The organism is Pseudogulbenkiania sp. MAI-1, assembly GCF_000527175.1.
Taxonomy (GTDB): domain Bacteria; phylum Pseudomonadota; class Gammaproteobacteria; order Burkholderiales; family Chromobacteriaceae; genus Pseudogulbenkiania.
In genome coordinates this window covers 2,050,031-2,106,802 of sequence record NZ_AZUR01000001.1, presented here as the reverse complement: position 1 = coordinate 2,106,802, position 56,772 = coordinate 2,050,031, and the positions used below count along the sequence as shown (strand labels likewise).

48 protein-coding genes (2 of these 48 only partly in view) are annotated in these 56,772 nt (G+C 64.6%); 21 read left to right on the top strand and 27 right to left on the bottom strand.

Going from position 1 to position 56,772, the window contains the following annotated elements; translation table 11 throughout:
- The 4 genes in view from PSEMAI1_RS0109855 to PSEMAI1_RS0109840 are tightly spaced (at most 5 nt apart) and all read left to right on the top strand, a layout consistent with a single transcriptional unit that may run on beyond the window.
- Nucleotides 1–1,232: the 3' portion of a cysteine desulfurase gene (locus tag PSEMAI1_RS0109855; protein WP_024302714.1), read on the top strand. The gene continues 34 nt to the left of window position 1, outside the view; the window shows 1,232 of its 1,266 coding nt (coding positions 35–1,266); its start codon lies beyond the left edge, outside the window; the stop codon is at nt 1,230–1,232.
- Nucleotides 1,232–1,681 (top strand): Fe-S cluster assembly sulfur transfer protein SufU, encoded by a 450-nt coding sequence (sufU, locus tag PSEMAI1_RS0109850; protein ID WP_024302713.1) that lies wholly within the window; start codon nt 1,232–1,234, stop codon nt 1,679–1,681. Before PSEMAI1_RS0109855 ends, sufU begins: the two co-directional genes overlap by 1 nt.
- 5 nt (nt 1,682–1,686) lie before the next feature.
- Complete coding sequence (locus PSEMAI1_RS0109845) at nt 1,687–2,046, top strand: SUF system Fe-S cluster assembly protein (RefSeq protein WP_024302712.1); 360 nt, start codon at nt 1,687–1,689, stop codon at nt 2,044–2,046.
- Nucleotides 2,046–2,366 (top strand): non-heme iron oxygenase ferredoxin subunit, encoded by a 321-nt coding sequence (locus tag PSEMAI1_RS0109840; protein ID WP_024302711.1) that lies wholly within the window; start codon nt 2,046–2,048, stop codon nt 2,364–2,366. The genes PSEMAI1_RS0109845 and PSEMAI1_RS0109840 overlap by 1 nt, the downstream gene beginning before the upstream one ends.
- Nucleotides 2,367–2,424: 58 nt before the next feature.
- On the opposite strand, the gene PSEMAI1_RS0109835 is transcribed toward PSEMAI1_RS0109840, so the two are convergent.
- The 8 genes from PSEMAI1_RS0109835 to PSEMAI1_RS0109800 all read right to left on the bottom strand — a co-directional run bounded on the left by PSEMAI1_RS0109835 (nt 2,425) and on the right by PSEMAI1_RS0109800 (nt 11,896).
- Entirely contained in the window at nt 2,425–3,057 is a 633-nt protein-coding gene (locus PSEMAI1_RS0109835) for an acetate uptake transporter family protein (protein WP_024302710.1), read from the bottom strand.
- Nucleotides 3,058–3,157: 100 nt separating this feature from the next.
- On the bottom strand, nt 3,158–3,946 hold the full coding sequence (locus PSEMAI1_RS0109830; protein WP_024302709.1) for an enoyl-CoA hydratase-related protein: 789 nt from the start codon (nt 3,944–3,946) through the stop codon (nt 3,158–3,160).
- A gap of 78 nt (nt 3,947–4,024) precedes the next feature.
- Nucleotides 4,025–4,885 (bottom strand): 3-hydroxybutyryl-CoA dehydrogenase, encoded by an 861-nt coding sequence (locus PSEMAI1_RS0109825; RefSeq protein ID WP_024302708.1) that lies wholly within the window; start codon nt 4,883–4,885, stop codon nt 4,025–4,027.
- Nucleotides 4,886–4,984: 99 nt separating this feature from the next.
- Complete coding sequence (locus PSEMAI1_RS0109820; protein ID WP_029770611.1) at nt 4,985–6,604, bottom strand: electron transfer flavoprotein-ubiquinone oxidoreductase; 1,620 nt, start codon at nt 6,602–6,604, stop codon at nt 4,985–4,987.
- 28 nt (nt 6,605–6,632) lie between these two features.
- The gene (locus PSEMAI1_RS0109815; RefSeq protein WP_024302706.1) at nt 6,633–8,417 is read right to left on the bottom strand and encodes an acyl-CoA dehydrogenase; all 1,785 of its coding nucleotides are present in this window, start codon (nt 8,415–8,417) and stop codon (nt 6,633–6,635) included.
- Between the two features lie 131 nt (nt 8,418–8,548).
- Complete coding sequence (locus tag PSEMAI1_RS0109810) at nt 8,549–9,481, bottom strand: electron transfer flavoprotein subunit alpha/FixB family protein (protein WP_024302705.1); 933 nt, start codon at nt 9,479–9,481, stop codon at nt 8,549–8,551.
- The gene (locus PSEMAI1_RS0109805; protein WP_024302704.1) at nt 9,482–10,231 is read right to left on the bottom strand and encodes an electron transfer flavoprotein subunit beta/FixA family protein; all 750 of its coding nucleotides are present in this window, start codon (nt 10,229–10,231) and stop codon (nt 9,482–9,484) included.
- Nucleotides 10,232–10,255: 24 nt separating this feature from the next.
- Entirely contained in the window at nt 10,256–11,896 is a 1,641-nt protein-coding gene (locus tag PSEMAI1_RS0109800; protein WP_024302703.1) for an acyl-CoA synthetase, read from the bottom strand.
- 231 nt (nt 11,897–12,127) lie between these two features.
- Between PSEMAI1_RS0109800 and PSEMAI1_RS0109795 the strand changes: the two genes are divergently transcribed.
- From PSEMAI1_RS0109795 to PSEMAI1_RS0109775, 5 genes are all read left to right on the top strand, one after another.
- Entirely contained in the window at nt 12,128–14,176 is a 2,049-nt protein-coding gene (locus tag PSEMAI1_RS0109795) for a PAS-domain containing protein (RefSeq protein WP_024302702.1), read from the top strand.
- Nucleotides 14,173–14,922: a response regulator transcription factor gene (locus PSEMAI1_RS0109790; RefSeq protein WP_029770610.1), complete on the top strand. Its 750-nt coding sequence runs from the start codon at nt 14,173–14,175 to the stop codon at nt 14,920–14,922. Before PSEMAI1_RS0109795 ends, PSEMAI1_RS0109790 begins: the two co-directional genes overlap by 4 nt.
- A 121-nt stretch (nt 14,923–15,043) precedes the next feature.
- The gene (locus PSEMAI1_RS0109785) at nt 15,044–15,373 is read left to right on the top strand and encodes a helix-turn-helix transcriptional regulator (protein WP_084612658.1); all 330 of its coding nucleotides are present in this window, start codon (nt 15,044–15,046) and stop codon (nt 15,371–15,373) included.
- The gene (locus tag PSEMAI1_RS0109780) at nt 15,373–17,253 is read left to right on the top strand and encodes an MFS transporter (RefSeq protein ID WP_024302699.1); all 1,881 of its coding nucleotides are present in this window, start codon (nt 15,373–15,375) and stop codon (nt 17,251–17,253) included. The genes PSEMAI1_RS0109785 and PSEMAI1_RS0109780 overlap by 1 nt, the downstream gene beginning before the upstream one ends.
- A 114-nt stretch (nt 17,254–17,367) precedes the next feature.
- A complete protein-coding gene (locus PSEMAI1_RS0109775) occupies nt 17,368–19,929 on the top strand; it encodes a DUF2339 domain-containing protein (RefSeq protein ID WP_232219881.1) in 2,562 nt (853 codons plus the stop codon).
- Here PSEMAI1_RS0109775 and nhaR read toward each other — a convergent pair.
- Nucleotides 19,926–20,846, bottom strand: a complete 921-nt coding sequence (gene nhaR / locus PSEMAI1_RS0109770) for a transcriptional activator NhaR (RefSeq protein WP_024302697.1) — start codon at nt 20,844–20,846, stop codon at nt 19,926–19,928. The genes PSEMAI1_RS0109775 and nhaR overlap by 4 nt on opposite strands.
- Nucleotides 20,847–20,950: 104 nt before the next feature.
- On the opposite strand from nhaR, the gene htpX reads away from it, so the two are divergent.
- The 3 genes from htpX (at nt 20,951) to PSEMAI1_RS0109755 (ending at nt 23,388) form a co-directional block, all read left to right on the top strand.
- On the top strand, nt 20,951–21,838 hold the full coding sequence (htpX, locus tag PSEMAI1_RS0109765; RefSeq protein WP_024302696.1) for a protease HtpX: 888 nt from the start codon (nt 20,951–20,953) through the stop codon (nt 21,836–21,838).
- A gap of 16 nt (nt 21,839–21,854) precedes the next feature.
- Complete coding sequence (locus tag PSEMAI1_RS0109760; RefSeq protein ID WP_024302695.1) at nt 21,855–22,844, top strand: TerC family protein; 990 nt, start codon at nt 21,855–21,857, stop codon at nt 22,842–22,844.
- A 142-nt stretch (nt 22,845–22,986) separates the two neighbouring features.
- On the top strand, nt 22,987–23,388 hold the full coding sequence (locus PSEMAI1_RS0109755) for a hypothetical protein (RefSeq protein ID WP_024302694.1): 402 nt from the start codon (nt 22,987–22,989) through the stop codon (nt 23,386–23,388).
- Between the two features lie 69 nt (nt 23,389–23,457).
- Here PSEMAI1_RS0109755 and PSEMAI1_RS0109750 read toward each other — a convergent pair whose 3' ends face one another.
- Both PSEMAI1_RS0109750 and PSEMAI1_RS0109745 read right to left on the bottom strand, forming a co-directional pair.
- Nucleotides 23,458–26,499, bottom strand: coding sequence for an FAD-binding and (Fe-S)-binding domain-containing protein (locus PSEMAI1_RS0109750; RefSeq protein WP_024302693.1), 3,042 nt, complete (start codon nt 26,497–26,499; stop codon nt 23,458–23,460).
- Between the two features lie 223 nt (nt 26,500–26,722).
- Nucleotides 26,723–27,775 carry a DUF1338 domain-containing protein gene (locus PSEMAI1_RS0109745; protein WP_024302692.1) on the bottom strand — a complete coding sequence of 351 codons (1,053 nt, stop codon included), beginning with the start codon at nt 27,773–27,775 and terminating at the stop codon, nt 26,723–26,725.
- A gap of 151 nt (nt 27,776–27,926) precedes the next feature.
- On the opposite strand from PSEMAI1_RS0109745, the gene gcvA reads away from it, so the two are divergent.
- On the top strand, nt 27,927–28,856 hold the full coding sequence (gcvA, locus tag PSEMAI1_RS0109740) for a transcriptional regulator GcvA (protein WP_024302691.1): 930 nt from the start codon (nt 27,927–27,929) through the stop codon (nt 28,854–28,856).
- Between the two features lie 55 nt (nt 28,857–28,911).
- Here gcvA and PSEMAI1_RS0109735 read toward each other — a convergent pair whose 3' ends face one another.
- The 10 genes from PSEMAI1_RS0109735 to PSEMAI1_RS0109690 all read right to left on the bottom strand — a co-directional run bounded on the left by PSEMAI1_RS0109735 (nt 28,912) and on the right by PSEMAI1_RS0109690 (nt 38,734).
- Nucleotides 28,912–29,259: a hypothetical protein gene (locus tag PSEMAI1_RS0109735; RefSeq protein ID WP_024302690.1), complete on the bottom strand. Its 348-nt coding sequence runs from the start codon at nt 29,257–29,259 to the stop codon at nt 28,912–28,914.
- 198 nt (nt 29,260–29,457) lie between these two features.
- Entirely contained in the window at nt 29,458–30,921 is a 1,464-nt protein-coding gene (gene astD / locus PSEMAI1_RS0109730; protein ID WP_024302689.1) for a succinylglutamate-semialdehyde dehydrogenase, read from the bottom strand.
- 52 nt (nt 30,922–30,973) lie between these two features.
- A complete protein-coding gene (gene astA, locus PSEMAI1_RS0109725) occupies nt 30,974–32,002 on the bottom strand; it encodes an arginine N-succinyltransferase (RefSeq protein ID WP_024302688.1) in 1,029 nt (342 codons plus the stop codon).
- Nucleotides 31,999–33,042 (bottom strand): arginine N-succinyltransferase, encoded by a 1,044-nt coding sequence (locus tag PSEMAI1_RS0109720; RefSeq protein WP_024302687.1) that lies wholly within the window; start codon nt 33,040–33,042, stop codon nt 31,999–32,001. Before PSEMAI1_RS0109720 ends, astA begins: the two co-directional genes overlap by 4 nt.
- Before the next feature lie 122 nt (nt 33,043–33,164).
- Entirely contained in the window at nt 33,165–34,406 is a 1,242-nt protein-coding gene (locus PSEMAI1_RS0109715; RefSeq protein WP_024302686.1) for an aspartate aminotransferase family protein, read from the bottom strand.
- 160 nt (nt 34,407–34,566) lie between these two features.
- Nucleotides 34,567–35,541 (bottom strand): GlxA family transcriptional regulator, encoded by a 975-nt coding sequence (locus tag PSEMAI1_RS0109710; protein WP_232219880.1) that lies wholly within the window; start codon nt 35,539–35,541, stop codon nt 34,567–34,569.
- A gap of 13 nt (nt 35,542–35,554) precedes the next feature.
- Complete coding sequence (locus PSEMAI1_RS0109705; RefSeq protein ID WP_024302685.1) at nt 35,555–36,322, bottom strand: ABC transporter ATP-binding protein; 768 nt, start codon at nt 36,320–36,322, stop codon at nt 35,555–35,557.
- Between the two features lie 34 nt (nt 36,323–36,356).
- A complete protein-coding gene (locus tag PSEMAI1_RS0109700) occupies nt 36,357–37,070 on the bottom strand; it encodes an ABC transporter permease (RefSeq protein ID WP_024302684.1) in 714 nt (237 codons plus the stop codon).
- Nucleotides 37,067–37,756: an ABC transporter permease gene (locus PSEMAI1_RS0109695; RefSeq protein ID WP_024302683.1), complete on the bottom strand. Its 690-nt coding sequence runs from the start codon at nt 37,754–37,756 to the stop codon at nt 37,067–37,069. Before PSEMAI1_RS0109695 ends, PSEMAI1_RS0109700 begins: the two co-directional genes overlap by 4 nt.
- A 207-nt stretch (nt 37,757–37,963) precedes the next feature.
- Nucleotides 37,964–38,734, bottom strand: coding sequence for an ABC transporter substrate-binding protein (locus PSEMAI1_RS0109690; RefSeq protein WP_024302682.1), 771 nt, complete (start codon nt 38,732–38,734; stop codon nt 37,964–37,966).
- 411 nt (nt 38,735–39,145) lie between these two features.
- Here PSEMAI1_RS0109690 and PSEMAI1_RS0109680 point away from each other — a divergent pair, with 411 nt between their 5' ends.
- Nucleotides 39,146–40,399: an Hsp70 family protein gene (locus tag PSEMAI1_RS0109680; RefSeq protein WP_024302681.1), complete on the top strand. Its 1,254-nt coding sequence runs from the start codon at nt 39,146–39,148 to the stop codon at nt 40,397–40,399.
- Between the two features lie 126 nt (nt 40,400–40,525).
- Here PSEMAI1_RS0109680 and PSEMAI1_RS0109675 read toward each other — a convergent pair whose 3' ends face one another.
- Genes PSEMAI1_RS0109675 through PSEMAI1_RS0109655 form a run of 5 tightly spaced genes read right to left on the bottom strand, consistent with a single transcriptional unit; the run spans nt 40,526 to nt 46,691 of the window.
- A complete protein-coding gene (locus PSEMAI1_RS0109675; RefSeq protein ID WP_024302680.1) occupies nt 40,526–41,704 on the bottom strand; it encodes a methionine adenosyltransferase in 1,179 nt (392 codons plus the stop codon).
- A 59-nt stretch (nt 41,705–41,763) separates the two neighbouring features.
- Nucleotides 41,764–42,888 (bottom strand): ABC transporter permease, encoded by a 1,125-nt coding sequence (locus PSEMAI1_RS0109670; protein WP_024302679.1) that lies wholly within the window; start codon nt 42,886–42,888, stop codon nt 41,764–41,766.
- Entirely contained in the window at nt 42,885–44,009 is a 1,125-nt protein-coding gene (locus tag PSEMAI1_RS0109665; RefSeq protein ID WP_024302678.1) for an ABC transporter permease, read from the bottom strand. Before PSEMAI1_RS0109665 ends, PSEMAI1_RS0109670 begins: the two co-directional genes overlap by 4 nt.
- Nucleotides 44,006–45,535: an ATP-binding cassette domain-containing protein gene (locus tag PSEMAI1_RS0109660; RefSeq protein ID WP_024302677.1), complete on the bottom strand. Its 1,530-nt coding sequence runs from the start codon at nt 45,533–45,535 to the stop codon at nt 44,006–44,008. The genes PSEMAI1_RS0109665 and PSEMAI1_RS0109660 overlap by 4 nt, the downstream gene beginning before the upstream one ends.
- Complete coding sequence (locus PSEMAI1_RS0109655) at nt 45,522–46,691, bottom strand: HlyD family secretion protein (protein ID WP_084612657.1); 1,170 nt, start codon at nt 46,689–46,691, stop codon at nt 45,522–45,524. The genes PSEMAI1_RS0109660 and PSEMAI1_RS0109655 overlap by 14 nt, the downstream gene beginning before the upstream one ends.
- A gap of 333 nt (nt 46,692–47,024) precedes the next feature.
- Between PSEMAI1_RS0109655 and PSEMAI1_RS0109650 the strand changes: the two genes are divergently transcribed.
- Nucleotides 47,025–47,531: an AarF/UbiB family protein gene (locus PSEMAI1_RS0109650; RefSeq protein WP_024302675.1), complete on the top strand. Its 507-nt coding sequence runs from the start codon at nt 47,025–47,027 to the stop codon at nt 47,529–47,531.
- Here the strand turns inward: PSEMAI1_RS0109650 and PSEMAI1_RS21220 are convergent.
- Nucleotides 47,514–48,679, bottom strand: a protein-coding gene (locus PSEMAI1_RS21220) for an IS3 family transposase (RefSeq protein WP_156943097.1) whose coding sequence is annotated in 2 segments (ribosomal slippage) — nt 47,514–48,415 and nt 48,415–48,679 — 1,167 coding nt in all. Because the reading frame shifts where the segments join, the coding sequence is not laid out codon by codon here. The two genes, PSEMAI1_RS0109650 and PSEMAI1_RS21220, sit on opposite strands and share 18 nt — an antisense overlap.
- Nucleotides 48,680–48,752: 73 nt before the next feature.
- Here PSEMAI1_RS21220 and PSEMAI1_RS0109635 point away from each other — a divergent pair.
- The 6 genes from PSEMAI1_RS0109635 to PSEMAI1_RS0109610 form a co-directional block, all read left to right on the top strand.
- Nucleotides 48,753–49,973 carry an AarF/ABC1/UbiB kinase family protein gene (locus tag PSEMAI1_RS0109635; protein WP_051460208.1) on the top strand — a complete coding sequence of 407 codons (1,221 nt, stop codon included), beginning with the start codon at nt 48,753–48,755 and terminating at the stop codon, nt 49,971–49,973.
- A gap of 244 nt (nt 49,974–50,217) precedes the next feature.
- The gene (locus PSEMAI1_RS0109630; RefSeq protein ID WP_029770604.1) at nt 50,218–51,729 is read left to right on the top strand and encodes a DUF4118 domain-containing protein; all 1,512 of its coding nucleotides are present in this window, start codon (nt 50,218–50,220) and stop codon (nt 51,727–51,729) included.
- Nucleotides 51,716–52,405: a two-component system response regulator KdpE gene (gene kdpE, locus PSEMAI1_RS0109625; RefSeq protein ID WP_156943111.1), complete on the top strand. Its 690-nt coding sequence runs from the start codon at nt 51,716–51,718 to the stop codon at nt 52,403–52,405. The genes PSEMAI1_RS0109630 and kdpE overlap by 14 nt, the downstream gene beginning before the upstream one ends.
- A gap of 16 nt (nt 52,406–52,421) precedes the next feature.
- The gene (locus PSEMAI1_RS0109620) at nt 52,422–54,299 is read left to right on the top strand and encodes a potassium transporter Kup (RefSeq protein ID WP_024302671.1); all 1,878 of its coding nucleotides are present in this window, start codon (nt 52,422–52,424) and stop codon (nt 54,297–54,299) included.
- Nucleotides 54,300–54,557: 258 nt separating this feature from the next.
- Complete coding sequence (locus PSEMAI1_RS0109615; RefSeq protein ID WP_024302670.1) at nt 54,558–55,823, top strand: putative Na+/H+ antiporter; 1,266 nt, start codon at nt 54,558–54,560, stop codon at nt 55,821–55,823.
- 7 nt (nt 55,824–55,830) lie between these two features.
- A protein-coding gene (locus tag PSEMAI1_RS0109610; RefSeq protein WP_024302669.1) for a sodium:calcium antiporter crosses the window boundary here: on the top strand, nt 55,831–56,772 show its 5' portion. Its footprint extends 111 nt past the window's final position; 942 of the gene's 1,053 nt are visible here — the first part of the coding sequence; it begins with the start codon at nt 55,831–55,833; its stop codon lies off the right edge, out of view.

The window sequence follows — 56,772 nt, the reverse complement described above, 5'->3', positions numbered from 1 at the left end:
ATGGCGCGTCGCCGTCCGCTCTGGAAGTGGCGCGCTGGCGGCAGGATTTCCCCATCCTGAGCCAGATCGTGCACGGCAAGCCGCTGGTCTACCTGGACAACGCCGCGACCACCCAGAAGCCGTCGAGCGTGATCGAGTGCGAGGCGCGCTACTACCGCGAGCTGAATGCCAACGTCCATCGCGGCGTGCACAGCCTGAGCCAGCGGGCGACCGAGGCCTTCGAGGCGGCGCGCGACACGGTGCGGCGCTTCATCAACGCGGCGCGGCGCGAGGAGATCGTGTTCGTGCGCGGCACCACCGAGGCGATCAACCTGGTGGCGGCGAGCTTCGGCCAGCGATTGCGGCCCGGCGACGAGATCCTGATCACCGAGATGGAGCACCACTCCGACATCGTGCCGTGGCAACTGCTGTGCGAACGCAGCGGTGCCGTGCTGCGCGTCGCCCCGATCGACGACGCGGGCGAGCTGCGCCTGGAGGAATTCGCCCGCCTGTTGGGGCCGGCCACGCGCCTGGTCGCGCTGACGCATCTGTCCAACGCGCTGGGCACCCTCAACCCGGTGCGGCAACTGGTCGAACTCGCCCACGCTGCCGGCGCGGTGGTGCTGGTCGACGGGGCGCAGGCCGCCGCCCATCTGCCGGTCGACGTGCAGGTGCTCGGCTGCGACTTCTACGCTTTTTCCGGGCACAAGCTCTACGGCCCGACCGGCATCGGCGTGCTCTACGGCAAGGCCGCGCTGCTCGAGTCGATGCCGCCCTATCAGGGCGGCGGCGACATGATCCGCCAGGTTACCTTCGCCAAGACCACCTACAACGACCTGCCGTACAAGTTCGAGGCCGGCACCCCGAATATCGCCGGCGTCATCGGCCTGGGAGCGGCCATCGACTACGTGAACACGATCGGCCTGCCCGCCATCGCCGCCCACGAACAGGCGCTGCTGGCCTACGCCACCGAGCAGGCGGCGCAGGTTCCCGGTCTGCGCCTGATCGGCACGGCGCGCGACAAGGCGAGCATCCTGTCGTTCATGCTCGAGGGCGTGCACCCGCACGACGTCGGCACGGTGCTGGACCTGGAGGGGGTGGCGGTACGCGCCGGCCATCATTGCGCGATGCCGGTCATGGCGCACTTCGGCGTGCCCGCCACGGCGCGCGCCTCGTTCGCCCTCTACAACACCTTCGAGGAAGTGGACGTGCTGATGCGCGCCATTCGCAAGGCACGGGAGGTTTTCGGTTGATGACTGATTTGCGCGATCTCTATCAGGAGCTCATCGTCGACCACTACCGCCGGCCGCACAATTTCGGTCCGCTGGAGGATGCAAACCGCCACGCCGAGGGCTTCAACCCCTTGTGCGGCGACCACCTGACGCTGTCGCTGCGGGTGGTGGACGGCGTGATCGAGGACGCCAGTTTCGAGGGCTCGGGCTGCGCCATCTCCACCGCCTCGGCCTCGCTGATGACCGACGCGTTGAAGGGCAAGACCCAAGCCGAGGCCGAGGCGCTGTTCGCCGTTTTTCATGCACTGGTGACCGGCGGGGACGACGCCCGCCCCCTGGCGCCGATCGGCAAGCTGGAGGTGCTGGCCGGCGTGCGCGAATTCCCGACGCGGGTGAAGTGCGCCACCCTGGCTTGGCACACGCTGCTGGCGGCGTTGCACGGGGAGTCGCAACCGGTATCGACGGAGTGAATACGATGGGACTGTTCGATTGGCTGCACCACGACGAGCAAACCGCCGCCCGGCCGGTGTCGGAACTGGAGGCGCGCGTGATCGAGGCTCTGCGCACCGTGTACGACCCGGAAATCCCGGTCAACATCTACGACCTGGGCCTCGTCTACGCGCTGGACGTGGACGCCGCCGAAGGCAAGGTCCATATCGACCTGACGCTGACGGCCCCCGGCTGCCCGGTGGCGCAGACCTTTCCCGGTCTGGTGGCCGAGGCGGTAGAACGGGTGGACGGGGTGCACGAGGCCGAGGTGGAGCTGGTGTGGGAACCGCCCTGGAGCCAGGACATGATGAGCGAGGCGGCGCGCCTCGAACTGGGGTTGCTGTGATGAGCGACTGGGTCGACGTCGCCCCGGCGGACGAATTCGAGCCGGGCTCCTTCCGCACGCTGGACGTGGACGGCGTGCCCGTCGCCGTGTTCAACGTCAACGGCCGCTACTACGCCATCGAGGACTTATGCACCCACGAGGCCGAAACCCTGTCGGAGGGAGACATACTGGACGAGAACATCATCTGCCCGCGCCACGGCTCGATGTTCTCGCTGGTGACCGGCGAGGCGCTGACCCCGCCGGCCTACGAGCCGGTGGCGACCTTCCCGGTGCGGGTGGAGAACGGCATGGTGCAGGTGAAGGACGACCGTTTCGACTAGGGCGCCCGGCAGGCAGTACGGGCCGGGCATGTCCAACACGGCACGCCCGGAGATGGCCTCAACTACGCTTGATCAGACCGAGCGGCGCGCCCAAGGGCAGGATTTCCCGGCCGAAGAAGTTCTTGAAAAAGATCGCCCCGCAGGCGTAGAAGCCCAACAGCGAGATGATCAATTCCGACCAGGCCGCCGCCGCGCTCAACTGAGCCTTGGCGAACCCCAGCGCGGCGAAGCCCAGCGAGAACAGCAGGACGTTGATCAGCACCACGATGGCGGCGAACACCTTGTTGGTCTCGAACGCCACCACCATGATGAACAACGAAAAGATGCCGTAGCCGAAGAAGGCGAAGGCGATCTGCCGCGGATCGAACTGCGCCGGGTCGATGGCGCCGAACCAGCCCAGGCTGATCGCCCAGTGCATCGAGACGGCCATCCAGAACAGGCCGTAGACACCCAGCACGACGGCGCCGAAGTAGTTGTTCTTCTTGAAGTCGAGCGACGAGGCCCAGATCTGGGCGATCGACCCCAGGAACATCGTCCACGGGATCAGATATCCCACGCCTTCTGTCCAATGCATCTTGGCCGAGGCCGCCACGAACGTGACCAGCGATAGGCCGAACACGCCCAGGGCGGTCGGGTCGGCAATGGCGGTACGGGTTTCGACGATCTGAAGACCCTGCTGAGGTGCAGTCATGATGGTTTTCCTCCAATAGAGTTAATGGTTGTTATCTGATGCGGGGGTGAAACGCCGGCGGGGGCAACGCGCCCGATCCCCCGCCGGATACGACTACGATCTAGCGGTTGCTGAAGGTCGGGCTGCGTTTTTCGAGGAAGGCCGCCACCCCCTCCCGCTTGTCTTCCGTGGAAAAGGCCAGGCCGAATACCTGGGCCTCGAACTGGCAGGCATTGTCGAGGTCGAGATCCTGGCCGCGCTGGATCGCCTCCTTGCTCAGCCGCACCGCGATCGGCGCCTTGGCCGCGATCTGCCGCGCCATGTCGAGCGCCGCGTCCATCAGCTGTGCCGCCGGAAACACGTGGTTGACCAGCCCCCAGCGCAGCGCCTCGTCTGCCTTGATCTGCCGCCCGGTGGTGATCAACTCCATGGCGCGGGCCCGCCCCACCAGCCGGGTCAGCCGCTGCGTGCCGCCAAAGCCCGGCGTGAGGCCCAGGTTGACTTCGGGTTGGCCGAACACCGCCGTCTCCGAGGCCAGAATCCAGTCGCAGCTCATGGCCAGCTCGCAGCCGCCGCCCAGCGCGTAGCCGTTGACCACGGTGATGACGGGGATGGGCAGCGTTTCCAGTCGGCGGAACACCGCCATGGTGTCGCGGGCGAAGCGCTGCCCCTCGATCGGGCTCATGTCCTGCATGGCGCGGATATCCGCCCCGGCCACGAAGGCCTTGTCGCCGGCGCCGGTCACGAGCAGCACGCGCGCGTCATTGTTTGCCGCGATCGCCGCCAGCGCATCGCCCAGCTCGGCGATGGTGGCCTGGTTCAGGGCGTTCAAGGCCTTGGGGCGGTTGATGGTCAGTCGGTAGATGGAAGGCTCGACGAGTTCGAGCAGCACATTGGGTTCGCTGGACATGGCGGATGCCTCCGGTTGTCAGGGTGATCGGTGAAGCCGGCGTCGTACGCCAGCTCCGTGACGGCCATCGGGTTTGGCTTATGTGTTGTAGTGGAAAAAGCCCTGGCCAGTCTTGCGACCGAGCAGGCCGGCGTCGACCATCTGCTTCAGCAGCGGGCAAGGCCGGTACTTGGCGTCGCCGAAGCCCTCGTGCAGCACCTGCATGATGGCGAGGCAGGTGTCGAGGCCGATCAGGTCGGCCAGGGCCAGCGGGCCGATGGGGTGGTTGGCGCCGAGCTTCATCACGGTGTCGATGTCCTCGGCATGGGCCAGCCCCTCGTAGAGGCAGAAGATCGCCTCGTTGATCATCGGGATCAGCAGACGGTTGGCGACGAAGCCGAAGCCGTCCTTCACTTCCACCGGCACCTTGCCGATCTGTTTGGCGAGCAGGGTGACCGCCTGGCAGACGGCGTCCGAGGTATGCAGGCCGCGGATGATCTCGATCAGCGGCATCACCGGCACCGGGTTCATGAAGTGCATGCCGATCACCTTGTCCGGCCGCCGGGTTGCCGCGGCGATGCGCGTGATCGAGATCGACGAGGTATTGCTGGCGAGCACGGCGTTGGGCTGCACGATGGCGTCGAGCCGGCGGAAGATGTCGAGCTTGAGCGCCTCGTTCTCGGTGGCGGCCTCGATCACGCAGTCGCACGAGGCCAGTTGCTCCAGGCTGGCGGCGGGCTTCAGGTGAGCCAGTGCCGCGTCGCGGGCGGCGGCATCGAGCTTCTCCTTGTGCACCAGCCGGTCGAGCTGGCCGCCGATGGCGTCGATGCCGCGGGCGATGGCCTGCTCCGAAACGTCGTGCAGCAGCACGGTCAGGCCGGCCATGGCGCAGACCTGGGCGATGCCGCGTCCCATCTGTCCCGCCCCTACCACGCCGATGGTCAAATTGTTTTCTGTCATCTCTGTGCTCTCTCGATGTGAAGTCGTGCTTGTTATCGCGCGCAGACCGGCGCTTGCCGCAGCGCGAAGCGCTCCAGCAGGGCCAGGCCGCTCGGTTGTTTACATGTTCGGGTAGTTGGGCCCGCCGCCGCCTTCCGGGGTGGTCCAGCCGATGTTCTGGCTCGGGTCCTTGATGTCGCAGGTCTTGCAGTGCACGCAGTTCTGCGCGTTGATCTGCAGGCGCGGTTCGCCCTCCTCGCGGCCGACGATCTCGTACACCCCGGCCGGGCAGTAGCGCTGCTCCGGCGCGTCGTACAGTGCCAGGTTGATGCGCACCGGCACCGTCGGATCCTTGAGCTTGAGGTGCGGCGGCTGGTCTTCGCTGTGGTTGGTGTTGGAGATGAACACCGATGACAGGCGATCGAAGGTCAGCACACCATCCGGCTTCGGATAGTTGATCGGCGTGCACTCGTCCTTGGGCTTCAGACACTCGTGGTCGTGATGCTTGTGACGCAGCGTCCACGGCGCCTTGCCGCGGAACAGATAGGTGTCGATGGCCGAGTAGATCATCGCCGGCCACAGCCCCCAGCGGAACGCCGGGCGGATGTTGCGCACGCTGTGCAACTCGTCGTGCAGCCAGCTTTGCTTGAACTTGTCGGTGTAGGCCACCGCCTCGATGGTCTGGTCTTCTCCAGCGGCAGCCAGCGCCTCGAACACCGCTTCTGCGGCCAACATGCCGGACTTCATCGCGGTGTGGGTGCCCTTGATCTTCGGCACGTTGAGGAAGCCGGCGGTATCGCCGATCAGCACCCCGCCCGGGAAGGTGAGCTTGGGGATGCTCTGCAGCCCGCCTTCGGAAATGGCGCGCGCGCCGTAGGAGAGACGGCGGGCACCTTCGAACACGCCGCGCACCGCCGGGTGGGTCTTGAAGCGCTGGAACTCCTCGTACGGCGACAGGTAAGGGTTCTGGTAGTCGAGCCCGATCACGAAGCCGACCGCCACCAGGTTGTCTTCCAGGTGGTAGAGGAAGGAGCCGCCGTAGGTGGCGGTGTCCATCGGCCAGCCGGCGGTGTGGGTGATCTTGCCCGGTTCGTGTTTGTCGGGCTGGACTTCCCACAGTTCCTTGATACCGATGCCGTAGGTCTGCGGGTCGGCGCCGTCACGCAGCTGGAAACGCTCGAACAGGGTCTTGGTCAGCGAGCCGCGACAGCCTTCGGCGAAGATGGTCTGTTTGGCCCACAGTTCCATGCCGGGTTCGCCTTCCAGCTCACCGTTCTTGCCGGTGCCGACGTTGCCGGTGGCGACCCCCTTGACCGAGCCGTCCGGGTGGTAGAGCACTTCGGCGGCGGCGAAGCCGGGGTAGATCTCGACGCCCAGTTCCTCGGCCTGCTGGCCGAGCCAGCGGCAGAAGTTGCCCAGGCTGACGATGTAGTTGCCGTGATTGTTCATCTGCGGCGGGGTGGGCAGCTGGATCGACTCGGTCTCGGTCAGGAACAGGAACTGGTCCTTTTGGGCCGGGGTGTTGAGCGGGGCGCCCTTCTCTTTCCAGTCCGGGATCAGTTCGTTCAGCGTCCGGGGTTCGATCACGGCGCCAGAGAGAATATGCGCGCCGATCTCGGAGCCCTTTTCCAGCAGACAGACGCTGATGTCCTGGCCCTTTTCGGCCGCCAGTTGCTTGAGGCGAATCGCCGCGGTCAGGCCGGAAGGCCCGCCGCCCACGATCACCACGTCGTACTGCATGCTTTCGCGGTCTCTCATCGCCCCCTCCTCAGAACGCGGAGTCGTCGAGCGCCAGCGTGGCGCGGGCGCCGTGGCGCACCACGTGGGCCTGCGTCAATACGCGCGGCAGGACGTGATCGGCGTAGAAGCGCGCGGTAGCGATCTTGGCCTGGTAGAACGCGGCGGGCTCGCCGGCGGCGATGCGGGACTGGGCCGCCTCGGCGGCGCGCACCATCTGCCAGCCGCCGCACACGGTGCCCAGCAGCATCAGATAGGGCACCGCTCCGGCAAAGGCCAGCTCGGGAGCCTCGGCGGAGGAGGCGATCAGGTGTTGCGTGCAGCCTTCCAGCGCCGCGATCGCCGCCTCGAGATCGGCCGCCAACTGGCCGAAGCCTTCACCCTCGATCCGGCCGATACGCCGGGCGTCGCCGCGCATCTCCTCGATCAGCGCCAGCAGCGTCTTGCCTTGTTCGCGCACCGTCTTGCGCCCGAGCAGGTCGTTGGCCTGGATGCCGGTTGTCCCCTCGTAGATGGTGGTGATGCGGGCATCACGCAGATGCTGGGCGGCGCCGGTCTCCTCGATGAAGCCCATGCCACCGTGCACCTGCACGCCGAGCGAGGTGACTTCCTGCGCGGTCTCGGTGCACCAGCCCTTCACCACCGGAGTGAGCAGCTCGGCACGGGCCTGGTAGCGCGCGCGCTCGGCCGGGTCGGGGTGACGCGCGGCCTGGTCCATGTAGGCGGCCGTGACGTAAGCCAGCGCCCGCATCGCCTCGGTCTGCGACTTCATCAGCATCAACATGCGCCGCACGTCCGGATGGCGGATGATCGGACCCGCGCTTTCGTGGCCCAGCGCCCTGCCCTGCACCCGCTCGCGGGCGTAGTCGCGGGCCTGCTGGTAGGCGCGTTCGGAAATCGCCACCCCTTCCAGCCCGACCGCCAGCCGCGCGTGGTTCATCATGGTGAACATGTATTCCAGGCCGCGATTGGCTTCGCCGACCAGATAGCCGATGGCGCCCTGGCTCTCGCCGAAGGCCAGCACTGCGGTCGGGCTGGCATGGATGCCCAGCTTGTGCTCCAGCGACACGCACTGCACGTCGTTGCGTGCCCCGAGCTTACCGTCCTCATTGACCAGATACTTGGGCACCACGAACAGCGAGATGCCCTTCACCCCGGCCGGCGCGTCCGGCAGCCGTGCCAGCACCAGGTGCACGATATTCTCGGTGACGTCGTGCTCGCCCCAGGTGATGAAAATCTTGTTGCCGAAGATCCGGTAATGATCGCCTTCCGGCATGGCGCGGCTGCGCACCGCCGAGAGATCGGAACCGGCCTGCGGCTCGGTCAAATTCATGGTGCCGGTCCACTCGCCCGATACCAGCTTGGCGAGGTAGACGCTCTTTTGCTGTGCCGTGCCGTGATGCAGCAGCGCCTCCAGCGCCCCCTGCGTCAGCATCGGGCACAACGAAAACGCCAGGCAGGCCGATTTCCACATCTCGGTCACCGGCTTGGCCAAGAGCTGCGGCAGACCCTGCCCGCCGAACTCGTCCGGCGACGAAATGCCGCCCCAGCCCGCCTCGACGAACTGGCGGTAAGCCTCGGCAAAGCCGGTGGGCACCACCACCTTGCCGTCGACGAGACGGCTGCCTTCGCGATCTCCCACCACGTTGAGCGGGGCGATCACCTCGCCGGCGAAGCGGCCGGCCTCTTCCAGTACGGCTTCAGCCAGCTCGGCTCCCGCCTCCTCCCAGCCCGGCAGGGAGGATACTTCGGCCAGGCCGGCCAGCTCCTGCATCACGAACAACATGTCCCTTACCGGGGCGATATAGTGACTCATCGGTCATTCTCCTTTGCGCCTGCTCGCGAGCGCCGGGCATGGGTGTCCGGTGGCTCGGCGATGGCCGTGGCCACGGACGCCGCACCGGGCCAGGCGGCCCGCGCGGCACATCGCGAACAAGCTGTGAACGGTTATTGGTCGAGTGCCGAGATCAACGCCGGCACGGCCTGGAACAGGTCGGCGACGAGGCCGTAATCGGCGACCTGGAAAATCGGCGCCTCCGGGTCCTTGTTGATCGCCACGATCACCTTGGAGCCCTTCATGCCGGCCAGATGCTGGATGGCGCCGGAAATGCCGACGGCGATGTAGAGCTGCGGGGCGACGATCTTGCCGGTCTGGCCCACCTGGTAGTCGTTGGGCACGAAGCCCGAATCGACCGCCGCACGCGAGGCACCGATGGCCGCCCCCAGCCGGTCGGCCAAAGTCTCCAGCAGCTTGAAGTTCTCGCCGCTTTGCAAGCCGCGCCCGCCGGACACCACGATCTTGGCCTCGGTCAGTTCGGGACGGGCCGAATGGGTCAGCTCGCGTGCCAGCAGCCGCGACAGCCCCAGATCGGGACCGGGGGCGATGGTCTCGATCGGCGCCGCACCGCCCTGCCCGACCGCCTCGAAGGCGGTGGCGCGCACCGTGATCACCTTGATCGGCTCGTCGCAGCGCACCTTGGCGAGCACGTTGCCGGCATGGATAGGTCGCACGAAGCTATCCGCCCCTAGCACCTCGACGATGTCGGAAACCTGCCCGACGTCGAGCTGGGCCGCCACGCGTGGCAGCACGTTCTTGCCGAAGGTCGATGCCGGGGCCAGCAGATGCGAATAGGCCGGGGCCAGGGAAATGACCAGCGCCGCTAGGTTTTCCGCCAGGCCGCCCTCGTAGTGCGGGGCATCGGCCATCAACACCTTGGCCACGCCCTGCAGCCGGGCCGCCTGCAGGGCGGCGGCGGAACAGGCGCTGCCGGCCACCAGAACGTGGATATCGACGCCCAGCCGCCGCGCGGCGGCGATGGTGCTGGCCGTCGCGCTCTTGAGCGCGCCGTTGTCGTGTTCAGCGATAATCAGGGCCGTCATTCAGATCACCTTTGCCTCGTTCTTCAATTTGGCCAGGAGCTCGGCCACGTCGGCCACCATCACCCCCGCGCTGCGCGGCGCCGGTTCGGACAGCCCCAGCGTGACGAGCCGCGGCCGGACATCCACGCCGAGATCGTCCAGGGCGACGACATCGAGCGGCTTCTTCTTGGCCTTCATGATGTTGGGCAGCGTGGTGTAGCGCGGGCTGTTGAGGCGCAGGTCGGTGGTGGTCACCGCCGGCAGCGTGACCGAGACGATCTCCAGCCCGCCGTCGATCTCGCGCGTCACCGTGGCGCTTTCGGCGCCGAGCTCCAGCTTCGAGGCGAAGGTAGCCTGCGGCCAGCCCAACAACCCCGCCAGCATCTGCCCGACCTGGTTGGCGTCGCCGTCGGTCGACTGCTTGCCGCAGATCACCAGCCGCGGCTGTTCGCGCTCCACCACCGCGCGCAGCACCTTGGCCACGGCCAGCGGTTCCAACACCGCATTGGCCTGGATCAGCAAGGCGCGGTCCGCCCCCATCGCCAGCGCCGAGCGCAGCACGTCCTGGCAGGCGTCGGAGCCGATCGAGAGCACCACCACCTCGCTGGCGATGCCCGCTTCCTTGAGGCGGATCGCCTCCTCCACCGCGATCTCGTCGAAGGGGTTCATCGACATCTTCATGTTGTCGGAGTCGACGGCGCTGCCGTCGGACTTGAGACGCACCTTGACATTGGCGTCGATGACCCGCTTCACGGGTACCACAATCTTCATTTCCTCACTCCGCAACGAGGGCCGTCATTCGATGGCCGAGGACGATTTCATCTCCTGGCGCAGCAGGAATTTCTGGATCTTGCCGGTAGAGGTTTTCGGGATCGGGCCGAACACCACCTGCTTGGGCGCCTTGAAATGCGCCAGATGGGCGCGGCAGTAATCGATGATCTCGCGCTCGGTGGCCACGGCGCCGTCCTTCAGCTCGACGAAGGCGCAGGTCACCTCGCCCCACTTATTGTCCGGCTTGGCCACCACCGCAGCGCTCATCACTGCCGGGTGGCGGTACAGCACATCCTCCACCTCGAGCGAAGAAATGTTCTCGCCGCCAGAAATGATGATGTCCTTGGAGCGGTCCTTGATCTTGACGTAACCGTCCGGCTGCAGCACCGCGAGGTCGCCGGTATGGAACCAACCGCCGGCAAAAGCTTCGGCGGTGGCATCCGGATTCTTGAGGTAGCCCTTCATCACCAGGTTGCCGTAGAACATGATCTCGCCCATGGTCTCGCCATCGGCCGGCACCTGCTGCATGGTCTCGGGGTTCATCACCGTCATGCCCTCCTGCATGGCGTAGCGCACACCCTGCCGGCCATTGCGCTCGGTGCGCTCCGCCAGGGACATGCCCTCCCACTCCGGCTGCTTGGCGCAGACCCCGGCCGGCCCGTAGGTTTCGGTGAGACCGTAGACGTGGGTGATGTTGAAGCCCAGGCGCTGCATGCCCTCGATCACCGCCGCCGGCGGCGCCGCACCGGCCACGAGACAACTCACTTCGTGTTCGATGCCCTTGCCGCACTCGTCGGCCACATTGATCAGCATGTTGTGCACGATCGGCGCCGCGCAGTAATGCGTGACCCGGTGCTCTTTGATCATGGCGAAGATCTGGCGCGGATCGACCCGGCGCAGGAACACGTTGGTGCCGGCATTGGCCGCCATGGCCCAGGGGAAGCACCAGCCGTTGCAATGGAACATCGGCAGCGTCCACAGGTACACCGAATGGCGCGGCACGCCCCACTCGAACAAATTGCACACCGCATTCAGATAGGCGCCACGATGGTGGTAGACCACCCCCTTCGGGTTGCCGGTGGTGCCCGAGGTGTAGTTGAGGCTGATGGCGTCCCACTCGTCGGCGGGCAGCGCCCAGGCAAACTCCGGGTCGCCCTCCCGCAGCAAGGCCTCGTAGTCCATCTCCCCCAGCAACTCGCCGCCGACGAACAGCGGATCGTCCACGTCGATCACCAGCGGTTTCGTGTCCAGCAACGCCAGCGCCTGGGCCACCGGCTCCGAGAATTCGCGGTCGGTGATCAGCACCTTGGCCTCGCCGTGGCGCAGCATGAAGGCGATCGACTCGGCGTCGAGGCGCGTGTTCAGGGTATTGAGCACCGCGCCGCACATCGGCACGCCGAAATGGCATTCGAACATCGCCGGAATGTTCGGCAGCATCACCGCCACGGTATCGCCGGCGCCGATGCCCCGGCACTGCAGGGCCGAGGCCAGGCGGCGGCAGCGCTGGTACACCTCGCGCCAGGTTATCCTCCACTCGCCGTGGATGGCGGCGAGACGCTCCGGGTACACCGTGGCGCTGCGCTCCAGAAAGGTCAGCGGAGACAGCGGGACGTAATTGGCCGGCCCCTTGTCGAGGCCGATGCCGTACGGATTGGTCGAGTTCACTGCAAGCTCCTCCTCTATGTGCACGATTGTTGTCACCGGCTTGCGCTCCGGCTGTGCCTCATGGCCGCGTACCGGTGTTTCGGCGGGCGATACGCCTATGGTGCAAGAGAAGGTTTAATGAACTTTTCGCGAAATGTACTGAATTGTAACGAGGACCGGTTCGGGCGCTGACCGGCCGCCGGGCATGGCACAATAGGCCTACCGCCATCGCAGGAATGGAAAGAGAACGCCATGGAGTCGGGAAAGCCAACACCCGTCACGGATGAAGAGGGATTCAGCGCCGCGCTGGAGCGCCACGCCTTGCTGCACGCCGGGCTCGACCTGATCGACCAGGGTCTCACCGTGTTCGACGCCGACCTGCGCCTGGTGGCGTGGAACCAGGCCTTTCTCGACCTGCTCGAGTTTCCGGACGATCTCGCCCGCCTCGGCACCCCGTTCGAAGCCTTCATCCGCCACAACGCCGAACGCGGCGAATACGGACCGGGCGACATCGAGCAGCAAGTCGCCGAAAGGGTCGAAGTGGCGCGCCAGTTCCTGCCGCACACCATGGAGCGGGTCCGGCCGGACGGCCAGGTCCTGAAAATTCATGGCGTGCCGCTGCCCGGCAAGGGCTTCATCACGATCTACACCGACATCACCACCCAGCGCAATTACGAGCGCCTGATCGAAAACGAGAACGCCGAACTCGACCGCCGCGTGCGCGAACGCACTGCCGAACTCGAGGGCGCCAACGCCGGCCTGCGCAAGGCCAAGGCCAACCTCGACCTGGTCGCCGCCGACCTGCGCCAGAGCGAGGCGCGGCTGCGCCTGATCACCGACACCGTCCCGGCCTTCATCGCCTACATCGACAAGCACCTGGTCTATCGCTTCGCCAACAAGGGCTACGCCGACTGGACCGGGCGCACCAAGGAAACGGTGATCGGCCAGACCGTGGAAACTGTCATGGGCGGCGAACTGTTCCAGACCCTGCTGCCGCACCTGCACAAGGCGCTGTCCGGACAACAGGTCGGCTACGAATACTCGCGGGTGCGTGCCGATGGCCGCACCGTTTACGCCCGCAGCACCCTAGTGCCGGAGATCGGGGCGGACGGCCAGGTGATGGGCTTCTTCTCGCTCTCACTCGACATCACCGAGCAGGTGCTGGCGCAGAACGCCTTGTTGCGCGCGCAGAAGATGGAAGGGGTGGGCGAGCTCGCCGGCGGACTGGCGCACGACTTCAACAATCTGTTGACCGTGGTGTTGGGCAACCTCGTGGCCCTGCAGGAAAAACATGGCCACGCCCCCGCGCTGATGGAATACGTCGACCCGGCGATCCAGGCCGCGCGGCGCGGCGTCGAAGTGATCCGGCAGTTGCTGACCTTCTCACGCCAGCAGCCGCTTGAACCGCAGAGCATCGACGTCGGCCGCCTGGTGCTCGACCTCACCCGGCTGTTGAGGAGCTCGCTGCCCTCCACCATCACCATTACCACCCAGCTGCCGGAAGAAGCGCTGTACGCCTTCGCCGATCCGCACCAGCTGGAAAACGCCCTGCTCAACCTTGCCCTCAACGCCCGCGACGCCATGCCCGACGGCGGACAACTGCGCATCGAAATCGCCCCTGAGCCTATCGTCGCCGTGGGCGTCGGCGAGCGCCCGCTGGTGCCGGGCGACTACGTCCGCATCACCGTGCGCGACAACGGCTCCGGCATGGACGCCGCCACCGTGTCGCGCGCCTTCGAGCCCTTCTTCACCACCAAGCGCTTCGACGGCGGCAGCGGGCTCGGGCTCAGCATGGTGTACGGTTTCGTCGAACAATCGCACGGCATGGTGCACATCGAAAGCGCCATCGGTTCCGGCACCGCCGTGGTCCTGGCCCTGCCGGCGGCGAGTCCGCCACCTGAGCGCGTACGCTCGCCGGCCTGCTTGGCGATCCGCAGCGCCAGCGGCGAGCTGATCCTGCTGGTCGAGGATGAAGCCGAAGTCCGCAAGATCATCCGCATGCAGCTCGTCGACCTGGGCTATGCCGTGCTCGAGGCCGATAACGGCGTCGAGGCGCTCGCCATGATCGAGCAGGTGCCGGAAATCGCCTGCGTCGTCTCCGACGTGGTGATGCCCGGCGGCGTCAGCGGCTGGCAGCTCGCGGAAAAGACGCGCCGCCTGCGCCCGGAACTGCGCGTGGTGCTGATCAGCGGCAACGCCCAGGACGGCGCAGCTGGTCTCGCCGCTGAGCTCGGTATCGACCCCTTGTACAAGCCGTTTTCCAAAGAACAACTCGCCCTGGCGATCAACCCCGGACCATGATGAATCCAGCGAATACGCCCATCGAAGCGGTGGCGGAGTCCCGCCACGACCTGATCTTCGTCGTCGAGGACGAACCGGAAATCTCCCGGCTGATCTGCCGTACCCTGCAGGAATACGGCTTCGACGTGCGCAGCTTCCGTACCGGCCAGGAACTGCTTGGTGCCCTGGCATCGGCCCGGCCCAGGCTGTGCCTGGTCGACCTCGGCCTGCCCGACATCGACGGCATGGAACTGGTCGGCCGCCTCTGGAAGACCCACGACTGCCCGGTACTGATCCTCACCGGCCGCAGCCACGTCGCCGACCGCGTGGTGGGCCTGGAGACCGGCGCCGACGACTACATCGTCAAACCCTTCGAGCCGCGCGAGCTGATCGCCCGCATCCGCGTCATCCTGCGCCGCTACGCCCGCAGTACCGAGCCGGAACCGGCCACGGCGGCGCGCTGCGCCCGCTTTGCCGGCTGGCGCTTCGATCCCGACAGCAACCGGCTTACCTCGCCGGCCGGGCACGCCGTCGAACTCAGCGTCTCCGAGGCCCGGCTGCTGGCGGCCTTGTTGCAACGGCCCAACAGGATACTGACCCGCGAACAGCTCGCGGGACGCTCCGATCTCGACCCGCTCGACCGCAGCATCGACGTGCGCATCTCCCGTTTGCGCCAGAAGCTGGAAGACTCCCCCGCGAGCCCGACCCTGATCAAAACCATCTACGGCGCGGGTTATCTGTTCGCCGCCGGCGTCGCCTGGGACTAGCCGGCCCTCGTTTCAGCCCGCTGGCCGGATGCGGCGGAGAGAGCCCGCACTACCCGTCGCGCACGCAGCCCGAGCAAGTCATTCAAACCCTTGTTTGTGGTGCTTGACACGTTAAGTCGACATGTCTAAATATATCGACATGAAAAACGACTATACCCAGGCCATTCCTCCCGAGTGGTACGCCATGTCCAAGGTGTTCGTCGCGCTGGGCGACGAACATCGGCAACGCATCCTGCTCTTGTTCGAGCCGGGGGATCGCCTGACCGTGGGGCAGATCGCCGAAGTATCGACGCTGTCGCGCCCCACCGTATCCCATCACCTCAAGATCCTGCGCGAAGCGGGCGTGCTGCAGTCCGAAAAGCAGGGCAAAGAAGTGTATTGCTGGATCAACAAGGCTTTTCTCGAGGAAAGCCTGTCCGCCGTCCTCACCTACCTGCGCGAGGCTACCTGATGTCGTCACAGTTCGGTCTGCTCAAAAGCCGTCGTTTTGCGCCCTTCTTCGGCACGCAGTTTCTTGGCGCCTTCAACGACAACCTGTTCAAGAACGCCCTGGTGGTCCTGCTCACCTTCCAGACCAGCCAGTGGACCTCGCTCAAGGCCGAGGTGCTGGCCAATCTGGCGGCGGGCATCTTCATCCTGCCCTTCTTCCTGTTCTCGGCCACGGCCGGACAGTTGGCCGACAAGTACGACAAGGCCAGGCTGGCACGGCTGGTGAAGGTGCTGGAGATGGTCATTATGGTGGTGGCCGCCGCCGGTTTCTGGCTGCACAGTCTCGCGGTGCTGCTGTCGGCTCTGTTCCTGCTGGGCCTGCATTCGACGCTGTTCGGTCCGGTCAAGTACGCCATCCTGCCGCAGCATCTGCATGAAACCGAACTGGTGGGCGGTAACGCCCTGGTCGAGGCCGGCACCTTCGTCGCCATCCTGATCGGCACGCTTGCCGGCGGGCTGCTGGCTGGGGCCGTCGAGCATCCGGCATGGATCGCCATGGGCGGCTTGCTGGTGGCCTTACTGGGCTTTCTCACCAGCCTGCGCATCCCAGCTGCCCCGGCGCCCGATGCCGGCCTGCAGGTCAATCCCAATCCCTTCACCGAAACCTGGCGCAACATCGGCTTTGCCCGGCAAAACCGTACCGTGTTCCTGTCCATTCTCGGCATCTCGTGGTTCTGGCTCTATGGCGCGCTGTTCCTCGCGCAGTTTCCGGCCTATGCCAAGAACGTGCTGGGCGGCAACGAGTCGGTCGTCACGCTATTGCTCGCCACCTTCACCGTCGGCATCGGGGTCGGCTCCCTGCTGTGCGAGCGGATGTCCGGCAAGCGCATCGAGATCGGCCTGGTGCCCTTCGGTTCCATCGGCCTGACCCTATTCGGCATCGACCTCGCCTTCGCGTCGCCCTCGGCCCTGCCCGCCGGCGCACCGCTCGGCCTCGGCGCGCTGCTGGGCGAGCCATGGGCCTGGCGGGTGCTGTTCGACCTCGTCATGCTCGGCATGTTCGGCGGCTTCTTCATCGTGCCGCTCTACGCGCTGGTGCAGTTGCGCAGCTCGCCCGCGCACCGCGCACGCATCATCGCCGCCAACAATATCGCCAACGCCCTGTTCATGGTGGTGGGAGCGCTGGCGGCGGCTGGCCTGCTCGGCGCCGGGCTGTCCATCCCTGCCCTGTTCGGCATCGCAGCGCTGTGCAATGCGGCAGTGGCGATCTACATCTATGGGCTGGTGCCCGAATTCATGCTGCGCTTCCTGGCCTGGCTGCTGATTCATGCCGCCTACCGGCTCGAGAAGAAGGGGCTGGAGCACATCCCTGTCGAGGGCCCTGCCCTGGTGATCTGCAACCATGTCAGCTTCGTCGATCCGGTCATCATCATGGGGGCTTCGCCGCGGCCGATCCGCTTCGTGATGGACCACCGCATCTTCAAGACGCCGATACTCAACTACATCTTCCGCCATTCGGGCGCCATTCCCATCGCCCCGGCCAAGGAAGACCCGGAGATGATGGAGCGGGCCTTTGCCGAAGTAGCCAAGGCGCTGGAAGCCGGTGATTTGGTCGGCATCTTCCCCGAAGGGCGCATTACCGATAACGGTGAGCTCTACCCCTTCCGTCCGGGCATTACCCGCATCCTGGAGGCCAACCCGGTGCCGGTGATCCCGCTGGCTCTGCAGGGCTTGTGGGGGAGCTTCTTCTCGCGCATCGACGGCCAGGCGATGAAGACGCCGTTCCGCCGCGGCTTCTTCTCCAGGATCGCCCTGATCGGGGCGCCGCCGGTGGCACCGGAGGATGCCGCACCGGACCATCTGCAGACGCTGGTCGGCGAGTTGCGCGGCGAACGCCGCTAGGGGGCGACTATGGGATGGTTTGGACTTCTGTTGTTTCTTGCCATCCTCATCGTGCTATCTCGGCGAGGTAGGCAGAGCGCTGTCGAGCGGCGTTTGCAGTGGCTCGAAGCACAAGTGTTCGGATTGCAACGCGAGACCGAAGCGTTGCGCCGGGAACTGGCGGCCTTGAAGGGACAGGCGGTTGAGACCGAAGAACCCGCTGAGCCTGTCCCGGCTGTGGAAGCCACCATCGAAGCCACGCCTCCGTTCATCGAAGAAGAGGCTGCGATGCCGCCCGGCGAGGCGGTCGCGCCGAAGTCGCCCCCACCCACACCGGTTGCCGTATCGGTAGAACCCGAGGCGATCAGGGAGCCTGTAATCCCCCTCTGGCAGCGCCTGCTCGCCGGCAACCTGCTGGCCAAGATCGGCGTGGTGCTGCTGTTTTTCGGCGTTGCCTCGGCCTTGCGCCTGGCTGCCGATTACGGCTTGCTGCCGGTGCCACTGCGCCTGTTGCTCGGCACGCTCGCTGGCGGAGCGATGATCGGCTTCGGCTGGAACCGCGTGCACAAGGGCGTGCAACCCACCTTCGGCATCGCCTTGCAAGGAGGCGGCTTTGCCATCCTCTACCTGATCGTCTATTTCATGCACGTGCGCTACGGCATGTTCGGGGCCACGTCCGCCTTCCTGCTGTTCGCCCTGCTGGGTGTGGCTTGCGTATTGTTTGCGGTAGCTCAGGATGGCGTGGTGCTGGCGTCCTTCGGTCTGGCCGGGGCCTTTGCCGCCCCGGTGCTGGCCGCCACCGGCAGCAATAATCCGACGCCGCTGTTCGCCTACTTCGCCCTGCTCAACACCTTCATCGTCGGCGTCTCCTGGTTCAAAAACTGGCGGCTGCTCAACGTCACCGGCTTTCTGATGACGATAGGCGTCGGCATGGCCTGGGCCATTGAGCATTACCGGGCCGACTATCACGGCATCAGCCAGGCCTTCCTGATCTTCTTCTGGGGGCTCTATTCGGCCATGCCGGCGCTGATGGCGCTGTTCCGCGCACCGGGCTGGGCCGGCTGGAGCGACGGCACGCTGGTTTTCGGCACGCCGCTGATCGGCTTCGCCCTGCAGTCGCAACTGGCCGCCGACCGTTACGAGCTGGCCTGGGCGGCGCTGGCGGCGGCGCTCTATTACCTGGCGCTGTGGGCGCTGCTATTCCGTCGCCGGGACGAAGCGCTACGCCTCCTGGAGCGCTGCCAGCTCGGTCTGGGCATCGCCTTCGGCACCCTGGTGGCACCGCTGGCCTTCGGCGTCCAGGTGACCGCCGCCTTCTGGTCTCTGGAAGGCGTGGCGGTGTTGTGGTTCGGCGTGGTGCAGCGCCGTCGGCTGGCGATGGTCAGTGGTAGCGGGTTGCAGGTGGCCGCCGCGGCTTACTTCCTGTATGGGCTGCCGCAGATGCAGACGGGCCTGCCGGTGATCAACGACATCTTCCTCGGCTTGGTCATGTTGGCCGGCGCCGGTTTGGCCAGCGCCCGCCTGCTACGGCGCTTCGACGAGCGAGTGGCGGCACCGGTGCTGCTCTGGGCCTTTTTCTGGTGGGGACTCGCCGGCTGGAGCGAGAGCGAGCGTCACTTGCCGTTAGTTCACAGCATCCCGGTGACGCTGACCTATATCGCCTTGTCACTGATCGCCCTCGAGATATTCGGACGACGCTCGGCGTGGAACGCGGCGCGCCATCTGTCGCTCTTGCTGCTGCCGGTGCTGTGGCTGGCGGCGGGTGCGGCCTGGCTGCACGGCCAGCACATGCTGTCCGGGCTGATGGTGCTGGCCCTGCCCTTGTCGCTGGCCGGGCATTATTGGCTGCTGGCCAGACAGCAGACGGACGGGATGGCGCTGTGGCCGGCGGTACGCCACCTCGGCGCTTTCTGGCTTGGCATGCTGCTGGTATCCGTCGAGCTGGCCTGGCTGGGTGATCGCCTGGCCCCCGGCGTGACGCTTTGGCCGGTATTGGCTTTGGCTGTCGGCCCACTCGGCGGTGTGTGGCTGGCGGTGGCCGGTGCCCGTCGCGGTCTGCCGCCGGTCGCTGCCGCGCCTTTTGTTTATCGTGGTCCGGGGGCTCTGTTGCCGGTGGCCTGGCTGGTCCTCTGGCTGTTGTGGACGGGCTTCGCGCATGACGGCGGCGGCTCCGGCCTGCCCTACGTGCCGCTGCTCAACCCCTTCGACCTGGTGCAGCTCGCCACACTGGCGACGCTCTACCGTTGGCTGCGGGGTTTCGAGGCGGAGCCTTGGCCCGGACTGCCGCTGCCGCGCGCCAACTGGGTCGGTGTCTTGGCCTTTGTCTGGATCAGTTGCCTGGCCGGGCGCATCGCCCATCACTGGGGCGGCGTGCCGTTCGAGCCGGACGCACTCTGGCATTCCACCCTGCTGCAGGCGATGCTGACCCTGCTCTGGACGACGACCGCCATCGCGGCCATGATCCGCGCCGCCGGCATCGGGCTGCGCTGGCTATGGCAGCTTGGCTTCGCCTTACTGGCGGTGGTGGGAGCCAAGCTGCTGTTCGTCGATCTGGCCAATGCCGGCACGCTGCTGTGGACCGGCTCGCTGATCGGCGTGGCGCTGCTGGTGCTGGCGGCCAGCTATTTCGCGCCGGTTCCTCCCGCCGGGGAAAAACGAGGTGGCACGGCCGATCAGGATGGCCGGCTGGGCGGCTAGGCGGTTCGGGACGGGTCGGACTCGCGCGCTTCGCTTCCCGAGCGCATCAGCACCTCGACGGCGCTGTGCTGCAGCTTGCGGCGGTTGGCGATGGCGTAGTAATGCTCAAAGACGCCACTCACCTCCCCCGCCACTTCGACCTCGAACTGGCGCGTGATGTCGTCCACCTGAAACGAGGGTGCCGGAAACAGGCCGACGCCCTGGCGACCGAAGGTCTTGAGCAGGGCGCCATCCTCGAATTCGCCGACGATGTCGGGCTTGATGTTTTCCGCTTCGAACCATTGCTCGAGCTGGCTGCGCAGTACGTTGTCCCGCGTCGGCAGCAGCATCGGCGCGCGCGCCAGGCTGCGCGGGAAGTCGTGCCGGTAGCGGCCGCACAGCTCGGCCGTGCCGAAGATCATCACCGGGCAGCGCGCCAATAGCGTGGAGACGAAGGGCTGCTGCCCTCCCGCCGGCACCGGACGGTCGGCCAGCACCACGTCGAGGCGGTGCAGCGCCAGCTCGGCCAAGAGTTCGTCGAAGGCGCCCTCGGTGCAGATCAGGCGCACGCGCTGTTCACCCGTCAGCACCGGTTCCAGCAAACGATAGGACACGGTCTTGGGCAGCACGTCGGTGATGCCGGCCGCGAGCCGTATCGTCGAACCCAGCGTCTCGTCCTCCAGGGTTTCCTGCAGCGTCTCCCCCAGCATGAAGATCTGATCGGCGTATTGCAGCGCCACGCGGCCGGCTTCGGTCAGCACCAGGTTGCGCCCCTGCTGCGTGAACAGCGCCTTGCCGAGCGCCCGTTCCAGTTTCGATATCTGGCCGCTGACGGTCTGCGCGCTCATGCCCAGGCGCTCGGCCGCACGGTTGACCCCGCCCTCGCGGGCGACGGCCCAGAAGTAATGAAGGTGCTTGTAGTTGAGGAGCTCTCTCATGTCGTTTCGAATAAATCGAATTGTTCATGTGATTTTATTCGATTTTATCTTTCCCTGTCAGGGCCTATGCTGTCAGCACGATTCAACAACCCCGGATAACCATCATGAAACGTGTCCTGTTATTCCTCGTGACCAACCTTGCCGTGATGCTGGTGCTGAGCATCGCGGCCCATCTTCTGGGCGTGAACCGCTTTCTCACCGCCAACGGGCTGAACCTCGGCATGCTTCTGGCGTTCGCTGCGCTGATGGGCTTCGGCGGTTCCTTCATTTCGTTGCTGATGTCCAAGACCATCGCCAAGTGGAGCACCGGCGCCCGCGTCATCGACAATCCCTCCCACCCGACCGAGCGCTGGCTGGTGGCCACGGTGCAGAAGCTGGCCACCCGCGCCGGCCTGCCGATGCCGGAGGTGGCGGTGTACGAGGGCGAACCCAACGCCTTTGCCACCGGCGCCAGCAAGTCGAGCTCGCTGGTAGCGGTATCGACCGGGCTGCTCGCCTCGATGACGGAAGAGGAAGTCGAGGCGGTGCTGGCGCACGAGATCGCCCACATCAAGAACGGTGACATGGTCACCCTGACGCTGATTCAGGGTGTGGTGAACACCTTCGTGTTCTTCCTGGCACGCGTGGTGGGCTATCTGGTCGATAGCTTCCTGCGCCGCAACGACGACGAGGAGGCCTCTTCCGGTCCCGGCATCGGCTACATGGTGACCGTGATCGTGTGCGAGATCGTGTTCGGCATCCTGGCCTCTGCCATCGTCATGTACTTCTCGCGTCAGCGTGAGTTCCGTGCCGACGCCGGGGCCGCCCAGTTGATGGGGTCGCGCCAGCCGATGATCGCCGCGCTGTACCGCCTGGGCGGCATGGAACCGGGCGCGCTGCCTCAGGGTATGGCCGCCTCGGGCATTTCCGGCGGCAAGGGCGGGCTGATGGCGCTGTTCGCCAGCCACCCGAGCATTGAAGAGCGCGTCAGCGCGCTGCAGACCCGCTCGTAACGATTAAGGAATACTGATGGACTGGATTTTCATCTCCGTTATCGGCTACCCGCTCTGGGTCTGGCTGATGTTCATGACGCTGGTGGTGGCGCTGCTGGCCTTCGACCTGGGCGTCTTGCACAAGGACCAGCATGAAATCAGCGTGAAGGAGAGCCTGAAGCTGTCGGCTTTCTACATCGCCATGGGGCTGGCGTTCGGTGGCTGGATCTGGTGGTACAGGGGTTCGGATGCCGGCATGCAGTACTTCACCGGCTATCTGATCGAGAAATCGCTGTCGATGGACAACATCTTCGTGATGTCCTTGATCTTCACCAGCCTGGCGGTGCCGCGCATCTACCAGCACCGCGTGCTGTTCTGGGGCATCCTGGGGGTGATCGTGATGCGCGCGGTGATGATCGGCCTGGGCGCGGCGCTGGTGGCCGAGTTCCAGTGGATGCTGGTGATCTTCGGCCTGTTCCTGGTGGCGACCGGCGTCAAGATGCTGTTTGCCGACGACGAGCATCCGTCGCTGGAGAAGAACCGGATGTACCGTTGGCTGAAAGGCCATATGCGCCTGACGCCGACCCTGCACGAGCAGCATTTCTGGGTGCGCGGCGAGCAGCATGGACTGGCGCGCGGCTGGTGGGCGACGCCGCTGTTGCTGGCGCTGATCATGGTGGAGTCGGCCGACGTGGTGTTCGCGGTGGACAGCATCCCGGCGATCTTCGCCATCACCCAGGACCCGTTCATCGTCTACACCTCGAACATCTTCGCGGTGCTGGGGCTGCGCGCCTTGTACTTCGCGCTGGCGGCGATGGTGCATCGCTTCCATTACCTGAAGTACGCGCTGTCGCTGGTATTGGTGTTCATCGGCAGCAAGGTGGGTCTGGTCTACCTGCACGATATCGGCTGGACCAGCTTCAAGATCCCGACCGCCCTGTCGCTGTCGGTGACGTTTGGGCTGCTGCTGTCGGGCGTGCTGTTCTCGCTCTACAAAACCCGTAACGACGCGACGCCGAGCGCCTGATCGGCGCTTTGTGCCGGCCCCTTTCAATGGGGCCGGTGCGGCAGGCGCGTGACGGGCGTGCCCATCGCGGGGAACCCTGGCGGATTATGACGGTCGTATCAGACCTTGGCGTAAAACGCCAATTCTGGACAAGGAGATTCGCATGACTACCAAGACTACGCTGATGTCGCTGTGCGTAGCCCTGACGCTAGCCGCTGCCCAGAGTGTTTTGGCTGCAAACGACCATGCCGGTGGCGAACATGGCGGGAAGGGTTCCGGAGGCTCGGGCGGGGGTGCCGGCGGTGTGTCGGCCGACCACATGAGTTCCAACGGCCTCAGCAACACCAACTCGCAGTCCCTGTCGACTTCAACCCGCGGTCTCGACCGTGCCCAGTTGCGCATGAGTGCCACCGGCCTCAGCAACACCAATGCCCAGGCGCTTCCCTCCTCGACCCAAGGCCTTGACCGTGCCGCACTGCGCAGGAGTGTCACTAGCCAGGAGAACGAGCGCACCAACCTGAAAACCGAAACGGAGACCGAAACGGAGTCGGGCACGACACGCTGACCCGGGTTTCCTTCCCATCCACGACGGAGGGCGCCACTACGGCGCCCTCCGTTTTGTTTTGCGGCCGGTTCAGCCAGCCGTGGCCAGGGCGCGCAGCAGTGCGCTCGCCGGATGCGGCAGTGTCACCCCGTCGATCAGCGCCGTCTGGCAGCGGCAGGAGTAGCCGGTGGCGAGCAGGCGCCCTTCTTCCTGATGTTTGGAAACAATGCCCTTCCAGCTCAACTCGTAGAGATGCTCCGACATGGCGCGCTTGTCGGCTTCGTGGCCGTAGGTGCCGGCCATGCCACAGCAGCCGGCGGACTGGGTCTTGAGGGTGAGGCCGAGCGCGGCGAAGACCTTCTGCCAGTCACCCACTGCGGCTGGCGCGTTGGTCTTTTCGGTGCAGTGCGGCAGCAGGGTGTAGGCCATGTCCTCTCCGCTCAGGACAACAGGCAGCCGGTCCGACTGGCCTGCCAGCCATTCCTGCAGCAGGTGCACCGCCGGTACGTTTTCCTTGCCCAGGGCCTTGGCGTACTCGCTGCGGTAAGTCAGCGTCATCGAGGGGTCGATGCCGACCAGCGGCACGCCGCCGGCAGCCAGTTCGCCCAACGCCGCCACGTTGGCCGACGCCACGCGCCGGAAGCGGCCGAGAAAGCCGTGCACGTGCAGCGGCTTGCCGTTGGGGCGGAACGGCGCCAGCAGGGGCACGAAGCCGAGCCGGCGCAAGAGCTCGAACACGTCGAGTACCAGCGGCGTCTCGAAATGGCTGGTGAAGGCGTCCTGCACCACGATCACGGCACGCTGCTGGTCTGCTTCCGTCAGGCCGTGCAGTGCCGCCGGCGTAGCGACGGCGAAACCACGACACCGTAGTTCGGCCTGCAGGTCGATACCGGTGAGCAAGGGGCTTTCGACCAGGTTCAGCTTTTTCAGCAGCGCCCGGCCTGCTCGGCTGCCGACCACGGCGTTGTACAGCCACGGCGCGCGCGCCGCCCACGGCAGCAGGCTTTCCAGAGAAGCGATGAAGTGGTCCTTGAGCGGGCGCAGGTAGCGGCCGTAGTAGAGCTCGAGGAACTTGGCACGGAATTCCGGCACGTCGACCTTGATCGGGCACTGGCCGACGCAGGATTTGCAGGCCAGGCAGCCCTGCATCGCTTCCATCACCTCGTGCGAAAAGTCGGCTTCGCCGCGCTTCTTGGCCAGGGTGTTCTTGAGCTTGCCGCCCAGGTTGGCGAATAGGCCGGAACTGCGCAGCCGTGCGCTTTCCGTCAGCGGGTCGACGCCGGCGGCAGCGAGCTGGCGCAGCCATTCGCGCAGCAGCGAGGCGCGTCCTTTCGGGGAGTGGCGCCGCTCGCGCGTGCCCTTCCACGACGGGCACATGGCGTCGTCCGGGTCGAAGTTGTAACAGGCGCCGTTGCCGTTGCAGTGCAGCGCTTCGTCGAAGCCCTGGCGCACGGCGATGGGGATGGTGCGGTCGTGCTGGCCGCGCGTCGGCACCTGATCGATCTTCCAGAGTTCCGCGCCGGCCGGGGTGGCGATCTTGCCGGGATTGAGCTGGTTGTGCGGGTCGAACGCCGCTTTGATCTGCTGCAGGCAGGGATAGAGCGGGCCGAAGAATTCCGGCGCGTATTCCGAGCGCACGCCCTTGCCGTGCTCTCCCCACAGCAGGCCATGGTACTTGCGCGTGAGCGCCACCACGCCGTCGGTAATGGTTCGTACCAGCCGTTCCTGCTGCGGGTCCTTCATGTCGATGGCCGGGCGCACGTGCAGCACGCCGGCGTCGACGTGGCCGAACATGCCGTAGCTCACGCCGTGGCTGTCGAGCAAGGCGCGGAACTCGGCGATGTAGTCAGCGAGGTGCTCCGGCGGCACGGCGGTGTCCTCGACGAAGGGAATCGGCCGCGCTCCGCCCTGCTGGTTGCCGAGCAGGCCGACCGATTTCTTGCGCATGCCCCAGATGCGGTTCACCGCCGCCGCGCCGCGTGCCACGGTGTAGCCGAGGCGGCCGTTGGCCTTGCCCTCGGCGGCGAGCCGGCTTTCCACGGCGGCGAGCTGGCGCTCCAGTTCCTCCTCGCTGTCGGCCAGGAATTCGACCAGGTTGATGCCCTGCGCCGGCGTGGCGTCGTCGGGGAAGAACTCGCGCACGCCGTGCCAGACGATGTCCTGCCGAGCCAGACCCAGCACCTTGGAATCGACCGTTTCGATCGAGGCCGCACCCAGCGCCATCAGGGCCGGCGCATCGCGCAGCGCGGCGTCGAAACTGGTGTAGCGCATGTTGACGAGTGCGCTGGCGCGCGGAATCGGCAGCACGCCCAGCTTGGCCTCGGCGACGAGGCCCAGCGTGCCCTCCGCGCCGCACAGGATGCTGTTGGGATTGAAACGACCTTGTTCGTCGCGGATATGGGCGAGGTCGTAGCCGGTCAGGCAGCGGTTGAGCTTAGGGAATTTCTCCGCGATCAGCGCGGCATGGTCGCGCTGGATGGTATCGAGCAGCTGGTGCACCGCGCCGATCTTGTCGTCGCGCTGCTTGATCGTGTCCAGCTCGGCCTCGGTCAGCGGGGCGGAATGCCAGACCGTGCCATCGAGCAGGACGGTGTGCAGTTCCAGCACGTGGTCGCGCGTCTTGCCGTACAGGCAGGAGCCCTGGCCGCTGGCGTCGGTATTGATCATGCCGCCGATGGTGGCGCGGTTCGAGGTCGACAGCTCCGGGGCGAAGAACAAACCGTAGGGCTTGAGTGCCGCGTTGAGCTGGTCCTTGACTACCCCGGCCTCGACCCGCACCCAGCGCTCTTGGGCGTTGATTTCGAGGATACGGTTCATGTGGCGCGATACGTCCACCACCAGCCCGTCGGTGAGCGACTGGCCGTTGGTGCCGGTGCCGCCGCCGCGCGGGCTCAGCTTCAGCGAGGCGAAGCGCGGCTCGGCGGCGAGGCGGGCGATCAGGCTCAGATCGTCGACGTTTTTCGGAAACGCCACCGCTTGCGGCAGCAACTGGTAGATCGAGTTGTCGGTGGCCAGCACCGTGCGGTCGGCATGGGACGAGCTCACTTCGCCGCCGAAGCCGCGTACCTGCAGTTCGGCGATGAAGTCGAGATAGAGCGAGGTGGAAGGCTCGGCGGTCAGACGGGGGATCATGGTGTAACTCTGGGTGTGGGTGGTCGTCTGGGCGAAAAAAGAGCCCGCGCCGAAGCGCGGGCCGTACGGGCTTCCGGTCCAGGGAAGTTCTTTGCTGCGCTACGGCCTTAACGCGTAGGATGGGTGGAGCGAAGCGTAACCCATCGGTCGATGTCGATGATGGGTTCCACCCCTCCTACGAATGTTCAAGATGCAAAGGCATAGCCGCCTGATGGAACAGGTTTTAGCAGGCGGCCGCGGTCATCTTGAAGATGCCCTGCGCGTTGGAGCTATCGAAGCGCAGGTCGAGCTTGCTCTCGCCGGTGGCCGGGTCGACGATGCGGTCGCGGGTGATGAACTCGTAGAACGAACCCGGCACTACGCGCGTCACGCGCGAGCCGTCGGCGGCGATGAACTCGCGCTCGACGCGGGTGGCCTTGAACGCGGTCTGGCGTACCGAACCGGCGGCCGAGACTTCGACCTTGTCCTTGATCGGCAGGCCCTGGGCGCGCAGCGCGTCGGCCACGGCAAACACGTCGTCGACGTGATCGGTGGCGTGGTTGAAGGCGTTGCCCTCGGTGGAGATCCAGGCCATTTCGGCCGATTCTTCCAGCAGGGTCTGGTAGGCGGCGAGGGTCGGGGTGGCGTGCTGCACGTCGAAACAGCCCACCAGTTCCGGCAGCAGCTCGACGGCCTCGGCGAACGGCAGGGCGCGGGCGTCGGCGAGCTTGGCCAGCAGTTCCTTGGCGCGCTCGGACAGCGGATCGCGCGAGGTGCTCAGCACTTCGTTCACCGCCGCCTGGAAGGCCGGCGAGAACTGGTCGGCGTGCAGTTCGGAGACGAAGAACTGGGCGACCAGCTCCGGCGCGTCCTGGTGGCAGTAGGCGCGGCCGGTCATCTTCAGGCGGGCCAGCGGATAGACGCCGGCCACGGCAAAGCCCAGCGGCTTGAGGAAGCGCTTGAACGCGAGCTCACCCATCGGCAGCGCGCCGGTGTCGGCGGCGGTCACGGTGCGCAGCGCGCCGTGGTCGAACACCACCTTGCCGCCCTCGGCCATCTTGGCGGTGACGTAGGTCTTGCCTTCCGGCACGGCTTCCAGGTTCTTGGCGAACAGCAGCATGTTCATCGCCTGCGCCAGCACCACGCGCGGCACCGTCGCCGGGCGCACCGGGGCGGTGAGCAGGGTGTCGTCGACCTCGATCATGTCGAACAGGGCGCGGGTGCCTGCCTGGCCGGCGACGGCCTCGAGCAGTTGCCACAGTTGGCTGGTTTCTACGTTCGCGTTGACTTGTGCCATTCCGGAATACCTCTGGTTCTGTTTCCGGCAGTCCAGGGCAGCGGGCCCACCCCGCTGTCGCTGCCGTGCGTTAAGCAAAGTCTCGATTTTTTTACGGTTTGGCTCAAGCGATGTATTCTGCTGACTTCATGCTAAAAACTCATCAACTATCATGCGCCGTACCCTCCCCTCGCTGATGGCCTTGCAGTGTTTCGAGGCCGCCGTCCGCCACTTGAGCTTCACCCGTGCCGCCGAAGAGCTGAACCTGACGCAAAGCGCGGTCAGCCGCCAGATCCGCGCGCTGGAGGATTTCATCGGCCGGCCGCTGTTCGAGCGCGTCAAGCAGCGCCTGGTGCTGACCGTGGCGGGCGAAGCCTATGCCGCGGCGGTACAGGACGTGCTCGACCGCGCCGAGGCCGCCACCTTGCAATTGATGGCGCACAGCGGCGAAGGCGGCGTGCTCACCATCGCCATCCTGCCCACCTTCGGCTCGCGCTGGCTGGTGCCCCGGCTGGGCGATTTCACGGCGCACTATCCGGATATCCAGCTCAACCTGGTGACCCAGGTGCGGCCGTTCGATTTCGACAAGGTGGAGGCCGACGTGGCGATCCACTTCGGCCCCGCGCTGTGGCCGGGGGCGATCTGTCATCGGCTGATGGGCGAAGACATCGTGCCGGTGTGCGCGCCGGCACTGCTGGGCGGCAAGGCGCCGCTGTCCGACGTGCGCGAGCTGTTCGGCTATACGCTGCTGCAGCACACCACGCGCCCGCAGGCGTGGAACGACTGGCTGCACGCCGCCGGGGTGGAGGGCTTTACCGGTAATGAGGGCGGGCTGCTGACCGGACCGCGCTTCGAGCATTTCTTCATGGTGATCCAGGCCGCCGTGGCCGGGCTCGGCATCGCGGTGCTGCCGCAGTTTCTGGTGGCGGAAGAGCTGCAGAGCGGGCGCCTGGTGGTGGCGGTGGACAGGCCGGTGCAGAGCCAGCATGCCTACTACCTGGTGCATCCGGCGACCAAGGCCGACCTCTACAAGGTGCGCGTGTTCCGCGAATGGCTGCTGGAGCAGGCCGCGCGGGAGGGGGCAATGCAAGCGGCGGGCTGACCGCGCATTTCAACAGTCGACCGCGCCCACGCCGCCGACTGATGAAATGGGCCCATCAGTGCATGAAAGTCAGGTATCCCCACAGCACTACGATATTCGACATCAGGGCAAAACCGACCGAGAAACTGATGCCGGAAAACAACGCCCAGGCGCGGAATACCTCGTACCAGTCCGGCACCACCTCCGCCAGCGACTTGGCCAGGTGGTGGCTGGCCAAGAGCAGCGCGCACAGGATCGCCCACTTGATCAGATAGCCCGGCAGGTATTTGCGCTGCTGACGGTTGTAGCGGTAGTTCTGCTCGCGCAGCATGTGGTCGCCCTGCGAGACGTCGCGGAACAGCCAGTAAGGAATGAAATACAGATACAGCAGGTGGAGCAAGCCGGGTTCCGTCGTGTTCTGCATGACAGTCCCTCCCCCTTGTCTAAGTCTAGTGGTGAACTTTCCCCCGGTTCTGACCGGGATGGCATCTCGAACGTTCCTGCTCCGAACTATAGTCGCTGACGCCGGGAGGCCCCACCCTCATCCCCGCCCGAAACGAAAAAAAGGCAGCCCGGTTTGCACCGGACTGCCCAACACCGACGGAACTTCCCCAGACAAAACTTAGAACGACATCCCCGGCGCCAGTTGTGCCGGCATGGCCAGCGTCGGCGCTTCCACCGAGGCCATCGGGTAGGCGCAGTAGTCGGCCGCGTAATAGGCGCCCGGGCGATGGTTGCCCGAGTAGCCGACGCCTCCGAACGGCGCGGCGGACGAGGCGCCGTTGGTCGGCTTGTTCCAGTTCACCACGCCGGCGCGGATGTCCTGGTTGAAGCGCTCCCACAGCGCCGCATCATCGGCCAGCAGCGCCGCCGACAGGCCGTACTCGGTGTCGTTGGCGATCTCGAGCGCGAGCTCGAAGTCGCGGTAGCGGATGATCTGCGTGAGCGGGCCGAAGTATTCTTCGTCCGGCAGCTCGGCCACGTCGGTGACGTCGATAATGCCCGGCGTGACGAAGGCCTTGCCCTCTTCCAGCTGGCGCATTTCCAGGATCGGCTTGGCGCCCAGCGCGATCAGGCGCTGCTGGGCGGCTAGCATGCCCTGCGCGGCCTTGAGCGACACCATCGCCCCCATGAATGGCTGCGGCTCGGCGTCGAAGGCGCCGATGGTCAGCTTGCTGGCCACTTCGGCCAGGCGCGCGACGAAGCGGTCGCCGAATTCGCCGTGCGGCACCAGCATGCGGCGCGCGCAGGTGCAGCGCTGGCCGGCCGACAGGAAGGCGGACTGGATGGCGTGGTGCACGGCAGCGTCGAGGTCTGCGCACTCGGCGACCAGCAGCGGGTTGTTGCCGCCCATCTCCAGCGCCAGCATGAAGCCGGGACGGCCGGCGAACTGGCGGTGCAAGGCGGTGCCGGTCTGCGAGCTGCCGGTGAAGAACAGCCCGTCGAGATCGGTGTGCTGCGCCAGGGCGATACCGGTATCGCGCTCGCCTTGCAGCAGGTTGATCACGCCGGCCGGAACGCCGGCTTTCTCCCACAGCTTGATGGTCAGCTCGGCCACCAGCGGGGTCAGTTCGGACGGCTTGAACAGCACGGTGTTGCCGGCGATCAGGGCCGGCACGATGTGACCGTTCGGCAGGTGACCGGGGAAGTTGTACGGCCCGTACACCGCCACCACGCCGTGCGGGCGATGGCGCAGCACGGAGCTGTCGCCGGCGAGATCGGCGCGGTGTTCACCGGTGCGCTCGTTGTAGGAGCGGATCGAGATCTCGATCTTGCCGATCATCGCCGCCACTTCCTGGCGCGATTCCCACAGCGGCTTGCCGGTTTCCAGGCCGATGGTCTGTGCCAGTTCTTCCTTGTGCTCGCCCAGCACTTCGGCAAAGCGGCGCACCAGGGCCAGGCGCTCGGCGAGCGCGGTGCGGCGCCAGCCGGCGAAGGCGCGGCGTGCGGCGATGAAGGCGGCGTCGATGTCTTCGGCCGCAGCGGCGCGGCCTTCCCAGACCGGCAGGCCGCTGGCAGGGTTGAGCGAGACGAAGGCCGGGCCGTGGCCGGTGGTCCAGGCGCCGTCGATGAACAGTTGGCTCATGTGGTTTCTTTCCATGTGGTGGGCCGGCAGCGCACGGGGCTGCCGGCGGCAATCATTTGACGGGATAAAGCGTCATGGCTCGTACGGTGTCGCCACTCTTCACGTGCAAGGCCTGGGCTTGTTCGGCAGATAGCGCGATGACCTTGTCGACCGGGTTGGCCGAAGCCAGGATCACGCGGAAATCGGCCAGTTCGCCGTTGGCCACCAGATAGCGCTGGTCGCCGCCAGCAACGGCGTCGGAGACGATCTCGACGCGGCACAGCCGGCTGTCGCGCATCACGCGCAGGCTGTCGATGCGGGCTTCCAGCACCGGGCCGCCTTCGAAGATGTCGACATGGTGTTCCATGCGCAGTCCTTCGGCTTCCAACAGGCGGCGCGCCGGCTCGGTGTCCTTGTGCACCTTGCCGATGCACTCCTGCGCTTCGGGCGGCAGAAAGTCGATGTACACCGGGTAGCGCGGCATCAGTTCGGCGAGGAAGGATTTCTTGCCCAGCGCTACCAACTGGTCGGCCTCGTGGAAATCGATACGGTAGAAATGCGCGCCGAGCGCCTTCCAGAATGGCGATTCGCCGTTCTCGTCGAAGTGGCCGCGCATTTCGGCGCAGATGTGTTCGGCGAAGCGTTCCGGGAACTGCGCCAGGAACATGAAACGCGCCTTGGACAGCAGGGCGCCGTTGCCGTTGACGCGGTAGTCCGGGTCGAGGAACAGTGTGCACAGCTCGGAGTAGCCGGTCAGGCCGTGCGACATGTGCAGCTTGTCCATCTTGGTCCACAGACCCAGCTCGCGGCTGGCGTGCACGAAGGTGTCCATGCGGTAGGTGTAGAACGGCTGGTCGAGGCCGACCGCGACTTCGAGGCCGCATACGCCGACCACCTTGCCGCTGGCGCTGTCTTCCAGCACGAACAGATAGCCCTGCTCGGCCAAGGGCGCGCTGCCGTCGAGGGTGCGTTGCACGCGCTCGAGGCGCGCGGCCAGCACGTCGTGGTCGGGCTTCAGCGTGGTCATGCCGGGGCCGGCCTTGTGCGCCAGTTCCACCAGCGCATCGACGTCGGCCGGACGGCACAGTCTCATCACGATCATGGGCGGGCTCCTTCGGTTTGCAGGGGCACGCAACACACTTCGTCGCCGTCGGCGATCTCCAGCACGTCGGCCACCTCTTGCGGCAGCACGATTTCTGCATCGAGCCGGGCCGGCAGCTCGACCACGGTGGCGCGGAAGTCGCGGGTCTGGGTGTTGCTGACGAGGTACGGCACGGTCGGTCCGCTTACTTCACCGCGCAAGGCGCTGTAGAGGTCGCTGTGGCGGATCGTCCGGCAGACTTCCAGCGGCGCGGTCAGCACCGGGCCGGCATCGAACAGGTCGACGAATTTGTCCGGCTCCAGCCCTTCGGCCAGGTGGCAGCGGTAGTTGAGGCGGGCGCCGACGTGCGGCTCGCCCATCACGCGCTGCGCCTCTTCCGACAGCAGCGGCACGTAGAGCGGGTCGACCTGCATCATCTCGGCGATGAAGGTGCGGCTGCGCCCGCCCGAGGCCAGCTCCATCTGGGTGAAGTCGCGGCGGAAGAACTTGTAGCCGACGTTTTCCCAGAACGGCGAGCGACCCTCCTCGTCCGCCACGCCGGGCAGCACCGAGAAGATGTCGTCGCTGAAGCGTTCGCGGTGCTGGGCGATGAACAGCATGCGCGAGCGCGACAGCAGTTGCGGTGCCACCATGGCGCTACCCAGCGCGGCTTCGTCGAAGTAGAAGCCGGTCAGGCGGGTGCGGCCGGTGAGCTCGTGCGACATCATCAGCGCGTGCACGCGGTGGTTGACCTTGAGCTCGCGCGAGGCGTGCACCAGCACTTCGTTGCGGAAGGCGTAGAACGGCTCGGAGTACCCGGCCATCGCCATGATGCCGGCAGTGCCGTAGAGACGGCCGCTGGCGGAGTCTTCCAGCACGAACAGATAGCTCTCTTCGCCGGGGCACTCGACCTCGCTGCGCAGCGAGTTGAGCGAATCGTTCACCCGCTGTTGCAGACGCTGGCGGTCGGGCGGCAGCGAGTGCAGTACCGGCCCGCCGGAGCGCGCCATGCGCTCGATCTGGTCCAGATCGGAAAGCTTGCTCGGTCGGACAAAGAGCATGACAGTCCCTTCCAAAGTTTTCATGTCGTAGGATGGGTGGAGGCGCCGTCCGGGCGCCGCAACCCATCAGAAAGCATGATGGGTTGCGCTACGCTCCACCCATCCTACGTTGATTGCCGATATCAGGCCGGCTGGGCTTCTTTGGCCGCCTGGGCCTTCTCCATGATCTCGGCGGTCACCGCCTCCAGGCGCTTCAAGCCTTCTTCCAGATCGGCTTCCGGAATCACCAGCGACGGCGCGATGCGCACGATGTTGGGGCCGGCCACCAAGAGTACCAGGCCGTGGCGCGCCGCGACGGTGAGGAAGTCCTTGGCCTTGCCGGCGAGTTCGTCGACCAGCTCGGCGCCGACCAAGAGGCCCATGCCGCGCACGTCCTTGAACGCCTGATGCTTGGCGTTGATGCGTTTGAGGCCATCTACCAACAACTGGTGGCGATGCTTGACGCCGTCCAGCACCTCGGGGGTGTTGATGATCTCGATCACCTTGTCGGCCACGGTGCAAGCCAGCGGGTTGCCGCCGTAGGTCGAACCATGAGTGCCCACCACGAAGGAGGCAGCCACCTTGCTGGTGGTCAGCATGGCGCCGATCGGCATGCCGTTGCCGAGGGCCTTGGCGCTGGTCAGGATATCCGGGGTCACGCCGTAGTGCATGTAGGCGAACAGCGAGCCGGAGCGGCCGACGCCGATCTGCACTTCGTCGAAGATCAACAGCGCGTTGTGCTTGTCGCACAGCTCGCGCAGCTTCTTCAGGTATTCCGGGGTGGCCGGCAGCACACCGCCCTCGCCTTGCACCGGCTCCACGATCACGGCGCAGGTGCTGTCGTCGATGGCGGCCTCGGCGGCGGCCAGGTTGTTGAACTCGATGTGGTTCAGGTTGCCCGGCAGCGGCGCGAAGCCTTCGGTGTACTTGGGCTGGCCGCCCACCGACACGGTGAACAGGGTGCGGCCGTGGAAGGCCTGCTTGCACGACACGATGCCGGTCTTGTTGCCGCCGAAGTGGTCGAAGGCGTAGCGGCGCGCCAGCTTCAGCGCGGCTTCGTTGGCCTCGGCGCCGGAGTTGCTGAAGAACACCTTCTCGGCGAAGGTCACCTCGGTCAGGCGGCGCGCCAAGCGCAGCGCCGGTTCGTTGGTGAAGGTATTGGACAGGTGCCACAGGCGGTCGACCTGCTGATGCAGCACGGCGGTCAGTTCCGGATGCAGGTGACCCAGGCTGGTCACGGCGATGCCGCTGGCGAAGTCGACGTATTCGTTGCCGCCCTGATCCCACAGGCGCGAGCCCTTGCCGGATACCGGGATGAACGCGGCCGGGGCGTAGTTGGGCACCATGACTTCATCGAAGGTGTGGCGGGTGACTTGAGCGGTCATTCTATTCTCCTTGGCTGTCGGTAGAGATGGGAGCGTTGAGCTGGGACCCATTCTAAAGAGGCTTTTTTGTTTTACCTTCCAGAAAAACGACAAGGCCATTTCTGTTTGAGCCAGCCTCTGGACAGGCTGAGGCGCGGCGTTCCGGAAAGAGCCCGGACCCTCACGCCTCGTTGTTGAAACGCTCCTCGCGCGGGGCGATGCCGAAGTGGGCGCGGTACACGGTGGAGAAATGCGGGCCGGAGGAGAACCCGCACAACAGCCCGATCTGCACCACCGACTTGCCGGTGTTGCGCAGCATGTCGCGGGCTCGCTCAAGCCGCAGTTGCAGATAGTAGCGCGAGGGCGGCACGTCCAGATGCTGCTTGAACATCCGCTCGAGCTGGCGGCGCGATTGCCCGGTGAGCTGGGCGATCTCGTCGGTGGTGAGCGGTTCCTCGATATTGGCTTCCATCAGCATCACCGCCTCGGTGAGCTTGGGCTGCTTCTCACCCACCCGCGCCAGCAGCGGCACGCGCTGTTTGTCCTCGCTGCTGCGGACGCGCTCGGCGCACAGCGCGGCGGCGATCGACTCGACCAGCTCGGTGCCGTGCACGCGGCCGATCAGCGCCAGCGCGCCGTCGAGCACCGCCAGCGCCCCGCCGCAGCTGAAGCGGTCGCGGTCGAGCTCGAACACGCGCTGGCTCGCCACCACCTTGCCGAAGCGCTCGGCGAACGAGGCGTAATCCGGCCAGTGGATGGTGGCACGGTAGCCGTCCAGCACGCCGGCGCTGGCCAGCCACCAGGCGCCGGCGTGCACCCCGCCCAGCAGCGACACGCGCGGCGCAAGACGTGCCAGCTCACCGGTAAACAGGGCCGTGTCGGCAAACGGAGTGACCGCCTCGCTCAGCACGAACAGCTGGTCGAAGCCCTCCGCCTCGCGCAGCGCGCCGGTCACCGGGTAGCTCATGCCGCCGCTCAAGGGCAGCGGCTGGCCGTCCCAGGAGTAGACGTCGAGCTGGTAGAGCTTCTTGCCGGCCAACCGGTTGGCCAACGCGAACGGTTCGAGGAAGCAGCCGATGCCGAACATCGAGCATGGCGGCAGCCCCACCACCGCCAGCCGCAACGGGATATCCATCAGTGCGCTCGCTTTCTGCATCGGGCCTACTCGATCATTTCAGACTGCCGGCGAGGAACTGCTGGAGGCGCTCGCTCTTGGGACGGTTGAACACCTCGTCGGGATGCCCTTCCTCCTCCACCCGGCCCTGGTGCAGGAACATCACGTGGTTGGACACTTCGCGCGCGAAGCCCATCTCGTGCGTCACCACCAGCATGGTGCGGCCTTCCTCGGCCAGGGTCTGCATCACCTTGAGCACCTCGCCCACCAGTTCCGGGTCGAGCGCCGAGGTCGGTTCGTCGAACAGCATCACCTCCGGCTCCATCGCCAGCGCCCGGGCGATCGCCACGCGCTGCTGCTGGCCGCCGGACATGTGCGAGGGGTACTTGCCTTCGACGCTTTCCGGCAGGCCAACCTTGGCCAGGTATTTGCGCGCCCGCGCCACCGCCTCGTCGCGGCTCACTCCCAGCACGTGCATCGGCGCCTCGATGATGTTCTCCAGCACCGTCATGTGCGCCCACAGGTTGAAGTGCTGGAACACCATGGCGAGTTTGGTGCGCATCTGCTGCAACTGCTTGGCGTCGCTCACGCGCAGCGCGCCGTGCTTGTCCTTCTCGGTGCGGATCGGCGCGTCGTTCAGCGTGATGCTGCCAGCGCAGGGCTGTTCGAGGAAGTTGATGCAGCGCAGGAAGGTGCTCTTGCCCGAGCCGCTCGACCCGATGATGCTGATCACGTCACCGGCCTTGGCCTTGAGCGACACGCCCTTGAGCACCTCGTGGCTGCCGTATTTCTTGTGCAGGTCGTCGACCTTCAATTTGTACATGGTTATCTACTCCGTTTCGGCCACGCGGGGACCATCAATGCGCCTGGGGTTTCATGAACGCCAGCCAGCGCAGCTCGCAGCGGCGGAACAGCCAGACCAGCGCGAACGCGATGGCGGCGTACAGCGCGGCGGCGATGCCGAAGGCCTCGAACGAGGCGTAGGTGGCCGAGTTGACGTCGCGCGCCACTTTCAGAATGTCCGGCACCGTGGCGGTAAAGGCCACCGTGGTCGCGTGCAGCATCAGGATCACCTCGTTGCCGTAATACGGCAGTGCACGGCGCAGCATGGACGGGATAATGATGCGGCGGTAGAGCGTGAAGCTCGACATGCCGTAGGCACGCGCCGCCTCGATCTCGCCATAGGGGGTCGATTTGATCACCCCGGCGAAGATCTCGGTGGTATAGGCACAGGTGTTCAGCGCGAAGGCCAGCACCACGCAGTTGAAGCCCTGGCGGAAGAACATGTCCAGCAGCGGCTGCTCGCGCACCAGGTCGAGGCTGTACATGCCCGAATAGAACACCAGGAGCTGGATGTAGAGCGGCGTGCCGCGAAACACGTAGGTGTAGAACCACACCGGCCCGCGGATTATGGAGTTCTTCGACACCCGCGCCACCGCCAGCGGCACCGACATGACGAAGCCGATGGCCACCGACAGCACCAGGAGCCACATCGTCATGGCAAGTCCGGTGAGCTTGTAGCCGTCGCTCCACAGATAGGCCTGCCAGTATTCCTGAAGAATCTCGATCATAGTTCAGCCTTTCTGACGCCGACGGAATAGCTGCGCTCCAGCCACATCAGCACGAAGCCCGACACGGTGGTGATCGCCAGGTAGATCAGCCCGCCGATCAGCGTGAAGTAGAACAACTGCAACGAGCCCTTGCCCGCGTCCTGGGTGGCCTTGACGATGTCGGACAGGCCGATGATCGAGACCAGGGCGGTGGCCTTGATCAGCACCTGCCAGTTGTTGCCGATGCCGGGCAGCGCAAAGCGCATCATTTGCGGGAACAGCACGCGGCGGAACACCTGCCACGGCTTCATGCCGTAGGCGGAAGCAGCCTCGAGCTGGCCGCGCGGCACCGCCTGGAAGGCGCCGCGGAAGGTCTCGGTGAAATAGGCGCCGTAGATGAAGCCCAGCGTCACCACCCCGGCGAGAAACGGATTGATGTCGATCTGGTCCATCTGCAGCCACTCGGTGACCTCGTTGAGCAGCATCTGCAGGCTGTAGAACAGCAGCAGCATGATCACGAGGTCGGGAATGCTGCGGATCAGCGTGGTGTAGCCGGTGGCGAGGCCGCGCAGCACGCGGCTGCCGGACAATTTAGAGCTGGCGCCAATCAACCCGATCAGCACCGACACCGCCAGCGACAACAGCGCCAGCTTGATGGTTTGTATGGTGCCGTCCAGGATCAGCGGGCCATAGCCTGCCAGGAACATGAGTCTCTCCTTGAGAAGCGGTGGTCGAGCGGCATGGTGCTCCCCTGCCGTTCGATGGGACTGGCCCTCTTATGCTTTGAGTGGGGCCGTTCTCCCCTGCCTGTCCGCCGGCATGATCACCGGGCCGAACCCGGCCCAGCGGCGGAGAAGCAGGAAAACCGATGAGAGCCGGACCCGTCATGAACACGGCGGGCCCGGCGAGGGGACTTAGTTGTAGATGTCCACCGAGAAGTATTTCTTCGACAACCGCTGGTAGGTGCCGTCCTTGTGCATGTCGGCGATGGCCTTGTTCACCAGCTGGCGCAGATCGGTGTCTTCCTTGCGCAGGCCGACGGCGGTGCCGGTGCCGAGGATCTTCGGATCGTTCAGGTTGCCGCCGGCAAAGGCGAAGGCGCGGCCCGGGGCGGTTTTCAGGAAGGCGCTGTCGGCCAGCACCACTTCCTGCACACTGCCGTCGAGACGGCCGGAAGCCAGATCGGACAGCACCAGGTCATTGTTCTGGTACGGCACCACCTCGACACCCTTCGACTCCCAATGCACCTTGGCGAAGCTCTCCATCACCGTACCCTGCTGCACGCCGATGCGCTTGCCGCGCAGCGACTCGGCCGTCGGCTGCAGCGGCGAGCCTTTCTTGGCCACCAGGCGCACCGGGGTATTGAACAGCTTGTCGGAGAAGGCGATCTGTTCCGCGCGCTTCTCGGTCACCGACAGCGACGACAGGATGCCGTCGAATTTCTTCGCCTTGAGTGCCGGGATCATGCCGTCGAAGTCGTTCTCGACCCACACGCACTTGGCCTTGATCTTCTCGCAGATGGCGTTGCCGAGGTCGATATCGAAGCCGACCAGCTTGCCGTCGGCCGCTTTCGATTCAAACGGGGCGTAGTTGGCGTCGACGCCAAAACGAATGACTTTCCAATCCTTCGCGGAAGCGCCGACGGACGCCAGCGACAGCATCAGGCACACAGCCAGTTTCTTCATGTTTTCTCCTCGGCCAATCTTGGCTCTTGTTCCACGGCGACCGCCGTGACGTAGTGGGTGGTGAAGGGAACGCTACGGTCAGGGGGGAGCATGCCTCTCGATCTCTTGCCCTCGACCGCGCGACGATCATTTCAGTAAATCGCTGTGCCTTCAATCGACCCCAGGAGGGTGCCCCTTGCCACGATGCAGCGCACAAATCAAGGAAATGACGGCGAAAAATTGACGAATATCAATGGCTTGGCGCTGGCGGCATGACCGCCCTCTTAGCTTGCTCCACGGCGCGCCGCTTCCCGCATCTGTACGCCGTTGTCGCGATTACGAAATCCCTCCGGCCACAGTACGGGGAGAGCACAACGGCGGACTTTCCGCTATACTCGCGCGCCTTCCAGAGCAAAGCGGAGTAAGAGCAGCATGACGACCAACGCCTGCGGCGTGGATTTCGGCACGTCCAATTCGACCGTCGGGTGGTATCGCCCCGGCCAACCCAGCCTGCTGGCGCTGGAAGACGGCAAGGCGACGCTGCCGTCGGTGGTGTTCTTCAACGCCGACGAGGATACGGTGGCGCTGGGCCGCGCCGCGCTGGCGGAATACCTGGAAGGCTACGAAGGCCGGCTGATGCGCTCGCTCAAGAGCGTGCTCGGCACCGGCCTGATGAGCGGCCAGACCGAGGTGCAGGGGCGCGTGCTGCGCTTCCTGGATTTGCTGTCGATGTTCATCGACGGCCTCAAGACCCGCGCCGAACGCCAGGCCGGACGCTCCTTCCGCCAGGCGGTGTTCGGCCGCCCGGTGTTCTTCGTCGACGACGACCCCAAGGCCGACAAGCTGGCCGAAGACACGCTGGGCGAGATCGCCCGCCGCGCCGGCTTCTCCGACATCGAATTCCAGTACGAGCCGATCGCCGCCGCCTTCGACTACGAGAGCCGCATCGACCGCGAGGAACTGGTGTTGGTGGTGGACATCGGCGGCGGTACCTCGGACTTCACCCTGATCCGCGTCTCGCCGGAACGCGCCGGCCAGCTCGATCGGCGCGACGATATCCTCGCCAACTGCGGCGTGCACATCGGCGGCACCGACTTCGACAAGCAACTGAGCCTGCACGCGGTGATGCCGCTCTTGGGTCTCAAGAGCCGGCTCAAAAGCGGCGCCGAGATGCCGTCGAGCTACTACTTCAATCTCGCCACCTGGCACACCATCAACTTCGCCTACACCCGCCAGGCCCTGGCCGGGCTGAAGGACGTGTACAACGAGGCGCTGGAGAGCGACAAGCTCGACCGGCTGTTCTCGCTGGTCAACAAGCGCGCCGGCCACTGGCTGGCGATCCAGGTGGAGGCGGCCAAGATCGGGCTGTCGTCGGCGGAACAGGTCGCGTTGCCGCTCGACGAGATCGAAGCCGGACTGAGCCACGACATCACGCGCGCCCAGTTCGACCAGGCCATCGCGCAGCAGGTCGACACCATCGAGAACACGGTACGCCGCCTGCTCGCCGACGCCAACGTCAAGGCCGGCGAAGTCGACACCGTGTTCTTCACCGGCGGCGCCAGCGGTGTGCCGCTCTTGCGCCAGCGCATCGCCGCAGTGCTGCCGACGGCCCGGGCGGTGGAAGGCGACCTGTACGGCAGCATTGGCTGCGGGCTGGCCTTGGACGCGGCGCGGCGCTTTGCCTGAGATCGGGCGAATAAACCTGCGGTACTCCCCAGCCTGTCTTGAGGCGTGGCGCTGACCGCAGGGAATCCCCGTGGGACGATTCCTTGAAAGCGCGTCACCCAAGGTGCGGCAGGCCGATACATTCTGTCAGAAGACAGGAATATCGCCGTCGATCAGTTGACGCGACAGGGCCGGCAAATCGTCCAGCCCGGCTGCGACCAACTTTTTAATCCAAGCGCGTTGCGCCTGCCCGAGGGGTGCCGAGGTCGCCACATCGACAGCCGCGAGATGCGGCTGGTCGACCGGCATGCCGATGGTCGAGAGCAAGCGCACGGTGACGCCATTGAGCCCGGCGACATGCTCGTATATGTCGCGCGCCAGCTTATGGGCCAGCACGTTGTAGAGTTTGCCGACATGCGCGGCAGGGTTCTTCCCGGCGGCGGCTTCCAATGACATCGGCCGATAAGGCGTAATCAATCCGTTGACACGGTTGCCGCGGCCAACCTGTCCGTCATCCCCCTGCTCCGCCGACAAGCCGGTCACCGTCAGATAGATACTGCCTTCATCCGTTGCATCCGGATTGTCGAGCGTATTGATTCGCAGCGAGAAATGCTCGTCAAGCCTCTCGTGCAAGAAGCTGCCGACCCGCTCCTTGATGGCGAAATACATTCCGGCGTCCCCGACCTCGCAATCGAGGATGGCGAGCGCCACCGTCAAGGAAAGCTTGTTGCCATGACGGCTTCCCATGACCTTGAAATCCTTGCCGGCTCCCGGTATTTGGGTGCGCAATGCGTCGCTGCGCAGAACGGCCGCCGCATCCAGCACCAGCCGCTCCAATTCGGAATGAGGGGCGTATCCGACGCCGAACGACGTATCGTTGGACAGCACCCCCGCCGGCATGTCGAGCACATGCGCCAGACTGGGCGTGCAGGTCCGCACCCGCGGCTCGATGACAATCGCGGCCGGGTCCAGCCCGATCGTCGAATCGATGTATGTTCGGACGGCTTGCTCTACAACCTCCCTTGCCGATGGCGAAGGCAGCTCCGTCACCGGGCCGGAAATAATCAGGCGCATCGGCTGCAACAACCTCCCGCCGCCGAAGCGCGGCTTGCTGACGCCACCGATCAGCAGAGCCTTGTCGAGATTGAAGGGCCGTATCGCGCCATAGTTCTCGAGATAGGCGCGACCGAGGGCGCGCGCCGCCGCTTCCACAGCACCGTCACACAAGGAATCGGGATGGCCGATGCCTTTGTGCTCGCACATTTCCGTCGGCAACATCCAGCTCGACGCGGGCAACGCCGAAACAATGCAGCAACCATCGCTCATCCATGGTCTCCTGTAAAAATCCCTGGCCGCCCGCTGCATGCCGAACGAACAACAAGGTATTACGCATAAAGTCGCCGGCGCAAACGGGCGACGCTCCACGCGCTCAGTGCTCCTCCGGTGACGAAAAGCGCGGCGAACTGCGGCCACAAGACCTCCATGCCCACTCCTTTCAACAAGATACCCAACGCAATTTGCATGTAATAGCGCACCGGGCTCAGCGATGAAAGCCACTGCATCAACGCCGGTGTGCTTTCGATCGGTGCAATCGTCCCGGAAAGAAACATCAGTGGGAAAAGAATGAAGAAGGCCAGCAGCAGCGCTTGCTGGAGGTTTTCGGCGAGCGTGCCGATGAAAAAACCGATCGCCAGGAACGCGGCCAGCGCGATTGCCGAGGCGGCGATGAAGAGAGCGAGATTGCCGGCCAGGGGCACACCGAATGCCTTGGCGATGAGGATGCTGGGCGACAGCGCGAGCATGCCGATGGTAAACGGCGGCGCCGCCTTGGCGATGATCAATTCATGGCTGCGCAAGGGCGTCACCACCAATTGCTCGATGGTGCCCGATTCCTTTTCGCGTACCAGGCCGGCGGCGGCCGTGATCACGCCCACCATCAGCGCGGCGACGACGATCATCGACACCGCCATGAAGTGCGCGAATTCGAGTTGCGGGTTGTACCAGATGCGTACGTCGACCCGCACGGACGGCAAATCGACGGCGATGCCGTGCCGCGCCGCGTGGTTTTCCAGCAAGTCGCGCGCAAAGCCGCCGACGATGGTTTGCGCATACCCGCGCGCCGCATTCGCGGTATTGGCGTTGACCCCGGCCAGCAGCACTTGCACCTCGGTCGCGCGGCCGGCCGCTGCCTGTTGGGCGAAACCTGGGTGAATCACCAGGGCGAGGTCGGCTTGGCCGGCGTCGAGCAAGCGGTCGATGTCGGAAATGCGGCTGGTGCGAATCAGTTTGCCGAAGTAGTCGGTGGCGGTGAAGCGCTCGACCAGCCGCGCGCTCAACTCGCTGCGGTCGCCGTCGTACAGCGCAAGCCGCAGGTTGCGCACGTCGAACGATAGCGCGCTGGTGCAGATCACGAGATCCGCCGTGTAGATGAAGACCACGAGTACAACCAGCAGCCAATCGCGCAGAAACTGGCGGAACTCCTTGCGGATCGCTGCGGCAAGGCGCCTCATCGCGCCACCTTTTTGCGCAGCGTCAGGCTGGCCGCAGCGAAGAGGACGACGGCATACAATGCCAGCAGCGCGATATTCCCCCACAGGTACTCGATGCCGACGCCCTTCAGGAACAGGTCGCGGCTGATGTCGTTGAAGTAGCGCGTCGGGAATGCGTAGGTGTAAAGCTGCAACAGGTACGGCATCGTCGCGATCGGAAACAGAAAGCCCGAAAACAGGAATGAAGGCATCAGCGTGCCGACCGACGAAAGCAGCACCGCCGCCACCTGCGTCCTGGCAACCGCCGATACCGCCACGCCCAGCCCCACGGTCACGAAAACGTAAATCAGCGAAGCCCCGAGCAGCAAGCCAAGACTGCCGCGCAAGGGGATGTCGAACCAGGCGGTTCCCACTGCCAGCACCAGCAGCATCTCGCCGAAGGCGAGGACGGCATAGGGAATGATCTTGCCGAGTATGAACATGGCTGGACTGACCGGCGAGACATAGATTTGCTCGATGGTGCCGCGCTCGCGTTCGCGCACGATCGCCAGCGCGGTCAGCATCGGCGGAAAGGCCATCAGCAGCACGGCGAACAGGCCGGGCACGATGTAGTTCACGGTCTTCAGCGGCGCGTTGTACCACACGCGCGACTCCAGCCGCACCAAGCCGCTCGCCGTCAAGCCGAACTCGGCCAGGCGCTCCTCGGCAAGCCGCGTCGAAAAGCGGTTGACGACGGCGGCAGCATAGTTCGACACGATCAGCGCGGTGGGCGAAAACGAACCGTCGATGAGAATCTGCACGGGCGCCTCCGAACCGGCCGCCAGGCGGCGCGCGAAGCCCGGCGGAATGACGATGACCATGGTGGCGTCGGCTCGGTCGAGGGCGGCATCGACCTGTCGCGGCGACCAGAGGTTGCGATGGTGTTTGAAATAGCCGCTCTGCACGAAAGTGTCGATGAATCGCGCGCTTTGCGGCGTGCGGTCCTGGTCGTAGACCGCCGTCGGGACGTTCTCGACATCCATCGACACGCCATAGCCGAACAAGAACAGCATGATGAGCGGCAGCACCACCGCTACCGCCAGCGTGATCGGGTCGCGCAGGATTTCGATGGTTTCCTTGCGAAGGAGCGCCGCCAGCATCATTTTTCCTGCCCCGGATGCTTCATCAACGCGATGAACACATCCTCCAGGTCTACCCCGCCATGGCGCGCGCGCAGCACGGCAGGAGCATCGACCGCCAGCAGCCGTCCGCGGTCGATGAATGCCACCCGGTCGCAGCGCTGTGCCTCGCGGATGTAATGCGTGGTAACCAGCACGGCGGTGCCGGCGCGGCCGATCGCGGTAATCAGGTGCCAGAACCCCTCGCGTGAAACCGGATCGACGCCGGACGTCGGCTCGTCGAGAAACAGGACGTCCGGCCGGTGCAGCACGGCGCAGCCGAGCGCGAGCCGCTGCTTGAGCGCGCCTGACAGCGACCTCACCAAAGCGCGTTCGTAGCCGGCAAGGCCGGCCAGCCGCAATACCCAGGCGCGGCGTTCGGCGAGCGCGACGTCGGACAGGCCATAAATCGAGCCGAAGAACTCGATGTTTTCATCGACCGTGAGGTCGACATACAGCGAGAAGCGCTGCGACATGTAGCCGATGCGCCCTTTCACTGAGCCGGGCCGTGCGGCAACGTCGATGCCCGCCACTTCCATGCTGCCTTCCGACGGCGGCAGGATACCGGTGAGCATCTTGATGGTCGTGCTTTTGCCCGAACCGTTCGGGCCGAGCAAGCCGAAAATCTCGCCGCGCGCAACGCTGAAGCTGAGCCGGTCGACCGCTGTGAAATTCCCGAAGCGGCGGCTCAAGCCCGACACCCGGATCGCGTCGCCCTTTGCCTCTTCTGCCGCGAGCAGTGCAGGCGGCGGTTCGGGCACTGCGGCAGCAGGCGCCAGCAGATGCTTGACGGCTTCTTCAAGATCGCCGAATCCGGCGGGTGGCCCGCAGGCGAGCACGCGGCCCCCGGCCAGCACCGCAACCCGATCGCAGCCTGCCGCCTCGTCCATGTAGGACGTCGCGACGATGATGGTCTTGCCGCGCGCATGGAACGCCCGCAGCATGGTCCACAGTTCGCGCCGCGAGATCGGATCGACGCCAAGGGTCGGCTCATCCAGCACCAGGATCTCCGGCTCATGCAACAGGCTGCAGCACACCGCCAGCTTTTTCTGCATGCCGCCGGAGAGGGATTTCGCCCGCCGGTCGAGAAACGGCGCAAGGCCGGAAAAGCGTAGCAAGGCTTCGCGCCGCGCAGCGAACACGGAAGACGGCACGGCACGGATCGCGGCGAAAAACGCCAGGTTCTCGGCCACCGTCAGGTCGCCATACAGGGAATAGGATTGGGCAACGTAACCGAGTGCCGCCTGGATCCTGCCCGCCTCGCGCACGCTGTCGCGGCCGGCCACGGCCACGCTGCCGGCGCTCGGGTCGAGAATCGCGCAGATCGACTGCAGCAGCGTCGTCTTGCCCGCGCCGTCGGCGCCAACGATGCCGAACATCTCGCCCGCTTGCACCTCGAGCGTCACATCGTCGAGTACAAGGCGCTTGCCGAAACGCCGTGACACGGAATGAATGGAGATCGCCGGGACCGATGCCGGCGTACGTGCGACCTTGCCTTCACCAGGCTGCATTCGGGTCCACCTTGATCTTCGCATCGGCAAACATGCCGGGCTTGAGCAGCCCGTCCGGGTTGTCGATAGCCACTTTGACGCCGAAGACGAGTTTTTCACGTTCATCCTGCATATGCACATCCTTGGGCGTGAATTCGGCCTGCTGCGCGATTTCCGTCACCTTGCCGGAAAAAGCGCGGCCGCGAAACGCATCCACCGAGATACGCGCCGGATTGCCGAGGCGAATCTTGCCGATGTCCCGTTCCGGCACGAAGACGCGCACGTACAAGTCCTTGAGATTGGTCAGCGTGGCGAGCGGCCGCCCCGGCGCAACCAGCTCTCCGGGTTCCACCAGCTTTGCCATCACTGTCGCATCGACCGGCGCCAGGATGCGCGTATCCGCCAGTTGCGCCTCGATCTGGGCTACCCGTGCACGCGCCGCGTCGGCCTGGCTTGCAGCGGTAGCCCGCGCCGCCTGCGTGCGTACGCGCTCGGCCGCGATGCGTTGGACGTCCTTTGCCTTGATGGCGGCTTCGCCGGAGGCGGCACGCGCTTTTTCCAGTGCGGCCTGCGCCTCCTCGCGCGCTCGGCGCGCGGCCAACAGCCGGGCTTCGGAAACACGCCTGCGGGTCGCCACTTCGTCGAAATAATTCTTGCTGATGAATCCTTGTGCAAGCAGCTTCTCGAAACGGTCATGCTCGGCCCCATCCCGGGCGGATTGCGCTTCGGCGGCGGCGACCTCGGCATTGGCGCGGGCCAGTGCCTCAGACTCGCGGTGAATTTCATGCAAGGAGGCGCCCGCCGTCACATCGGCGCCGGCCTTGGCTTGCTCCGCGGCGATGTCGAACACCTTGAGCTGCGCATCGAGCTCGGCCAGCAAATTCTCGGAGGCCGCCGCCTGCGCCCGCATCTCGCGGAGCCGGGCTTCCAGCTCGCGTGAGGCGATTGCTGCGATCAAATCGCCGGCCTTCATCGCCTGGCCCTCGCGAATCGCGACAATGTCGGCCACGCCGCCAATCTTTGCGCTCACCGTCACTTCGGCTCCGCGCACCTGGCCATTCCCTTCCAGGATGCCAAGTGCCTGCGTGGGGCGTTGCGCAAGGTATACCGCTGCCAGAATCGCTGCGATCAGGATCGCTGCGGCGCCGATCCCGTATTGCAAATGTCTTCGCTTCACCGCGTCCCTCCAGCCGGATCAATGGTGATCGCGTCGCGATTGCCCGGAACCCGCTTCGCCGCGTGTCGACATCTCAGGGCGAGCCGGGCTCCGGCAAGGAAAATGTCTTGAATCAACATTACCTTGATAGCACACCGCATGACCGGCCGGTTCTCGGCCGACACGATGAAAGCTTCGAATCTGCCATAACATGAAGAACGAGACGGGTATGACTGCATTGAGTTACGGAGGTGATCATGAACTGGCTTTTACAAAACCGGATTTGGATCGTGTCCGCCGCCGGCGTTTTCTTGCTGCTGCCGTGGCGCGGGTGCATGGGGCACGGATTCCCCCATGGCAGCCACTCCGACCATTCCCACGACGGTTCCGGTCATACCGGCGATCACAGCCGCCCATGGAAATATCCTGTCACATGACAGCGAGGCATTCATGCATGTGCTGCTTCGCCTATGGCAAGTCAATATCGCGCTGTGGGGCTATCTCGCGTGGCGCGCCTGCGTCCATGTGCGCTTGATCCGTCCGAGGGTCGCGCCGGCGTTGCGCTTTGCCGGAATGCTGGAAAGGCTCGGCACCACCTTCGTCAAGCTCGGACAGGGATTGAGCCTGCACGGGGAGCTATTGCCGGACGACTACATCGTCGCGCTGCGCAAGCTGCAGGACCATGTCGCCGTCTTTCCGGCCGAACGGGCGCGAGCGGAGATAGAACAATCGTTGGGCTGCTCCGTCGAGACCGTCTTTGCCCGTTTCGATGCGCAACCCATGGCTGCCGGTTCGATCGCGCAAGTGCATTGGGGTGTCCTGGCAAGAGCGGACAGCTCCGATTCAAGCGGCCTTGGCTGAATTCCAGTACTTCCGGGTAAATTCAGCCGGCGCCAAGTAGCCAAGCCGCGAGTGACGGCGTTGGCGGTTATAGAAGATTTCGATGTACTCCCTGATCGATGCCTCCGCCTCCGCCCGCGTTGCGTAACGGCGATGGTGGACGAGCTCGTTCTTCAACGTTCCCCAGAAGCTCTCTATCGGCGCATTGTCGAAACAGTTCCCCTTGCGTGACATCGAGCTATGCATCCTGAACTGCGTCAGCAAATCCCCGTAGGCCTTGGCGCAGTATTGGCTGCCACGATCCGTATGGTGGATCAAGCCGGCCGGCGGCCGCTGGTGCTGGACCGCCCGGAACAGCGCCTTGCTGACCAGTTCGGTCGTCATCCGCGCGCCCATCGCATAGCCAACGATCTCGCAGCTAAACACATCCTTCAGTGCCGCTAGGTACAGCCAGCCCTCGTCCGTCGGGATGTACGTTATATCACCCGTCCAGACCTGATTCGGGCGGGTCGGCTCGAACACCTGACCCAAGACATTCTCCGCGACCGGCAACGAGTGGGCCGAATTGGTGGTCGCCTTGAACTTGCGCTTCTGCCGGCACCGGATGCCTATCTGGCGTCGTAAACGGTCGATGCGATCACGCCCGGCCTCAAAGCCCATCGCCGCCAGTTCTGGCTGCAAACGGCGTACGCCATAGGTTTCCCGTGTTTTGGCATGTGCCGCCCGGATCGCCACTTTCAGCCGCTCGTCCTCTTGTTCTCGCTCAGATGGAGAACGTCCACGCCAGCCATAGTACCCAGCACGGGACACCGCTAGAACCCGGCAGGCCACCACCACCGGGAATAGGTTTCGGTGCTCTTCTATCCACGCGTACCGGGCAGTGATGCCTGAGCAAAGTACGCTGCAGCTTTTTTTATGACGTCTCGCTCCAGGCGTGCCTCTGCCAACTCCTTGCGCAGCTTGGCGTTCTCTGCTTCCAGCTCCGTGACACTGCGCGCCCCCGGCGCCGGTTGGTCACCGCCAGACCTCGCCGCTACAACCCAGTTAGCCAATGTACCCTTGGGGATACCCAGCCGCCTGGCCGCCCCTTCAAGGCTGAGCCCTTGCTCAAGTACCAGCTTTACCGCCTCAGAACGGAACTCTACTGGATATGTCTTTCTGGTCTTCATTTCACACTCCCGATTGTCAATGGTAACAATCGGAACTGTCCGCGGGAATCAGGCTACCCCACATCGCGCCGTATTGCGGGACGGACGTGCGGTCATCGTCAAGGTGCGTCGTCCCGGCATCCAGCGCCAGATCGCCGAAGACATCCGGATATTGCGCTGGGTCGTGAACAGTATCCTGCTCGTGCTGCCCGGCCTGCGTCGCCTGGAGCCGCTGGAATTGATCGATGAACTGGCGCGCAACCTGCGCAAGGAAACCGCCTTCCGGCAAGAGGCGTCGAATATCGCCCGCTTCGTCGAGGTATTTCGCGACTCGTCCACTGTGTACGTGCCCGGCGTGATCAAGGAGTTGTGCACGGACTGGGTGCTGGTGCAGGAAATGAGCATGGGACGCCGCATCGACGATCCTGCCTTCCAGGCCGACGGCCCGCGCCTGGCGCAGAACCTGGTCGATGCCTACATCCACCAGTTCTTCCATGCCGGCATATTCCATGGCGATCCGCATCCCGGCAATGTCTTCGTATTGGAAGACGGGCGCATCTGCCTGCACGATTTCGGCTTGATCGGCTCTCTCGATCGCGCCACCCGCGCCAACCTGGCCGCGCTGATGCAGGCCTTCGTGCAACAGGATGCCGACTGGCTGCTTGACGCCTACCTCGACCTCGGCATCCTCGGCGGCACGCTCGACCGGGCGGCATTTCGCAACGGACTGGAAGAGTTGATCCAGGACTATGCGCGGCTGCCTCTGCAGGATTGGTCGTTCGGCGAGGCCTTCCTGCGCATGGCCCGAATGGGCCGCGGGCATAACGTGCGCATACCGCACCACCTGCTGGTACTGTTGCGCGCCGTCTTCCTGATGGAAAGTACGGTGCGCGCGCTCGATCCTGACTTCAATCTGATGGAGGGCTTGTTCGTCCGGGCGGGCGCCGCCTTGAAAGCGACCGTCCAGCCGGCCGATCTGGACAAATTGACGGCGCGCTTGAAATACGAATCGCTGCTCTCGCTGAGCGACCTGCCCGACAGCATCAGCCGCGTGCTGCGCCGCGCCCGCTCCGAAGGCATCGTTGTCACGCATCACCATTCCGGGCTGGACGTGCTGCCGGCCGAGGTCGGCAAAGCCAGCAGCCGGATCGCCCTGGCCTTGATCACGCTCGGCTTGTACATCGCCTCCTCGCTGCTGATGCAGCACGGCATCGGCCCCCTCGTCGGCGGCATGCCGGTGTTGGCCGTCTTTGGCTATGCATTGGCATTGTGGCTGACGTTTCGCGTGGTGCGCAGCGCGACCCGGCGCCGATAGCCGATCGGAACGCCGGAAATCCTTGGCCCGGCTCATGCCGGCGCAGCCGCTGGGTGGTCGGATCGCGGTAGAGCTGCGGCCCCACCGCGCTTACTTCAGTACCATCAAGAAACAGAACGCTACGCTGACATGGTCGTCGCGGGCTGTTGTTTACGCGCTGTTTACAAAAAGCGCATCACTCTCTACAACTTTTTTGCAAGCTCCGCCCTATCTTTAACATCATTCAGATATCAGCGAGAACATCATGTTGACCGGGCAATGGTTTTCAAAGTCGCGCGTCTCACCCGCAGGTCGCTATGGCTTGGTGGTGCTGTGCTGTTTGCTGGTTACCGGGTTGACGGTCCCGTTCCGTGACACGCTGGAGTTGGCCAATGCCGTCATGCTGTTTCTGTTGGTGGTCTTCCTAGTGGCACTTCGGCTCGGGCGTGGTCCCGCCATCTTCGCCGCCTTCCTGGGGGTAGCACTGTTCGATTTCTTCTTGGTTCCCCCTCACTACACTTTCGCTGTCCGTGACGGCATGTACGTGATCACCTTTGCCGTGATGCTGGCGGTCGGATTGCTGACCACTCAACTGACCACCAGCCTTCAGGATGAAACCGAACAGGTCCGGCAACACGAACGCGAGACGCGGGAACTCTACGATCTGGCGCGCACCCTCACCGGCGCGGCGACGTTGGACCAGGTCGAGGCTGCCGTTGTCACCTATGCCCATTACCAGCACTGTAGTGTGCGCTGCTTCTGGCTGACTGAAGCCGGCCAACTGGACGTCCGCCACGCGGACGTGCTGGAAAGCCATTTATTGCAAATGGCGCTCACGCGGCAGGAGCCGGTGCTGGGTGATGCCGAGACAGGCTTGCCACCTCTCTACCTGCCGTTGAAGGCCCCCATGGGAATGCGTGGTGTCTTGGCCGTGTATCCTGACCCTTCCGTCAGCGACTTGCCACAGTTAAAGGCGAGGTTCGTCACGCTGGCCTCGTTGTTGGCCATCGCCGTCGAGCGCTTGCACTACGTCGATGTGGCGCAACAGACCGAAATCCAGATCAATGCGGAAAAGCTGCGCAGCTCCATTCTGTCCGCGCTGTCACACGACCTTCGCACCCCGCTCACCGGCTTGGTCGGCATGGCGGAAGACCTCGCCGGGCGTGAATTGCCGGCGGCCGAGCGTGAAACCGCGCGTCTGATCCGCGATCAAGCCGAGGCCATGCACAAGCTGATGACCAACCTGCTGGACATGGCAAAGCTGCAGGCCGGCAAGATGCGCCTGCGCCTTGAATGGCAGTTGTACGAGGATGTGATCAGCACCAGCCTGCAACTGTTGAAGCCGGTGCTGGATGCGCACCCGCTCGAGTTGCGGATCGAGCCTGGCCTGCCGCTGGTGCAGTTCGACGCTGTCCTGATCGAACGGGTACTGTGCAACCTGCTGGAGAATGCCGCCAAGTATTCACCCGCGGGCAGCCCGATCAGTATTCGCGCCTACACCGACAGCGGTTTTGCCTACCTGGCGGTAAGCGATCAAGGGCTCGGTATCGACCCGGCTCATATCCAACGTCTGTTCAACTTGTTCGAACGCGGCGAGACCGAATCCAGCACGCCGGGTGTCGGGCTGGGACTGGGCATCTCGAAGGCAATCGCCGAGGCTCATGGCGGTAGCATCACCCTGTCCAGTTCGCCAGGGGGCGGTACCACGGCACAGCTCCGCCTGCCCTTGGGCAACCCGCCCATCGTTGTGACGGAGGATGACCATGACCGCGTCTGAAGCTTGCATCCTGCTCATCGAAGATGAACCCCACATCCGCCGTTTTGTCCGCAGCACCCTGGAAGGCCAGCAATGGACGGTTTACGAGGCCGACTGTGGCCACCGGGGGCTGGTGGAGGCCGGCAGCCGGCAGCCCGATCTGCTGATCCTCGACTTGGGGTTGCCGGACATGGATGGGGTGGAAGTGATCAAGGAGTTCCGCCACTGGTCTCAAGCACCGGTATTGGTGCTGTCCGCTCGCAGTGACGAGGCGGACAAGATCGAGGCGCTGGACGCCGGTGCCGATGATTATCTGACCAAGCCATTCGGTGTCGGCGAGCTGGTAGCGCGGGTGCGCGCCCTGACGCGGCGCCACGCCCGACAGTTGGAAGCCTCGCCACTGGTCAGCTTTGGCGATGTGACCGTCAACCTGGCGCAGCGCGTGGTGCTGCGCGGCGGCGAGGCCGTCCATCTCACGCCCGTGGAGTACAAGCTGCTATGCACGCTGCTGCGCGATGCGGGGAAGGCGCTGACCCACCGCATGCTGATGCAGGCGGTGTGGGGCCCCGGACATACCGAAAACAGCCACTACCTGCGTATCTATATGAGCCGCCTGCGCCAGAAGCTGGAGCAGGACCCGGCGCAACCGGCCCATTTCATCACCCTGTCTGGGGTGGGTTACCGCTTTCAGTTCTGACCCTTGGAAACATTGCATGAGTGCTACTCAACCCTCCGGCCAGTTGGCCGCATTGACCCTGGCTGCCTTGGGCGTGGTGTACGGTGACATCGGCACCAGCCCGCTCTATACCATCCGGGAAATCTTCGCCAACCCGCATTACCCGGTGCCGATGACGCCCGACAACATTCTGGGCATGCTCTCGCTGGTGCTCTGGTCTTTGGTGATCGTGGTGGCGCTCAAGTACGTCACCGTCATCATGCGTGCCGACAACAAGGGAGAAGGCGGCATCATGGCGCTGATGGCGCTGGTGATGCATCACGCCAAGAGCCGCCAGCAGACGGCGTTCCTCATGGTGTTGGGCTTGTTTGGTGCCGCCCTGTTCTATGGTGACAGCGTTATCACACCGGCGATCTCGGTGCTGTCCGCCATCGAGGGCCTGGAAATCGCCACCCCGGCCCTCAAACCCTACATCGTGCCGTTGTCCTTGCTGGTGCTGATTGCGCTGTTCATCATGCAGAAACACGGTACGGGACGGATGGGATCGCTATTCGGGCCCATCATCGTCGTCTGGTTTGTCACGCTGGCCTTGCTTGGCCTCGTTTCGATCTTCCAAACGCCGCTGGTGCTGGGGGCGCTCAATCCATGGCAAGCGCTGGACTTCTTTCTGAAGCAGCCACTGCTTGGCTTCCTGTCGCTTGGCGCCTCGGTGCTCGCCATTACCGGTGGCGAGGCGCTGTACGCGGATATGGGGCACTTTGGACGGCGGCCCATCCAGCTGGCATGGTTCGGCCTGGTGCTGCCATCGCTGGTGCTGAACTACTTCGGCCAAGGTGCGCTGTTGCTGCGCGAACCACAGGCCATCGCCAACCCGTTCTATCTGCTGGCACCGGATTGGGCGTTGATTCCCATGGTGGTACTCGCCACACTGGCGACGGTGATCGCTTCGCAGGCGGTGATCTCGGGCGCGTATTCTCTTACCCGTCAAGCCATTCAGCTGGGCTACGTGCCGCGCATGGACGTGCAGCACACATCGAGCGAGGAGATTGGCCAGATTTACCTGCCCGCTATCAACTGGACTCTGCTGGCCGCCGTGGCGCTGCTCGTTATCGGATTCGGCTCGTCGGGCAAGCTCGCCGCCGCTTACGGCATTGCCGTCACCGGCACCATGGTGATCACGACGATTTTGACTTTCATCGTGGCAAGGCAGCGGTGGCACTGGCATCCGCTCAAATGCAACCTGATCCTGGGAGGGTTCCTGTTGGTGGACATCGTCTACTTCAGTGCCAACAGCCTGAAGGTGTTCGATGGCGGCTGGTTCCCACTGGCTATGGGCCTGATGGTATTTATCGTGATGACGACGTGGAAGCGAGGGCGCCAACTGGTGCACGACAAGCTGGCTGCAGACGGCATGCCGTTGGAACAATTTGTCGAATTGATGGCGCCTGCCGTTCCGCGGGTGCAAGGCACCGCTGTCTTCATGTCTTCTGATCTGCAAAGCACTCCGCATGCCTTGCTGCACAGCATGAAGCACTACAAGAGCCTGCACGAACGCGTGGTTATCCTGACCGCCGAAACAGCGGATATTCCCTACATCCCCATGCATGAACGTGTCACTGTCGAAGCCATGGGCCAGCAGTTCTACCGGGTCAAGGTGGTATTCGGTTTCATGGACGAGGCAGACATCCCCGCCGCGCTGGCGCAATGCGAGCAGCAGGGCCTGAGATTTGACATGATGGACACATCGTTCTTCCTGGGCCGGGAAACCTTGATTCCCAAAGTGGGGGCCGGGGTAATGGGCATCTGGCGGGAGAAACTGTTCCTGGCCATGTTCCGCAATGCCAGCGCCGCTTCTGCCTATTTCAAGCTGCCTACCAACAGGGTGGTGGAGTTGGGCTCGCAGCTGGCTCTATGAAGGGAGTGTGGCGGTAACCATTTCACCCAGGGCCACAAGATCATGGGCACACAGAGCAGTAACAACAAGCGAACTTGGGGGCTTCGGCCCCCGTTTTTTTTTAAAATCAGCGTCTGGCCTCTTCATTGCCTTTTCAGCTTCATTAATGAGGCAATCCGCTGCTTCAGTTCGGTTATGATCATCCGGTCTTCTGAAAACAACAAGTACCGGGTATTGGGTCAATGAACCCATTTCAATTCGACATCCAAAGGGGGGTCTGTGACACCTAGCATCATCCAGATCATTGGCGCAATGCTATTCGCTGTTGCCATTCTGCATACGTTCTCGACCAAGTTTTTTGAGCGGCTGGCACATACCCGCCCCGCTCATGCCGGGCTGTGGCATCTGCTGGGCGAAGTCGAAGTCGTGTTCGGCTTCTGGGCCATGATCCTGATCTTGTGCATGTTCGCCGTCGAGGGTCGCTCAACGGCCACCCAGTACCTAGATTCGCGTAACTTCACGGAGCCCATGTTCGTCTTCGCCATCATGGTGATCGCCGGGACGAAGCCTATCTTGCAATTCGCCAGGTTCTGCGTCCGCACGGTGGCCCAGTTCATTCCCTTGCCCAGTCCCATGGCGTTCTATTTCGCGATTCTCGCCCTGGTTCCCTTGCTGGGTTCGTTTATTACCGAGCCCGCGGCCATGACCCTCGCCGCCTTGATTTTGCGCGATAGCTATTTTGCCAAGGGACTGTCGACCCGGCTCCGCTACACCACGCTGGGAGTCTTGTTCGTCAATATTTCCATCGGCGGCACCTTGACGCCCTTCGCGGCGCCGCCTGTCCTCATGGTGGCAGGCAAATGGGGATGGGATATCTGGTTCATGATCACTTCTTTGGGCTGGAAAGCCGCCATTGCCGTCATCGTCAATGCCCTGAGTGCAACGTGGCTGTTCCGGCAGGAGTTGTCGCGGATTTCATCCGGTATTGATGCTTCTGAAGATGAAGAAAACAACGTGCCGGCAATCATGGTGGCGTTGCATCTGCTCTTCCTGGTTGGGGTGGTCGCCTTTGCCCATCATCCCGCCGCTTTCCTCGGCCTGTTCCTGTTTTTTCTGGGGGTCGCACACGCCTACCAGGGTTACCAGGATCGTCTGATCCTGCGTGAAGGCCTGCTGGTCGCTTTCTTCCTGGCGGGGCTAGTGGTGCTGGGCGGGCAGCAGGAGTGGTGGCTGCGGCCGGTATTGTTGGCCATGAGCAGTGATGCCGTATTCTTTGGTGCGACGTTATTGACGGCGATCACGGACAATGCCGCGCTGACCTATCTCGGCTCGTTGGTCGAGGGATTGTCCGATTCATTCAAGTATGCGCTGGTGACGGGGGCCGTCACGGGGGGCGGGTTGACGATCATTGCCAATGCGCCGAATCCCGCCGGTGTGGCGATCCTGCGAGGCAATTTCGAGGATGAGGCGATTCATCCGATGGGGTTGCTTGTTGCAGCAATCCCTCCAACCATCGTTGCCATTCTGGCGTTTCGCTTGCTTTGACAATGCGATGACCACCCCTGATGTGTACAACGTGACAACAATATCGTTGCTGCTTTGGATGCAGTTCTTTGTGTGTGCTGCGGTGATCGGCTTCGCTGGCGCACGCCTATCACGCTACGGCGATGTAATCGCGAAAAAGACAGGATTGGGAGGACGATGGATAGGCTTGATCCTGCTGGCGACGGTGACATCCCTCCCCGAACTGGCAACGGGTATCAGTGCCGTGGCCATCGTGAAGGCTCCCGACCTGGCGGTAGGCGATGCGCTGGGTTCCTGCGTATTCAATCTGGCGATGCTGGCCGTGCTCGATGTCCTGTATCGCGGCAAGTCGATCTACACCGTAGTAGGCCAAGGCCATATATTGTCTGCGGCTTTTGGCATCATGCTGATTGGTTTTGTCGGCTTTTGCTTACTACTTCCGGACAAGTTTGCAGCATGGTCACTTGGGCACGTTGGGCTGTATTCACCATTGTTCGTGCTGATGTACCTGCTGGCGATACGGGCGGTGTTCAGCTTCGAGAGGCGAACGATGGCGGTATTCGTTGGCGATTTGGCTCAACAGTATCCCGATATTGCCTTGCGGCAAGCGGTAATCCGCTATCTTGTCGCAGCGTCCGCCGTGGTGGGGGCCGGTATCTGGCTGCCCTCGATTGGCCAACAGCTGGCCCACCTCCATGGCTGGCACGCTTCGTTTGTCGGCACCCTGTTCATTGCCGGGGCGACGTCCTTGCCGGAACTGGCGGTCACGATCTCGGCGCTGCGGCTGGGTGCGTTGGAGATGGCGCTCGCGAACCTGCTTGGCAGTAATCTCTTCGATGTACTGGTCCTGGCAGTCGACGACCTGTTTTACCTGCCCGGCCCCATTCTGGCTCACGTCTCACCCTTTCATGCAACGTCCAGCCTGTCTGCATTGATCATGACCGGTGCCGTCATCATCGGGCTGATTTAC

What these genes read in the sequence shown, in the direction of transcription:
- PSEMAI1_RS0109620 (WP_024302671.1), top strand. Translation starts at nt 52,422, where the DNA reads ATGAGTGCTACTCAACCCTCCGGCCAGTTGGCCGCATTGACCCTGGCT.
- PSEMAI1_RS0109840 (WP_024302711.1), top strand. Translation starts at nt 2,046, where the DNA reads ATGAGCGACTGGGTCGACGTCGCCCCGGCGGACGAATTCGAGCCGGGC.
- PSEMAI1_RS0109755 (WP_024302694.1), top strand. Translation starts at nt 22,987, where the DNA reads ATGACTACCAAGACTACGCTGATGTCGCTGTGCGTAGCCCTGACGCTA.
- PSEMAI1_RS0109690 (WP_024302682.1), bottom strand. Translation starts at nt 38,734, where the DNA reads ATGAAGAAACTGGCTGTGTGCCTGATGCTGTCGCTGGCGTCCGTCGGC.
- PSEMAI1_RS0109760 (WP_024302695.1), top strand. Translation starts at nt 21,855, where the DNA reads ATGGACTGGATTTTCATCTCCGTTATCGGCTACCCGCTCTGGGTCTGG.
- PSEMAI1_RS0109670 (WP_024302679.1), bottom strand. Translation starts at nt 42,888, where the DNA reads ATGAGGCGCCTTGCCGCAGCGATCCGCAAGGAGTTCCGCCAGTTTCTG.
- PSEMAI1_RS0109660 (WP_024302677.1), bottom strand. Translation starts at nt 45,535, where the DNA reads ATGCAGCCTGGTGAAGGCAAGGTCGCACGTACGCCGGCATCGGTCCCG.
- PSEMAI1_RS0109630 (WP_029770604.1), top strand. Translation starts at nt 50,218, where the DNA reads ATGTTGACCGGGCAATGGTTTTCAAAGTCGCGCGTCTCACCCGCAGGT.
- gcvA (WP_024302691.1), top strand. Translation starts at nt 27,927, where the DNA reads ATGCGCCGTACCCTCCCCTCGCTGATGGCCTTGCAGTGTTTCGAGGCC.
- htpX (WP_024302696.1), top strand. Translation starts at nt 20,951, where the DNA reads ATGAAACGTGTCCTGTTATTCCTCGTGACCAACCTTGCCGTGATGCTG.
- PSEMAI1_RS0109715 (WP_024302686.1), bottom strand. Translation starts at nt 34,406, where the DNA reads ATGACCGCTCAAGTCACCCGCCACACCTTCGATGAAGTCATGGTGCCC.
- PSEMAI1_RS0109675 (WP_024302680.1), bottom strand. Translation starts at nt 41,704, where the DNA reads ATGAGCGATGGTTGCTGCATTGTTTCGGCGTTGCCCGCGTCGAGCTGG.
- PSEMAI1_RS0109810 (WP_024302705.1), bottom strand. Translation starts at nt 9,481, where the DNA reads ATGACGGCCCTGATTATCGCTGAACACGACAACGGCGCGCTCAAGAGC.
- PSEMAI1_RS0109750 (WP_024302693.1), bottom strand. Translation starts at nt 26,499, where the DNA reads ATGATCCCCCGTCTGACCGCCGAGCCTTCCACCTCGCTCTATCTCGAC.
- PSEMAI1_RS0109835 (WP_024302710.1), bottom strand. Translation starts at nt 3,057, where the DNA reads ATGACTGCACCTCAGCAGGGTCTTCAGATCGTCGAAACCCGTACCGCC.
- PSEMAI1_RS0109745 (WP_024302692.1), bottom strand. Translation starts at nt 27,775, where the DNA reads ATGGCACAAGTCAACGCGAACGTAGAAACCAGCCAACTGTGGCAACTG.
- PSEMAI1_RS0109705 (WP_024302685.1), bottom strand. Translation starts at nt 36,322, where the DNA reads ATGTACAAATTGAAGGTCGACGACCTGCACAAGAAATACGGCAGCCAC.
- PSEMAI1_RS0109825 (WP_024302708.1), bottom strand. Translation starts at nt 4,885, where the DNA reads ATGACAGAAAACAATTTGACCATCGGCGTGGTAGGGGCGGGACAGATG.
- PSEMAI1_RS0109780 (WP_024302699.1), top strand. Translation starts at nt 15,373, where the DNA reads ATGTCGTCACAGTTCGGTCTGCTCAAAAGCCGTCGTTTTGCGCCCTTC.
- kdpE (WP_156943111.1), top strand. Translation starts at nt 51,716, where the DNA reads ATGACCGCGTCTGAAGCTTGCATCCTGCTCATCGAAGATGAACCCCAC.
- PSEMAI1_RS0109790 (WP_029770610.1), top strand. Translation starts at nt 14,173, where the DNA reads ATGATGAATCCAGCGAATACGCCCATCGAAGCGGTGGCGGAGTCCCGC.
- PSEMAI1_RS0109720 (WP_024302687.1), bottom strand. Translation starts at nt 33,042, where the DNA reads ATGCTCTTTGTCCGACCGAGCAAGCTTTCCGATCTGGACCAGATCGAG.
- PSEMAI1_RS0109710 (WP_232219880.1), bottom strand. Translation starts at nt 35,541, where the DNA reads ATGCAGAAAGCGAGCGCACTGATGGATATCCCGTTGCGGCTGGCGGTG.
- PSEMAI1_RS0109665 (WP_024302678.1), bottom strand. Translation starts at nt 44,009, where the DNA reads ATGATGCTGGCGGCGCTCCTTCGCAAGGAAACCATCGAAATCCTGCGC.
- PSEMAI1_RS0109735 (WP_024302690.1), bottom strand. Translation starts at nt 29,259, where the DNA reads ATGCAGAACACGACGGAACCCGGCTTGCTCCACCTGCTGTATCTGTAT.
- PSEMAI1_RS0109650 (WP_024302675.1), top strand. Translation starts at nt 47,025, where the DNA reads ATGGCAGCCACTCCGACCATTCCCACGACGGTTCCGGTCATACCGGCG.
- PSEMAI1_RS0109845 (WP_024302712.1), top strand. Translation starts at nt 1,687, where the DNA reads ATGGGACTGTTCGATTGGCTGCACCACGACGAGCAAACCGCCGCCCGG.
- PSEMAI1_RS0109805 (WP_024302704.1), bottom strand. Translation starts at nt 10,231, where the DNA reads ATGAAGATTGTGGTACCCGTGAAGCGGGTCATCGACGCCAATGTCAAG.
- PSEMAI1_RS0109815 (WP_024302706.1), bottom strand. Translation starts at nt 8,417, where the DNA reads ATGAGTCACTATATCGCCCCGGTAAGGGACATGTTGTTCGTGATGCAG.
- PSEMAI1_RS0109830 (WP_024302709.1), bottom strand. Translation starts at nt 3,946, where the DNA reads ATGTCCAGCGAACCCAATGTGCTGCTCGAACTCGTCGAGCCTTCCATC.
- PSEMAI1_RS0109700 (WP_024302684.1), bottom strand. Translation starts at nt 37,070, where the DNA reads ATGATCGAGATTCTTCAGGAATACTGGCAGGCCTATCTGTGGAGCGAC.
- PSEMAI1_RS0109680 (WP_024302681.1), top strand. Translation starts at nt 39,146, where the DNA reads ATGACGACCAACGCCTGCGGCGTGGATTTCGGCACGTCCAATTCGACC.
- sufU (WP_024302713.1), top strand. Translation starts at nt 1,232, where the DNA reads ATGACTGATTTGCGCGATCTCTATCAGGAGCTCATCGTCGACCACTAC.
- astD (WP_024302689.1), bottom strand. Translation starts at nt 30,921, where the DNA reads ATGAGCCAACTGTTCATCGACGGCGCCTGGACCACCGGCCACGGCCCG.
- astA (WP_024302688.1), bottom strand. Translation starts at nt 32,002, where the DNA reads ATGATCGTGATGAGACTGTGCCGTCCGGCCGACGTCGATGCGCTGGTG.
- nhaR (WP_024302697.1), bottom strand. Translation starts at nt 20,846, where the DNA reads ATGAGAGAGCTCCTCAACTACAAGCACCTTCATTACTTCTGGGCCGTC.
- PSEMAI1_RS0109795 (WP_024302702.1), top strand. Translation starts at nt 12,128, where the DNA reads ATGGAGTCGGGAAAGCCAACACCCGTCACGGATGAAGAGGGATTCAGC.
- PSEMAI1_RS0109785 (WP_084612658.1), top strand. Translation starts at nt 15,044, where the DNA reads ATGTCTAAATATATCGACATGAAAAACGACTATACCCAGGCCATTCCT.
- PSEMAI1_RS0109820 (WP_029770611.1), bottom strand. Translation starts at nt 6,604, where the DNA reads ATGCAGTACGACGTGGTGATCGTGGGCGGCGGGCCTTCCGGCCTGACC.
- PSEMAI1_RS0109695 (WP_024302683.1), bottom strand. Translation starts at nt 37,756, where the DNA reads ATGTTCCTGGCAGGCTATGGCCCGCTGATCCTGGACGGCACCATACAA.